This window comes from Castellaniella hirudinis (genome assembly GCF_042651965.1).
Taxonomy (GTDB): Bacteria; Pseudomonadota; Gammaproteobacteria; order Burkholderiales; family Burkholderiaceae_B; genus Castellaniella; species Castellaniella hirudinis.
Genome location: NZ_JBHSDY010000011.1, coordinates 115344 through 171033 on the forward strand (window position 1 = coordinate 115344; position 55690 = coordinate 171033).

Genomic DNA, 55690 nt, shown 5'->3' on the forward strand with positions numbered 1-55690 from the left:
GCGCCGTGGTTCAAGACCTTCGAGGTCAAGTACGAGTTCGTCTATGCCGGCACCGGCAAGAAGGGCGGCTACTGATCGCGGGATGTGGGTCATGACCATGACACGGATCCGCATGACGCGTCTGCGCACCTGGCTGGCGCTGGCGGCCCTGGTCGGCGCGGGCTGGCTGGCGCCGCTGCAGGCGGCGCGGGCCGACGAGATGCCGGTCTACACCTTGACCTTCAAGGCGAACGGCACCTTCGAGCCGACCCGTCTCGAAGTGCCGGCGGGCCGATTCAAGATCATCCTGGTCAACGAAAGCACCGAAGCCGTCGAATTCGAGAGCCTGCCGCTGCGCAAGGAAAAGGTCCTGGGGCCGGGGGTGACCTCGTTCGTGGTGCTGTCCCTGTCGCGGCCTGGCGAATATCCCTTCTTCGACGATTTCCATCCCCAGGTGAAGGGCACCCTGGTGGTGCTGCCCAAGCCCTGATCTTCGCACCTGCACCTCATCATGGAACAAGTCGCCTTCATCGTCTGGCGTGAAAGTGTCGAGGCCCTGCTGGTCGTCGGCATCCTCTATTCCTGGCTGCGCGCCTCGCCGGAAGGCCGGCGCGGGCTGCCTTGGCTGTGGGGCGGCGTGGGCGCCGGGCTGCTGCTGGCCGGCGCGCTGGCCCTGGTGCTGCTGGGGATCGCCTCCTGGCTCTCCGACGAGGGGCAGGAATGGTTCCAGGCGCTGATGGCGCTGGTCGCCTGCGGGCTGGTGGTCCAAATGGTCGTCTGGATGCGCGCCCACGGGCGCGGCCTGAAGCGCGAACTGGAATCCGGCGCGGCGCAGCAGATCGGCGGCGACCATTGGTGGGGGCTGCTGATCCTGGTGATGATCGCCGTGGCCCGCGAAGGCAGCGAGACCGTGGTCTTTCTGTACGGCACCGTCTTGTCCTCGCAGGCCTCGGGCGACACCGGCGCGATGGTCCTGGCCGGTCTGGGCGGGTTCGCGGTGGCGCTGCTGACCTTCTGGCTGCTGCAACTGGGCGGGCGGATCATCACCTGGCGGCGCTTTTTCAAGCTGACGGAAATCCTTTTGCTGCTGCTGGCCGGCGCGCTGCTGATGTCGGCCACGGACCGGCTGATCTCCCTGGGCGTGCTGCCGGCCCTGATGGATCCGGTGTGGGACACGTCCTGGCTGCTGGAAACCGAAGGCGGGCTGGGCAAGATCCTGGCCGATTTCGCCGGTTACCGCGCGTATCCCGCCTTGTCGCAAGTGCTGATCTGGCTGGCGTACTGGGGCGCGGTGGCCTGGCTGCTGCGCCGCGCTTCGCGCGCCGCCTCGCCGGCCGTCGGCGGGCGCGTCAAAGCGGGCTCGGCGGTATAAACGATTGGGCAGCGGTGTGCGCCGATGCGATTCCGCTGCCCCGTCGCGCCGGCCTCAGAAGCCTTCCAGCACGATCTTGCCGCGCGCGCGGCCGCTTTCCAGCAGGGTGTGCGCCGTGCGCAGGTTGGCTGCGTTGATCGGCCGCAGGGTTTCCGTCAACGTGGTGCGCAGCCGGCCCGCGTCCACCAACCGGGCGACTTCGTCCAGCAGCCGGCCTTGCGCCGCGATGTCCTCGGTCTCGAACATCGAGCGGGTATACATGAACTCCCAATGGACCGACACGGACTTGCGCTTGAACAGCTTGATGTCGATGGCCTCGGGATCATCGATCAGGCCCAGGCGGCCTTGCGGCGCGATCAGCTCGGCGATCTGCGTCGCATGCCGGTCGGTCGCGGTCGTCGAGAAGACGAAAGCGGGACGGCCGAGGCCCAGCGCTTCGATCTGCCCGGCCAGGGGCCGGCTGTGATCCACGACGTGGTCCGCACCCAGGGCCTCGACCCAGGCCCGGGTTTCCGGGCGGGATGCGGTGGCGATGACGGTCAGGTCCGTGAGCGCTTTGACGAGCTGGATGGTGATCGAACCGACACCGCCCGCACCGCCGATGATCAGGATGGCGTCGGCCGCGCCGGGCACGGGGCGCCGCACGTCGAGCCGGTCGAACAGCATTTCCCAGGCGGTGATGGCCGTCAGGGGCAGGGCGGCTGCCTCGGCGTTGCCCAGCGCGCCGGGCTTGCGGCCGACCAGGCGTTCGTCGACCAGATGGAATTCACTGTTGGCGCCCGGCCGGGTCAGCGCCCCGGCGTAGAACACCTCGTCGCCGGGCTGGAAGCGTGTGACCTCGCGGCCGACTGCCGCGACCCGGCCGACGGCGTCCCAGCCCAGGACTTTCCACTGGCCCGGTTCGGGAGAGACGTTCTTGCGGATCTTGGTATCGACGGGATTGACGGACACCGCTGCGATTTCGACCAGCAGGTCGCGGCCTTGCGGCGTCGGGCGGTCCAGTTCGATGTCGACCAGTGCGTCGTCGCGTTCGAGGGGACCGGCCTGCCGGTATCCGATGGCTTTCATGGGACAACTCCTGTTTGCTTGGATGAGGGGATGCGTGGAGAATACCGCCTTGTCACATGGCGTGTAGGCTTGGCTGCATGATTTCGTCGCATTCGTTTCGTTCCGGTGTCGCGCACGCGGGGAATTTCCTGCGTGATCACCAACGCGCGATCCGCGGGATCCAGTGGGCCATCGTCGTCTTTTACGTCGCTTTGCTGGCGATTCCGGCGGCCATGCCGCTGCCGGACCGCACGGCGTCTGTCTTCAACAATCTCACCATCGTGGCTCAGTTCGCCTTCTGGGGCGTCTGGTGGCCGTTCGTGCTGCTGTCCATCCCCTTGTTCGGCCGCGCCTGGTGCGGCTTGTTCTGTCCCGAGGGGGCGCTGACCGAATGGGCCAGCCGGCATGGGCGCGGCCGGGCCATCCCGCGCTGGATGCGCTGGGGCGGCTGGCCCTTCGTGGCCTTCAGCCTGACCACGATTTACGGCCAATTGGTCAGCGTCTACCAGTATCCCTGGGCGGTCGCCGCGGTGCTGGGCGGCTCCACCGTGGCCGCCATGATCGTTGGCTGGCTCTATGGGCGCGACAAGCGCGTCTGGTGCAAATATCTGTGCCCGGTCAATGGCGTGTTCAACCTGTTGGGCAAGCTGGCTCCCTGGCATTACCGGGTGGATGCCGCCGCCTGGCGCGCGCCTGTGCGGCGCACCGAATCCATCAATTGCGCGCCCCTGCTGCCCCTGCGCAATATGCAAGGCGCGGCCGAATGCCATATGTGCGGGCGTTGCAGCGATTACCGGGGCGCCATCACCCTGACGCCCCGTTCGCCCGAGGCCGAGATCGTCCATGTCGCTGACGGCAGCGGCTGGCAGACGGCGCTGATCGTCTTCGGCCTGATGGGCCTGGCGGTGGGGGCCTTTCTGTGGAGCGCCAGCCCCTGGTTCGTATCGATCAAGCAGGCCGCCGCGACCTGGCTGGTCGGGCGCGATATCTTCTGGCCGCTGGCCGACAACGCGCCGTGGTTCATCCTGACGCATTACCCGGAGGTCAACGACAGCTTCAGCTGGCTGGACGGCGCCGTCATCCTGTTGTTCATCGGCGGTGCGGCCGTGATCGTGGGCGGCGCCGTGTTCTGCGGCTTGTGGCTTGCGGATCGTGTGCTGCCGGCGGCGCAGGCGCCCGGGGTGCGGGACGCGGATGGCCATCTGTTGCGCAGCCGCCTGGCGGGCGTGCACAAACTGGCCCAGGGACTGATCCCGGCGGCGGGCGTGGGGGTGTTCCTGGGACTGTCGGCGACGACGCTGACCTTGCTGCAGCACGAGGGCGTGCCTACCGGCTGGGCCAACGCGGCGCGCTTTACGTTGTTGACGCTGGCGCTGGCCTGGAGCCTGCGCTTCGAATGGCGGCTGGCGGGTCTGCGCACGCAGGGGCTGGTGCGCAGGCTGGGGGCCGTGGCTTTGGTGGCGGCCGGCCTGCTGCCGTTTTGCTGGGCCTGGGTGCTGTTTTTCGTGCGCTGGTGAGTGCCGTTTGCGTCTGGCGCGGCCCGGCGCTACTTCAGGTAATCCATTTCGCTGAGCACCGAAATGACGGTGCTCAGTACGGCATCGGCCTTGGGTTTCGAGCCTTGGCGGGGGTATTTGGCAAAGATCGGCGTATCGTCGATCTGGGGGCTTGACTGCAGGATGCGCACCCGGCCGGCAGCCAGCGCGTTTTCGGCCAGTTTGCAGGGATAAATGCCCAGGCCGACGCCCTTGTCGACCAGATTGACCAGCATCGAGACGCTGTTGCAGAAGTCGATCCGTTTCGGCGTCAGCCCCGCGCTGGCGAACCAGCCGATCATCTGCTGGTAGTTGATGGATCCGACCGGATTGGAAATGATCGGCAGCGTGGCGATGTCCTGGGGGCTGATGACCGCAGGCAGATCGAAGCGTGTTGCCGCGACCCAGGCCGCTTCCTGGCGGCCTAGAGGCTCCAGCTTGAACTGCTTGTGCTCGGAAGGATGCACGAGAAAGGCCAGGTCCAGCTTGAGGTCGTGCAGTTCCGGCTCGATCTGCGCGGACGTCGCCACCATCACTTCGGGTTGCAACCCCGGATGGTCGGCGTGCAGTCTGGACAGAATCTCGGGCAGGCAGACCATGGCGAAACCTTCGGCGAAGCCCAGGCGGATGGGGCCTGTGACCCGTTGCGCGCCGGCGTGCGCTTCGATGGTTTCGAGGCTGGCGAAGATGGTGTGGCATTCGTCCAGCAGATCCAGGCCGCGCAGGGTGAGCTTCAGGCCCCGGCCTGCACGCTCGAAGGGTTTGTAGCCCAAGGCGTCTTCCAGCCCTCGCAGGCGCAGCGAGACAGTGGGTTGCGCGAGGTGCAGTGTATGGGCGGCCTTGTCCACAGAACCATGGGTGGCGGTCCAATAGAACGCTTCAAGCTGGGCGAGAGTCAGGCGCATATATTTAAAATCCTGATGTTTCAGGCGTTAAATTCTTATTTGTTGCTTAGATTTCAAATAATTATAATCCGCAGTCAAGTCAGAGGCAGAGGAGCCGTCATTGATCTCGACCGCGGATACGATCGCCAGGATCGAAGGTTATTTCCTTCGTTGCGCCATGCCCGAGCCGGCCGGCAACGCATTGCGGGTGTTCAGCGAGCGGGCCGGGTTGCTGGTCCGGATCGTGACGGCGGGCGGGCAGGAAGGCTGGGGGGAAACCTGGGCCTATCCGCATGCCGCCGCCGCGTTGATCCAGCACCAGCTGGCGCCGCACGTGCTGGGTCGATCCATCACGAATCCGCGCGGCATCCACCAGGCCATGCTGGCCGCCGCCGTGCCTGATCGGCGCGGGCAGACGCATATGGCGCTCAGCGCGATCGATATCGCGGTCTGGGATGCGCTGGGGCGATCCAGCGGCAGATCCATCGCTGAACTGCTGGGCGGGGCGCTGCGCAGCGAAATCGACGCGTACGCCAGCGGTCCTTTATTGCCTGCCGGCGCAAACCGGTACGCGGGCTTCGAGCAGGCGGTCGAACGCTTTGTGGCAGACGGATTCCAGGCCGTGAAGATCCGGGTCGGCATCGGGTTCGAGGCCGATGTGCGCGCCATCGAGGCCGCCCGCGCCATCGTGGGCGCCGAGGCCCCGCTGATGATCGACCTGAACGAATCCTCCACGGTCGGCGATACGCTGGCGCTGGCGGATGCCACCACTGCATCGCGGCTCGCCTGGATCGAAGAGCCGGTCCGCCACGACAATACCGCCAGTTATCGACGGCTGGCGGAAAAGCTGTCGGTGCCCTTGTCGGGCGGCGAGTCTTTCTGTGGCGTCCAGGCCTTCCGGGATGTCATGGTGGACGGCGCTTTGGCGATCCTGCAGCCCGACCTCGCCATTTGCGGCGGCCTGACCGAAGCCATGAAGATCGCCGGTCTGGCCGATGCCTTTGATACGGCGATTGCGCCTCATGTCTGGGGCAGCGGCGTCAATTTTCTGGCCTCGCTGCAGTATGCGTCGCTCCTGAGCGGCTACGGCAAGAATCCCGGTTTCCCCCTGTTTGAATACGACAAGAGCCACAACCCCTTGCGTGCGGCGATTTTCGATCCGCGCCCCGATGGCCGGGGCCGGATCGCCGTCCCTGACGGTCCCGGTCTGGGCATTCCGATCCGGATCGAGACGCTCGGCGAGTACGTCACCGGGCGCTGGAGCATCAGCGCCTGATCGTTCATTTTCCTATCAGTGTCCATCTCAATAGCAGTCGGAGGAGATCATGAAAAAACTCATATTGGCGACATGCCTGGCCGCGGCGGCCTGGACGGGGGCGGCTGCGGCTGCCGATACGACGCTGTCGCTGGGCTTCGTCGGCGGGCCGCAGGCGCCCGAAGCCATCGCGATGAAGCAGTTCGCCGAGGAGGTCGCCACCCGTACGGAAGGGCGGATCAAGATTGAACTGCAGGGCGGCGGCGCGCTGGGCGGCGATCGCGAGGTCATCGAAAGCGTCCAGCTCGGGACGGTGGACATGGCGGTGCCCAGCACCTCCGTGGTGGTCAATTTTGCGCCGGAATTCGCGCTCTTCGATATTCCGTTCTTGTTCCGGGATTTCGATCATGCCGAAGCCGTCCTGTCCGGCCCCATCGGAGAGGAGATGCTGGCCCTGCTGCCCAAGAAGGGGCTGATGGGGCTGGCGTTCGGCGGGATGGGGTTCCGGGAGCTCACGAACAATGTCCGGCCGGTCAAGACGGTGGAGGACGTCCGGGGCCTGAAGATTCGCACGCAGCAAAACGAGCTGCATATTGCGGTCTGGAAGGAACTCGGCGTGCTGCCGACCCCCATGGCCATTCCGGAGGTCTACACCGCCCTGCAGCAAGGGGTTGTGGACGGTCAGGAGAACCCGGTCGGCGCCATCATCAATAATCGGTTCGGCGAGGTGCAGAAATACCTGAGCATGACCGACCATGCCTTCACGCCGCTGGTCCTGCTGATTTCGCCGTCCGCCTACGATGGGCTGTCCGACGCAGACAAGCAGATCTTCGTTGAAGCGGGGCGCAACGCCATGAAGCGCAATCGGGCCGAAGTGGAAGCCGTCCTGAAGACGGGCCTGGACACGCTGCGCCAGCAGGGCGTGGAAGTCATCACCGATGTCGACAAGGCGTCTTTCCGGGCGAAGCTGGATGGGCTCTATGCGAAATTCGCAGAGCGGTTCGGCAAGGATCGCCTGGATGCCATCCGTGATACGAAGTCATGAACGCCCGCACCTGGTCTCGCTGCTTTCTGGGCATCGAGAACACGCTGACCAGGACGGCGGTCGGGCTGGCGACCGCCGGCCTGGGGTTTGCTGCGCTGTGCGGTCTTTACCAGGTGGTCGCGCGGTTCGTCCTGCAGCGCTCGGCGGAGTGGTCTGAGCCGCTGATCCAGGTGACCCTGATCTGGATGGCGTACCTGGGCATCGCCGGAGCGCTGCGCTCCGGGACGCTCATCTCCGTGGACTGGCTGCTCAGTCTGAGCAAGGGCAGGATGCGCCGCGTCGTCCAGGGTGTGATCCTGGTCTGTGTGCTGGCCTTGTTGGGGTTCATCGCCTGGTATGGCGTGGCGCTGGCCATGCGCGTCCGGTTCCAGACCATTGCCGGGTTGGGGATCTCCACCAGCTGGGCCTATGCCGCATTGCCGGTCGGCGCGATCGTGTCGATGCTCTCCACGATTGCGCATGCCATTGCGCCGCGCGCCGATATCGATCACCAGACACAGAATACCTGAGGACAGACGCAATGCTGCTCGTGATGATCCTGCTCCTCGTGGGGCTGATGGCGCTGTCCGTGCCGGTGGCCGTCGCCATCGGTCTGGCGGGGCTGGTGGGCGTGGCCGCTTTTTCCAATCTGCCGTTGATCGTGCTGCCCCAGCAGGCGTTCATCGCACTCGACAAGTTTCCGCTGGCGGCCGTGCCGTTCTTCATTCTGGCGGGCAACCTGATGGCGGCGGGCGGCATTTCCCGGCGACTGGTCGATCTGGTGGAAAGCCTCATCGGCAATACCCGGGGCGGGCTGCCGGCGACGTGCATCGTCGTCTGCATGATCTTTGCCGCCGTCTCCGGCTCCAGCGTCGCCACGACCTATGCCATTGGCGCCATCCTGATTCCGGCCATGGTGGCCCAACGGTATCCGGCGGGCTTTGCGTCGTCGCTGCAGGCCACGGCGGCCGAACTGGGCGTCATCATCCCGCCGTCCATTCCCATGATTCTCTATGGGGTGGCCGCGAGCGCTCCGGTGGGCGACATGTTCGTGGCCGGCATCGGCCCGGGATTCCTGATTGCCGCGGCACTGATCGTGTTCGTGCTGGTCTGGTCCCGTTTCTGCTTCAAGCCCGGCGACATGCCGCCGAAGCAGAAGCCCCCGTTCCTGATGAGCCTGAAGCGGTCGGTCTTTGCGTTGTTCATGCCGGTCCTCATTCTGGGCGGCATCTACGGCGGCGTGTTCACCCCCACCGAGGCGTCCATCGTCGCCGTGTTCTATGCCCTGGTCGTCAGCATGTTCGTCTATCGTGAAATGCGCTTCATCACGATGGTCGACGTGCTGAAGCGATCGGCGCTGTCTGCGGCCATCATCATGTTCATCATCTCGATGGCGGGCCTGTTTTCATTCATCCTGACGCGGGCGGGCATTCCGACGGCGATCAGCCAGTGGATCGTCGAAAATTTCAATAGCGCTTTCATGTTCCTGCTGGTCGTGAACGTGCTGTTGTTCGTCATCGGGATGTTCGTCGAGACCTCCGCGTCCATCGTGGTGATCGCCCCCATCCTGGCGCCTGTCGCCGCGCAGTTCGGGATCGATCCGGTGCATTTCGGCCTGATCATGATCACCAACCTGGCCTTGGGCATGATCACGCCGCCGTTCGGCGTCAACCTGTTTGCCGCTGCGGCGGTGGGCAATGTGTCCTTGCACCGCATGATTCCCTATCTGGTGCCTATGGTCGGCGTCATTCTGCTGTGCCTGGCCCTGATCACCTATTTCCCGATGATCAGCCTCGGTTCGCTCTACCTTTTCGGGATCCGCTAGGCCGTCCCTCCCTATGGCTCCGGCCGGCCGGCGGTTGCATGCCGTCGGTCAGGCCGCGCCGGCGCTTTGGGGGCGTGAGCGCCGTCATTTGAAACAGTTCACAACAGTCACGTAAAAACCGCTATTCTTAGCCTGGAAGTCCCGCCGCCTGGCGGAGCGCGCATGAAATTCCCAGCGCCTTTGCCTGCCTTTTCGATCGAGGAGCCTCATGGCGGCATTTTCCGCAAGACGAACATTCAGTCTTTGGTTTCCCGGTTTTTTGGTCGCCGTGCTCGGGTTCGGCCTGACTTACGGACTGGTGCAGCAGCAGCGGGAAACGGGCCGATCGCTTGCCCAGATCCGCTTTTCCGAAGAAGTCCGTTCCTCCAGCGACGCGATGACCCAGCGCATCGTGGCCTACGCCGAGGTCGTGGCCGGTTTGCGCGACCTGTTCATGGTCAATCCCGACCTGGACAACCAGTTGTTCGAGCGCGTGGTGGCGCAGCACGACGTGCGCCGGAACTACCCTGAACTGGTCAACCTGTCCTTCGTGCGCCGGGTGCGCACCAGCGAACTGCCCGCATACGAAGCGCGGCTGCGCGCCCGGTTCCCTGCAGCGGATCCGATGGCGCCGATCATTCACCCGCGCGTCGATCGGCCGGACCACTATATCGTCGAGTATCTCTGGCCTCGGGAAGGCAACGAGAGCATCTGGGGGCTGGACATCGCCTCTCAGCCCGCCAATCTGGCCGCCGTCCTGACGGGGAGGGCGACGGGCCGCCCGGTGACCTCGGCGCCTTTCGCCTTGCTTCAGGAAAAAGAAGACAGCACGGCCTTCGTGCTGCGTTTTCCCGTGTTTCATCGCGGCGAGGGTGATCGTTTCATTGGCGCAGTGGCCGCCGTGGTGCGGGTCAGCGGCATGCTGGACGCCATCCGCGCATCCGGATTTCTGCGCGGCCTGTCGTTGCGGGTGCAGGATGTCGGCGCCGCCGGCGTTCCGGGCGTACCGGCCCTGTTGGGCACCTCGGCGCCGCCGCCGGACACGGTCGAACCAGGGCTCGCGCTCGAAGAAACCCGCCTGCTGGACGTGATGGGCCGGACCTGGCGCCTGGACTTCGCGCCCAGCCGCGCGCTGTTGTCCTCCACTGAACGGATGATGCCTTGGTGGATCGGCGGCGCGGGCGCGGCCCTGACGCTGCTGCTGGTGGTGCTGGCCAGCCTGCTGACGCGTCAGCGCACGCGGGCCTTTACCGAGGTCGCTTCCACCCACGAGGCCCTGCGGCGCAGCGAGGAACGTTTCCGCGCCGTCTTCAACCAGGCGGCGGTCGGCGTGTCCCTGACCGACGTCAAGACCGGCGCGCTGGTCCGGGTGAATCAAAAGTATTGCGACATCCTGGGCTACACGCGGGACGAACTGCTGCGGCTCGATTTCCAGAAGCTGACCCATCCGGACGACCTGGCGCGGGACCTGGAGCAGATGCGGCGCGTCCAGGCGGGGGAAATCCGCGAGTTCCGGCTTGAAAAGCGCGTCCTGCGCAAAGGGGGCGAATCGATCTGGGTGGATCTGACGGTTTCTCCCATCTGGAAGCCGGGCGAGGCGCCCGACCTCCACGTCGCCGTCATCCAGGACGTCGATGAGCGGCGCCGGATGCAGGACGCGCTGCAGGACCGGGAGCGGCATCTGCGCAGCATCCTCGATCACCTGCCGGTGGGGGTGTGTCTGGTGCGGCACGATGAGCGCATCACATTCCGCAATCGGCAGTTCGTGCAGATTTTCGGCTATGCCGAGCGGGAAGTGCCCGATGTGCAGGCCTGGTGGGCGCGGATCTGCCCCGACCCCGACGTCCGCGAACGGGCGCGCCAGCATTGGGCGCGGCACTGCGCGGCGGCCCGCCTCGCGGGCGACAGTGTCATCGCGGCCGGCGAATACCGGATCCTGTGCGGCGACGGCGCTTATCGGACGGTCGAGATTGCCGGCGTCCTGCTGGGCGATGACTATCTGCTGACGCTGGAGGACCTGACCTCGCGCAAGGCGGCCGAGGAGGAAATCAACTACCTGGCGTTCAACGACTCGCTGACCGGATTGCCCAATCGCCGCCTGCTGCTGGACCGGCTGCAGCAGACCCTGGCGTCCACGGCGCGTCATCAGCGCTGGGGCGCGCTGCTGATGCTGGACCTGGATCATTTCAAGACCCTGAACGAGACCCGGGGCCATGATTGCGGCGACCTGATGCTGCGCCAGGTCGCCGAACGCCTGCGGAACAGCCTGCCCGACTCGCAGACCGTCGCCCGGCATGGGGACGACGAGTTCGTGGTCGTCCTGGAGGACTTGGGCGATTCCGCCGAAGAGGCCGCCGCGCAGGCTGAGGAAACCGGCCAGCGCATCCTGACGCTGCTGAGCGCGCCCTATCTGCTGGAGGGAGAGTACTACCATGCGACGGTCAGCATGGGAGCCGCGATATTTCATGGGCAGGAGCAGGGGGTGGACGAACACCTCAAGCGGGCCGACCTGGCCATGTACCAGGCCAAGGCGGCGGGCCGCAACACGATGCGCTTCTATGATCCGCTGATGCAGGCCGCCGTGCATCGGCGCGCCACGCTGGAACTGGACATGCGCATCGGCCTGGAACAGGGCCAGTTCGAATTGTTCTATCAGCCGCAGAAGGACCGCGACCGCATCATCGGCTGCGAGGCTTTGCTGCGCTGGCATCATCCCCAGGGCGGCTTCATCTCGCCGGCCGCTTTCATTCCCCTGGCCGAAGAGACCGGTCTGATCCTGCCGCTGGGCGAATGGGTCTTGCGGGCGGCGTGCACACAACTGGCCTGCTGGGCCCAGGATCCTGAGTTTGCGCACTTGAGCATCGCCGTCAACGTCAGCCCGCGCCAGTTCCACGAGCCTGGCTTTGTCGATCACGTGCTGGCGGCCTTGGCGGGCGCCGGTGCGGACGCCAGCCGGCTTGAACTCGAGCTGACCGAAGGCCTGTTGCTGCAGGACATCGAGGACACGATCCGCAAGATGGTGCAGCTCAAGGGCTATGGCGTGGGATTTTCGTTGGATGATTTCGGCACCGGCTATTCGTCGCTGGCCTACCTGAAGCGCCTGCCGCTGGATCAATTGAAGATCGACCAGAGCTTCGTGCGCGACGTGCTGACCGACCCCAACGACGCGGCGATTGCGCGCACCATCGTCGGCCTGGGCATCAGCCTGGGCCTGCGCGTCATCGCCGAAGGCGTGGAAACCGAGGCCCAGCGCGCCTTTCTGGAGCGGCATCATTGCCATGCCTGGCAGGGCTATCTGCTGAGCCGTCCGCTGCCGGTGGCCGAGTTCGAGGCGCTGGTGCGGGCGGGGTGAGGGGGCGCACAAATGAAAACAGGCCGGATTCCACTGGAATTCGGCCTGTCTTTAAAGCTGGTTGCGGGGACAGGATTTGAACCTGTGACCTTCGGGTTATGAGCCCGACGAGCTGCCAGACTGCTCCACCCCGCGTCTGAAGAACTGAACTATAGCAAGTCTGCGAAAATAATGCAAGCAATCCATCGGAGTTCAAGCTAAAATGACGGAAACGGAAATCCTGCGCGTCTTGGAAACGGCCTTGTTGTGTGCCGATGCGCCTCTCGCGGTCACTGATCTGCGCAGCCTCTTCGAGGACACGATTTCCGGGGACGACATCCGTCGCCATCTGGCTGCCTTGCAGCTCGACTGGCAGGAACGGGGGCTCGAACTGGTGCAGCTCGCCAGTGGCTGGCGCTTCCAAAGCCGTCCTGACATGCAGCGTTACCTGGGGCGGCTAAGCCCCGAAAAACCGCCTCGCTATTCTCGCGCCGTGCTCGAAACGCTCGCCATCATTGCATGGCGGCAGCCCGTGACGCGCGGGGACATCGAGGACATCCGCGGCGTCACGGTCTCGGCTCAGATCATCCGCACCCTCGAAGACCGGGGCTGGATTGAAACCCTGGGCTATCGCGATGCCCCGGGGCGTCCGGCCTTGTTGGGGACGACGCGCCGCTTCCTCGAAGACCTCGGTCTGCGGGCGCTGGACGAGCTGCCCGCGCTCGACGCGGACGAGGCCACGGAGGCGCTGGGCGTCCTGGCGTTCGATGCACAGGCCGGATCGGATGAGGAACCCGCTGCCGCTCCGGAGGCTGCTGCGGACCCCGATCCGGATGATCCTCCGGTCCAGGCGCCGCGAGAGCCGAATGAATGAAGAACAGACTTTTGCATAGGAGTCACCGAACCCCATGACAGCAGACACAGAGACGATGCCGCGTGACGCGACGGGTGCGCCCGACGCTTCGTCCACTCCCGAGAATCGGCCGGACAACGGCAAGCCGCGCGGGCGCAAGCTGCGCACGCCGTTTCGCCGCCGCCGGGGGGATGCGCAGCAGGGCGGGGCTCAGGGCGCCCAGGGCGAGGCCCAGGCCGCCGAGGCCGTCGAAGCCATCGATGCGGGCACGGCCGAAGAAGCTGATCGCGCCCTGCATTACCTGAATGACGCGCAGCCGACCGCACGACGCCTGGATCGCTATCTGAACAGCGACGTCCTGATGCCGAAGCTGCACAAGGTTCTGGCCGACGCGGGCGTGGGTTCGCGGCGCGACATGGAAGAACTGATCGTCGCCGGCCGCGTCTCGGTCAACGGCGAGCCCGCTCACGTGGGGCAGCGCATCGGTCCCGACGACAAGGTCCGCGTCAACGGCCGTCTGGTGACGCGTCCCAAGGCGGGCAAGCTGCCTCGCGTCATCCTGTATCACAAGCCGGCCGGCGAGATCGTCAGCCACGACGACCCCGAAGGTCGTGCCTCCGTGTTCGCCCGCCTGCCGCGCATCCGCACCGGCAAATGGCTGTCGGTGGGGCGCCTGGACCTGAATACCGAAGGCCTGCTGATTCTGACGACCTCGGGCGAGTTGGCCAACCGCCTGTCGCATCCGCGCTATGGTTCCGAACGCGAATACGCGGTCCGCGTGCTGGGCGAACTGGGTGAACAGGAACAGGCTCGCCTGACCAGCGGTATTGAACTGGAAGACGGGCCGGCGCAATTCAATTCGCTGGACTACATCGGCGGTGAAGGCAGCAACCGCTGGTACCGGGTCACGCTCAGCGAAGGCCGCAACCGCGAAGTGCGGCGCATGTTCGATGCGGCCGGTGTGACGGTCAGCCGTCTGATCCGCACCCGCTTCGGCGATGTGATGCTGCCCACCAATCTGCGCCGGGGGCGCTGGGACGAACTGGATTCCGAACTGGTCGGGGCGCTGATGGTCCAGCTGGGCCTGGTGCGCAGCGGCGACGAAGACGATGACAGCCAGTCCGAGCGTCAGCCGACCTCGCACGCCAGCGCGCTGCCGCCGGGCTTTGGCACGCCGGGCCAGAACGGCCAGAACGGTGCGCGCCTGAACCGCCGGGGCAGGGTGGCGGGCGGCCGCAAGGGCGGCATCGACCCGTTCACGACCGGATTGCTCATCAGCGGCGGGCTGGCCAATGGCCATCCGGACGGCAACAAGGCCGAGGGCGGCAAGCCCCGCCAGGGCGCCAAATCCGGCCGCAAGCCGGCCAAATCCCATGGTCATCACGGCCAAGGCCATCATGCTCAAGGCCAGGGCTTCGAGGCCCAGGACGGACACGTCGAAGGCCGGCCCGCATCCAACCGGCCGTCCCGCCCGGCTCGGCCGGGCAAGCCGGGCAGCAAGCCGGCCGGCCAGGCCAACGGCAAGCCCGCGGCCAAGCCCGCCGGCAAACCGGCCCGGTCCGGCAAACCCGGCGCCGGCAAGCCGGGCAAGCATGCTCAGGGCGGGGCGCAGCCCCAGGCCGATGGGGTGAACGCGCAGCCGCGTCCGCCCAAGGCCGCTCAGAACAAGCCCGCCCAGAAGACCGGCCGCAAGCCGGGCGGCAATAAGGCGCCCCGCAAGCAGGCGGGCGGCGGGGGCGGGGGCGGCGAGCGCCAGCCGCGCGGCGCGCATGCGCACGAGTCCCGCCTGGGTTTCCTGGGGCGCAGCCGCTGATCCGGCCGGGTCGCGCCGGCCCGGTCCGCTGTGGCGGACACGCCCGGGCCGGGCGCCGATCCGGGTCATGGCGCCAGGGTTTCACGAGATGGTCTTTGGCAAAGAAATGCTGTTATAATGTAAGGCTTTACAGCACCTTTGTGCTGTGTCCACCGAGGACTTGCCGTTTGCGTTGCGCCGTATAGAAGCATCCCGTATTGGGGTATCGATCGGGCGCATGGGTCGCAGCATTGGCAAAACCCCGGCACCGCGTGTGTTAAAGCGCATGCCGGAGCGGGTCCTCGGCGGTTCCTGAATGGGCTTCGGGTTTCCGGGGCGAACAAAGGGCTGCGGGACAGCCCCTTTTTTTTTGGAATTTATGGCGGATATTTTGACGGTCGCCCAGCAAGCCTTGCTGGGCTTCGATGTGGAACTGATCGATGTGGAACGCGCGCCCCTGGGGCTTTTGCGTGTGGTGATCGATCGCCCCGAAGGGGTGCGCATCGAGGACTGCGAACAGGTCTCCCGCCAGTTGTCGCATGTGTTCGAAGTCGAAAACATCGACTACAAGCGCCTGGAGGTCAGCTCCCCCGGCGTAGACCGGCCCCTGCGCCGCCCGGCGGACTTTGTCCGCTTTGCCGGCGAGCGCATCGAACTGCGCCTGCACGAGCCGGTCGAGTCCCGCAAGACCTTTACCGGCATTCTGCGGGCCGGCGGGGATGAAACGCCCGTGTTCAGCCTGGACTGGGAAGACCAGTCAGGCCAGGTGCGGACGCTGCCGTTTTCTTTTGACGATGTGGATCGGGCCCGGCTGGACCCTGTTCTCGATTTCAAGGGTAAGAAGCGATGAGTCGCGAAATTCTGCTGTTGGTCGACGCCCTGGCGCGTGAAAAAAACGTCGAACGCGATGTGGTGTTCGGCGCTCTCGAAAACGCGCTGGCTTCGGCCATGAAAAAGCGGTTCAAGGAAGACGTGGACATCCGCGTGGCCATCGACCGCCAGTCTGGCGAACACGAAGGTTTCCGCCGCTGGCTGGTCGTGCCCGACGAGGCCGGCCTGCAAGAGCCCGACGCCCAGGAACTCTATACCGACGCCCAGGACATCGTGCCGGGCATCGAGATCGGCGAATACATCGAGGAACCCCTCGAACCCATCGAATTCGGCCGCATCGGCGCGCAGGCCGCCAAGCAGGCCATCCTGCAGCGGATCCGCGATGCCGAGCGCGAACAGGTGCTCAATGACTTCCTGGATCGGGGCGAGACCATCGTGTCCGGCACGGTCAAGCGCCTGGACAAGGGCGACGGCATCATCGAAATCGGCAAGGTCGAGGCCCGGCTGCCGCGCACCGAGATGATCCCCAAGGAAAACATCCGCGCCGGCGACCGCGTGCGCGCCTACGTCCTCAAGGTCGATCACGCCGCGCGCGGCCAGCAGGTCATCCTGTCGCGCACCTCGCCCGATTTCATCCGCGAACTGTTCGAAAACGAAGTCCCCGAGATCGAGCAGGGTCTGCTCGAGATCAAGGCGGCGGCCCGTGATCCGGGCGTGCGTGCCAAGATCGCCGTCGTGGCGTACGATAAACGGATCGATCCGATCGGCACCTGCGTCGGGATGCGCGGCTCGCGTGTCACGGCGGTGCGCAACGAACTCGGCGGCGAGCAGGTCGACATCGTTCTGTGGGCCGACGATCCGGCGGAATTCGTGATCGGCGCGCTGGCGCCGGCGCACGTCGAATCGATCCTGGTGGACGAAGACAAGCACGCCATGGACGTGGTCGTGGACGAGGAAAACCTCCCCAAGGCCATCGGCGCGCGCGGTCAGAACGTCCGCCTGGCGTCCGAGCTGACCGGCTGGCAGATCAACATCATGACGCCCGAGGAAAGCCAGAGCCGTCAGGATGCCGAGCGCACCGCGCTGCGTCACACCTTCATCACGAAGCTGGACGTGGACGAGGAAGTCGCCGACATCCTGATCGACGAAGGCTTCACCGGCCTCGAAGAAATCGCCTACGTGCCCATGCAGGAATTGCTGGACATCGAAGCCTTCGACGAGGACACCGTCAACGAGTTGCGCACCCGTGCGCGCAATGCCCTGTTGACCGAGGCCATCGCCCAGGAAGAGCGCGTGCAGACCGCCCGCGATCTGCTGGAAATCCAGGGCATGGACCCGGCCCTGGTCGCCAAGCTGGCTGAAAACAACATCACCACGCTGGACGACCTGGCCGAATTGGCCGCGGACGAACTGGCCGAACTGACCGGGCTGCCCGAGGACACCGCCAGCGACATGATCATGCAGGCGCGGGCCCACTGGTTCGAGGACGACGAAGCCTGATCGCTTCGTCGCATCAAACCACGCAGCCCATCAACGTAGTCAAAGAGAGAGTCGAATGTCGAGTAACACCGTCGCTAAATTCGCCGAAGAACTGAACATGCCCGCCGACGTCCTGCTGGATCATTTCCGCTCGGCCGGCGTCGAGCTGGGGTCGGTGAACGCAGACGTGACCGAAGCAGACAAGAGCGCCCTGCTCGAATCCCTGCGGCGTTCGCACGGCTCCGATACCGGTAAAAAGGTCGTGCTGACGCGCCGCAAGACGTCGGAAATCCATCAGGCCGACAGCTCGGGCCGTTCGCGCACGATCCAGGTCGAAGTCCGCAAGAAGCGCGTGCTGGTCAAGCGCGACCGCTCCGAGCTGATCGATGCCGCGCGCGCCGAAGCCGCCGCCCAGGCCGCGGTTGCACCCGCGCCCGCTCCGGCGGTCGAGGAAGCGGCCGCGCCCCAGGCTGAACCTGTTCAGGCGCCGGTCGCTCCGGTCGCGGCCGAGCCGGTCGTCGAGGCCCGTCCCGTCGAAGCCGCAGCGCCCGAAGCCGTTGCGCCCGAGGCGGCGCCGGCTGAGCCCCAGGCCCCGGTAGCCGAGGCTCCGGCCAAGGCGGACGAGACCCCTGAACCGCAAGAATCCGCCGCCGAGGCCGTTGCCCCGGTCGAAACCCAACAGGACACCGTGAGCGAAACCCCTGTCGCCGAACCCGTGACCGAAGCGCCCGTCGCTGCGGCCGAACCTGCGCCGCGCGCCGAACCCGTGCCCGCGTCCTCCGCGCCGGTGTCCGCGCCTCAGGCCACGCCGGGCAAGGCCCGCCGTGCGCCGGCCGACTCCGACCGCGAACGCGCCCGCCGCGCCGCCGAGGCCGAGGCCGCTGCGCTGCGCGAAATGATGCGCCAGCCGCGCAAGGTCCTGCGCGCGCCCGAACCCGAAGAAACGCCGACCACCGGCACGCTGCACAAGCCCGCCGGCACCAAGACCGCCGTCAAGAAGGAATCCGAAGGCAAGAAGGTCATCAAGACCGCCGACGTGTCCTCGAGTTGGTCCAACGACGGCCGCAAGAAGCCTTCCAAGGCCGAGACGCTGTCACCGGGCGCCGGGCGTGATGCCTGGCGCGCGGGCGGCAAGGCCGGCAGCCGGGGGGGCAAGGGCGGACGCGGCAAGGGCCGTCGTCAGGCCGAGCATCAGGAACCGATGCAGGCCGAATTCATCGCGCGTGAAATCCACGTGCCGGAAACGGTGTCCGTCGCCGATCTGGCCCACAAGATGTCCGTGAAGGCGGCCGAAGTCATCAAGCACCTGATGAAGCTCGGCCAGATGGTCACTATCAACCAGATCCTGGACCAGGAAACGGCCATGATCGTGGTCGAGGAACTCGGCCATACCGCCATCGCTGCGAAGCTGGACGATCCGGAAGCCTTCCTGGCCGACACCGAGGTGTCCGACGAGGCCGAAGCCCTGCCGCGCGCCCCGGTCGTCACCGTGATGGGCCACGTCGACCACGGCAAGACCTCGCTGCTGGACTACATCCGCCGCACCAAGATCGCCACCGGCGAGGCCGGCGGCATCACCCAGCACATCGGCGCCTACAGCGTCAAGACCGATCGTGGCCAGGTGGCTTTCCTGGACACCCCGGGTCACGAAGCCTTTACGGCCATGCGCGCCCGTGGCGCCCAGGCCACCGACATCGTCATCCTGGTGGTGGCGGCCGACGACGGCGTCATGCCCCAGACCAAGGAAGCCATCCACCACGCCCGCGCGGCCAACGTGCCCCTGGTGGTGGCGATCAACAAGATCGACAAGCCGGAAGCCAATCCCGACCGCGTCAAGCAGGAACTCGTGGCTGAAGAAGTCGTGCCGGAAGAATACGGCGGCGACGTGCCCTTCATCCCCGTGTCCGCCAAGACCGGCCAGGGCATCGACGAGCTGCTGGAAAACGTCCTGCTGCAGGCCGAAATCCTGGAACTCAAGGCGCCCGTCGACGCGCCGGCCAAGGGCATCGTCATCGAAGCCCGGCTGGACAAGGGGCGCGGCCCCGTGGCGACCATCCTGGTCCAGAGCGGCACCCTGCATCGCGGCGACGCCGTGCTGGCCGGGGTGGCGTTCGGCAAGGTGCGCGCCATGCTGAACGACACCGGCAAGCCCACCAACGAAGCCGGCCCCTCGACCCCGGTCGAGATCCAGGGCCTGGCCGAAGTCCCGGCTGCGGGCGACGAGGTCCTGGTGCTGACCGACGAGCGCAAGGCGCGTGAAATCGCCTTGTTCCGTCAGGGCAAGTTCCGTGACGTCAAGCTGGCTCGCCAGCAGGCCGCCAAGCTGGAATCCATGTTCGACAATCTGGGCGAGGGCGTGCGCACGCTGCCCTTGATCGTCAAGACCGACGTCCAGGGCTCCCAGGAAGCGCTGGTGCAGTCGCTGCTCAAGCTGTCGACCGACGAGGTCCGGGTGCAGGTCGTGCACGCGGCCGTGGGCGGCATCTCCGAAAGCGACGTCAACCTGGCGATCGCCTCGGGCGCCGTGGTGATCGGCTTCAACGTGCGGGCCGACGCCCCGGCCAAGAAACTGGCCGAGACCAACGAGATCGACCTGCGCTACTACAACATCATCTACGACGCGATCGACGACGTGCGCAACGCCATGTCGGGGATGCTGGCGCCGGAAAAGCGCGAAGAGGTCATCGGCCTGGTCGAGATCCGCGAAATCTTCACCGTGTCCAAGGTCGGCAACATCGCCGGCTGCATGGTCCTCGAAGGCGTGGTCCGCCGCGATTCCCAGGTCCGCCTGCTGCGCAACAATGTGGTGCACTGGACCGGCTCCCTGGATTCGCTGCGTCGCTTCAAGGACGATGCCAAGGAAGTCAAATCCGGCTTCGATTGCGGGATCACGCTCAAGGGCAACAACGACATCCAGATCGGCGATCAGCTCGAAGTCTTTGAAATCAAGGAAGTCGCCCGCACGCTCTGATCGTGTGGCATGAATCATGGGCCGTCATAAATCCAAGCCGAATCCCGGACGCAACACGCGCCTGGCCGACCAGATCCAGAAGGATCTGGCGGCCCTGGTGCAGCGCGAACTCGACGTCGCGCGCGCCGGCCTGATCACGCTCACGGGCGTCGATCTGTCGGCCGACTACGCCCACGCCAAGGTCTATTTCACAGTGCTGGGCGCTGAACCCGAGGTCGCTACCCAGGCCTTGAACGACAAGGCGGGCTGGCTGCATTCGCAGTTGTTCCGCATGCTGCACATCCATACGGTGCCCACCCTGCGCTTCGTGCACGACGTGCAACTGGCGCGCGGCATCGAACTCACGCAATTGATCGATCGGGCCAACCGCCCCCAGGCGGGCGTTTCGGATATCCCCGAACTCGAAGACCCGGACGGCCAGCCCTGACAGGGCGGTCGTCACTCATCTGGACAGATTGAACGATGGCTTCCCGACGCGGGCAGATGCTCGACGGTGTCCTGTTGTTGGACAAACCCGAGGGCCTCTCCAGTAATCATGCGCTGCAGCGCGCCAAACGTACGGTGGACGCCCGCAAGGCGGGCCACACCGGTACGCTCGACCCGTTCGCCACGGGTCTGCTGATCTGCTGCTTCGGCAAGGCGACGAAGATTTCCGCCGCCATGCTCGAAGCCGACAAGGTCTACGAGGCGACGCTGACCTTTGGCGAGGAGACCGACAGCGGCGACTTGACGGGGCATGTCACGGCGCGCGCGCCGGAGGATTTTGCCGGTGTCGACGCCCAGGCCCTGGAAGCCGCACTGGCCCCGTTCCGGGGCGAGATCGAACAGATCCCGCCCATGGTCTCGGCGCTCAAGCGCGACGGCAGGCCGCTGTACGAGTACGCCCGCCAGGGCATCGAACTGGAGCGCCCGCCGCGCCGGATCGTGATTCACGCGTTGGACCTGCTGGCCTGCGAGGGCCGCAGCGCCCGGGTCCGGGTGCATTGCAGCAAGGGCACCTACGTGCGCACCCTGGCCCAGGACATCGGCCGCCGTCTGGGCTGCCTGGCGCACCTGTCGGCCCTGCGGCGCACCGCTGTCGGGCCGTTTTTGATTGAGCAGGCCGTGGGGCTGGAAGCCCTGCAGGCCATGGAAGCGCCCGTGACGGCGCTGATCCCTTTACACGCCTTGCCGGACGGACTGCGCCCGGCCGGCGTTTCCACCGAGGAAAACATTCTATGAAACGAGCTTTGCGCAACGTAGCCATCATTGCTCACGTGGACCATGGCAAGACCACGCTTGTCGACCAACTGCTGCGGCAGTCCGGCACCTTCCGCGACAATCAGCAGGTGTCCGAGCGCGTCATGGACTCGGGTGACATCGAGCGCGAGCGCGGCATCACGATCCTGGCCAAGAACTGCGCCGTCGAATACGAAGGCACGCACGTCAACATCATCGACACCCCGGGCCACGCCGACTTCGGCGGTGAGGTCGAGCGCGTGCTGTCCATGGTCGACGGCGTGCTGCTGTTGGTCGACGCCGTCGAAGGCCCGATGCCGCAGACCCGCTTCGTCACGCGCAAGGCGCTGGCGCTGGGCCTGAAGCCCATCGTGGTGGTCAACAAGGTCGATCGCCCGGGCGCGCGCCCGGATTATGTGGTCAACGCCACCTTCGATCTGTTCGACAAGCTGGGCGCGACCGAAGAGCAACTGGATTTCCCGGTGATCTACGCCTCGGGCCTGTCGGGCTACGCCGGGCTGACCGATGACGTGCGTTCCGGCGATATGCGGCCGCTGTTCGACGCCATCCTGCAATACGTGCCGCAGCGTGACGATGACGCCGAAGCCCCCCTGCAACTGCAGATCATTTCGCTGGACTACAGCAGCTACGTCGGCAAGATCGGCGTGGGCCGCATCAACCGGGGCCGCATCCGCGCGGGCCAGGACGTGATCGGGAAGTTCGGCCCCGAAGGCGAGTCCTTCAAGGGCCGCATCAACCAGGTGCTGAAGTTCAAGGGCCTGGAGCGCGAGCTGGTGAGCGAGGCTGAAGCCGGCGACATCGTGCTGATCAACGGCATCGAGGAAATCGGCATCGGCTGCACCCTGATGGACCCGGCCACGCCCGAGGCGCTGCCGATGCTGCGCATCGACGAACCCACGCTGACCATGAACTTCATGGTGAACACCTCGCCCCTGGCCGGGCGCGAAGGCAAGTTCGTCACCAGCCGCCAGTTGCGTGACCGTCTGGACCGTGAACTGAAGTCCAATGTTGCGCTGCGCGTGAACGATACCGACGACGACACTGTGTTCGAGGTCTGCGGCCGGGGTGAACTGCACCTGACCATTCTGCTGGAAAACATGCGCCGTGAAGGCTATGAACTGGCCGTATCGCGTCCGCGCGTGATGTTCAAGGACATCGACGGCGAGCGCTGCGAGCCTTTCGAACTGCTGACCGTGGACGTGGAAGACACGCACCAGGGCGGGGTGATGGAAGAACTGGGCCGTCGCAAGGGCGACCTGCAGGACATGCAGCCTGATGGCCGCGGCCGCACCCGCCTGGAATATCGCATCCCGGCGCGCGGCCTGATCGGCTTCCAGAGCGAATTCATGACGCTGACGCGAGGCACCGGCCTGATGAGCCACATCTTCGACGACTACGGTCCGATGCGCGAAGGCGGTGTGGGCGAGCGCCGCAACGGCGTGCTGATCAGCCAGGACGACGGCACCGCCGTGGCCTATGCGCTGTGGAAGCTGCAGGAACGCGGCCGCATGTTCGTGTCGCCCCAGGACCCGGTCTACGAAGGCATGATCATCGGCATCCATTCGCGCGACAACGATCTGGTGGTCAATCCGATCAAGGAAAAGAAGCTGACCAACGTCCGCGCCTCCGGCAAGGATGAGCACATCGACCTGATCACGCCCATCGCCCTGAACCTGGAATACGCGGTCGAGTTCATCGCCGACGATGAGCTGGTCGAAGTCACGCCCAAGTCGATCCGCCTGCGCAAGCGCTACCTGCAGGAGCACGAGCGCCGCCGCAGCATGCGCGACTCGGCTTGATGCGCTGATGGTTTAAATGCACAAAACCCGCTTCGGCGGGTTTTGTGCATATTATTGCCGGGTTTCCGCCCGGATCACGATCGCCAGTCCCGCCAGCAGCGCGGTCAGGCCCGCATAGGCCAGCGCGCCGGGCCGTTCGCCCACGACCGCCAGGGCCAGCAGAAAGGCAGTGACGGGCTCCATCAGGGCCAGTGACACGCCGGTGGCGGCGCTGATGCTGCGCAGGCCCGTGCTGAACAGCAGGTAGGCGATCCCCGTCGAGGCGATCCCCAGAAAGCTCACCACCATCCAGCCCGTGGCCGTGATCTGCAAGGACCCGGCCCAGAATGCGGCGGCCGGCAGGGCCAGCAGCGCGCCTACCGTGAATACGGCCAATGTGCTGGCGGCCGGCTCCGAGTGCTGCACCAGTTTCTTGTTCAGCAGGGTATAGACCGCATAGGTCAGGCCCGAGGTCAGGCAAAAGGCGATGCCCACGAGATCGGCCTGCAGCGCATCGCCGCGGCCGAACACCAGCAGCACCCCGCCGCCCACGGCCAGCAGCGTGCCCGTCCACCAGCCCAAGCCGGGCCGCGCACCGCCGATCAGTTGCAGCAGGCCGGCCCAGATCGGGCCGCTGCCGATGGTCAGCGCCGTGCCCACCGCCACGCCCGTGGCCTTCACGCCCGCAAAGAACGTCAGGTTGTAGGTCGCCACGCAGGCCCCGGCCCAAAGGGCATGACGCCAGTTCAGGGCGGCGAGCTGGCGGCTCAGGTGGGGCAGTCCGTTGGTGGCGCCGGCGTAGGCCAGGAAAAACAGGGACGCGATGCCCAGACGTAGCGCGCCCACCCAGTAGGGCGACAGGCTGCCGTCGGAAAAACTCTGGGCCGTGCCTGTCGTCCCCCACAGAATGCCGGCGCCCAGCACCAGCAGAATGCCGTGCAGGGGCCGGACGGCGGCAGCGGCGGGGGAGGAAGTTGTGATCGTGCTCATGTCGCCATGATGGCCCGTCACGGACCGGGCATTTGTCGAGAAACGCTCGTCCCGTATCAAAACGACACCGGGACGGCGCTGCCGAACGGTCTTGATCTGAATAAAACCTGAAACCGTTACAATCCACCGGTTTGAAAAGACGGGGCTGGCCCGTCGTCCATCAAGAGAATCCATGAACAAGAAAGCAGCAATTGGCGGCGCGATCGCTGTGTGCGCCGCCGGCTGGCTGGGCGCCACCTGGTATACCGGTCAACAAATTGAAACCCGATCCCGGCAGTATCTGGAGAAAGCCAATGCGCAACTGGCAAGCCTGAGTCCCCAGCTTGGCGGCCTGAGCCTGCGTCTGGAGCAACTGGGCTATGATCGCGGCTGGTTTTCGTCCCAGGCCCGCTACGGTTTCAGCGTGATCAATGCCGCGGACTCAGGCGACATGCCTTCGGGCACGATGGAATTCACCACCCGGATCGACCACGGCCCCTTCCCCAAGGGCGCGTTGGCGCGCGGTGTGTTCCTGCCCAAACTGGCGGCCATGCACACGGAGCTGGTCCGGACAGCGAATCTTGAGGAACTGTTCAAGCTGTTCGATGGCGTGGTGCCGCTCACCAGCGACGACATCGTGTCCTATGGCGGCCGGGTCCGGGGGACGGCGCGCATCGCCCCGGTGAAGGCTGAGAACGAGGCCATGCGGCTGGATTTCAGCGGCATGCAGTTCGACGGCAGCTATGATTTCAAGCACGAAGCCTTGACGCTCGACGCGCGCATCGATGCGCTGAACGTGGCCGATCACGAGACCGACAAGCCCACGAAGATCAATGTCGCGGGCATCCGCATCACGGCCGCGACTCGGCTCGGCAAGTTCGGCCTGTCCACCGGCGAGTCGGCCTTGATGCTCAAGCGGTTCGACATGGACATGCCTGAAAAACAGGTCAAATTCGTGCTGGAGGACCTGGGCTATACGGCAACAGCCACCGAGAACGAGTCGGCGTTGTCCATGACGGCCGACTACCAGGTGGGCAAGGTGACGGTGAATGAGACTCCGGTGGGCAGTTTCCGCACGGCCGTTCATTTCGACAATCTGGACGGCGTGGCGCTCAAGCAGCTGGTGGATGTCTTCAAGCAGGTCGGGCAAGTCCTTGCCCAGGAAGGCAAGGGCGACCAGTCGGCGGCGGAGGCGCTGATGCCGGTGCTGAGTAACCATGTCTTCAAACTGCTGGCAGGCAAACCGACCGTCCGGATCGATCCTCTCTTGTGGAAAACTGACAAGGGCGAAAGCCGATTGACTGCTGCAGTGACGCTGACCAGGCCTGAGCCCTTCGATATGGAACACCTGGACCAGACCGTGGCCAGGATGATCCAGAGCATCGACGCCAGGTGGGATCTGTCCCAGCCGATGCTCAAGTCCGTTGCCACGCAGTACGGCACCCAGTTCGAAGACCAGTCGCCGGAAGAAGCGGCGGCCAAGGCCGACGAGATGGTGGACGGAATGCTGGGCATGGCTCAGATGATGAACGCCGGCAAGATCGAAGGCGATCATTTCATCGGTACGTTCACCTATGCCGACGGCATGGGCCGCCTGAACGGCAAGGAGATCCCGGCGGATGAGCTGTTCAAGGCGCTGGCTTCCACGGCAGAAGACGCCGCCGATCAGATGGCCGGCGATGATGATGTCGAATCGGCTGTGGCGGGTGCGGCGGAAACGGGTGAAATTCTGACGGATTTCAGCCCCATGATCCTGGACTTCCTGGCTGAACAGGACCAGTCTCCAGAGGCGGGCGATAGGGAGAACACTTACTGGCTCGACCCGTCTTCGATGGGCGCCGATTCCTTGCTCATGACGCTGTACTGCAACGATGAGTCCCAGTGCCTGGACTTGATGTTGACGGCCACGTACAAAAGCAAGCGCAGCGTGACGTTGAAAGAGATCAATGCGTGGAGCCGGGAATACCGCTGGGTCCGCGCCTATCTGAATGAGCAGAACCAGCCCGTGGTGGAAATGGACCTGAATGCGGCAGGCGGCATCGGCAAGGAAAACCTGGCGATCCTCTACCGGACCTTCGTGGATATCGGCGCGGACTTCGCCAATGAGGTGATCGGCGATTGATGCGCTGATCGACGTGATGTTGATGTGACGCGGCCCGCAAGGGCCGTCGTCGTTTCAGGGTCTGCTCCCGCTCATTCAGCGCCCCCCTGGATGGGGGGAAGCGGGCGCTAGTCTGTCGTGTCTGCCTGTCGTATCGCACGCGCCCCCGTGCCCCGGTCGCGCCGCAGCGCGTAGGCCAGGGCGCTGCCGGAACGGTAGCCGACCCGGGCGGCGGCGACCTCCAGCGTCGCGCCCTGCGCCAGCATCCGGCTGGCGGTTTCCAGCCGCAGGGTGCGCAGATGGTCGCCCGGCGTGCAGCCGGTCAGTTCCAGCAGGCGGGCATGGAAGCGCTGCGGGCTGAGGTGGAACAGTTGCGCCATGCGAGCGGTCGGCCAGGATTCATGCAGCGCTGCGGTCAGCGCCGCGTCCAGGCGCGCCAGATCCAGGCCCCGGCGCGAGGACAGCACCGTGGGCAGATCCAGCAGCAGGGCCAGTTGCCGTCCGGCGTCTGCGCCGCCCAATGCACGGCAAGCGGGCGTCAGGGCAAAGCGCCGCAGTCGTTCCAGACCGGCCGATTCAGGCGCGTCGATCACCAGGATGCGGGTGCCGGGTCGCGCGCAATAGGCATGCCGGGCGCCCGCCGGGATCAGCATGCCGCAGGACGGATCGGCGAACAGCGCGTGTCCCTCGACCTCCAGATCCATGCGGCCGGCCAGCGGCGCCATGATCTGCGCATGGTCGTGCGCGTGGACGTGGGCTTGTCCATCGTAAGTGCGCAGCGTGCTGACCGGTTCGAGAAGCGGCATGGGCGTGGAACGGCGAGAGAGATCGGAATGAGAGAATCTTACTGCTTAAAATGATGTTCCGGCTCCGACGCGCGCCGCCGGGCGCCCGGAACGCCGCGCTGCGCCTCGTCATGATTCTCTACCTGCACGGATTCCGCTCCTCTCCCGCTTCCCTCAAGTCCCGCCTGATGGCTCAGGCCATGGTCGAGCGCGGCCTGGAGGCGGATTGGTGTTGTCCGCAACTGCCCGCCAGTCCTGCCGCGGCGCTGCAACTGGCGCTGGATCTGGCGCAGAACGGCCTGAAAACCTTGGGTGCCGAGGGCATGAACCCAGGCATGGTGCAGGGGCAGGCGGGTGCGGCAGCGGATCGTCTCACCGTCATCGGTTCGTCCCTGGGCGGCTTCTACGCCACCTGGCTGGCCGAGTGCCTGGGCTGCCGTGCCGTGTTGCTCAACCCCGTCGTTCATGCGGCGCGCGACCTGGCGACCCAGGTCGGCTCGCATCGCACCTTCCACGGCGACGAGCCGTTCGAATTCCTGCCCGGTTATGTGGATGAACTGGCGCGGGCCGAAGCCGACATCCCGGTCCTGACGCGCCCGGAGCGCTATTTCCTGCTGGCCGCCACCGGCGACGAAGTCCTGGACTGGCGGGAAATGCAGGCCCGTTTCGCGGGCAGCCGCCAGCGCATCATCGAAGGCAGCGATCACGGGATTTCGGATTTCGCCGACTGGCTGCCCGAGGTGCTGGATTTTGCTTTAGGTGATGCCGCGACAGCGCATCATCGCGTCGTCACCGGCAGTTGGGATGCGCTGGGCGAAGCCGCCGGCCGCATCCGCCTGGAAGTCTTCGTCGAGGAACAGCAGGTGCCCCTGGAAGAAGAACTGGACGTCCGCGACGCGCAGTGCCTGCACGCCATCGCCTATGACGCCGACGGCCAGGCCGTGGGCACCGGCCGCCTGCTGCCCGATGGTCATATCGGCCGCATGGCCGTGCGCAAACCCTGGCGCGGACAGGGCGTCGGTTCGCTGTTATTGATGGCTCTGGTGGACGCCGCCCGCCGCCGGGGCGATGCCGAAGTCGTGCTGGATGCGCAACTGCATGCTCGTGCCTTCTACGCCCGCCACGGTTTCGTGGAAGAGGGCAAGACCTTCATGGACGCGGGGATGCCGCATCGGGTGATGCGGTTCAGGTTTTGAGGGGTGTTGACCCCCATTTTACGCAGCTAGCTCGCGCAACACCTGAGGATGGCGCACGGCAACCGCCAGCAGCGTCTGTGCCGCGCCCGATGGCTTGCGGCGACCCTGCTCCCATTCCTGCAAGGTGCGTACCGATACCCCCATCAGCCGGGCGAACTGTGTCTGCGAAAGTCCGGATGCTTCGCGCGCTTGCGCCACGGGGGAATGCACCACTGTACCCACGCCGGCTTTCATTTGCTTAACCGACGCCAGCAGCTTGCGCCCAAGTTCCTCGCCCGTCATGTTTTCACTTTTCGTCATTTTCCAGTGCCTCTTTGATGGCCTTCAGGATGTGCGCCGGGATGTTGCCGCGTACAGTCTTGGCATAGATCACCAACAAGTAGATCAGGCCGTTTTCCAGGCGATTGAAGTAGATCACCCGCACTCCGCCACGTTTGCCCATGCCGGGCCGCATCCAGCGTACCTTCCGGCAACCGCCGGACCCAGGGACGACATCCCCTGCCTCTGGACGCTGCGCCAACCAGGCGCAAAATTCGCCACGCTCATCTTCTTGCCAGATGGCCTTTGCATCGGCGCTGAAAATCGATGTTTCGATGATCGTATACACATTGGATTATACGTCAGAGACGTATTTAAAGAGAATTAGATGGGGGATATGTCGGTGATGGCGACCGTGTCTGAGCATGGGGCGTCAACTCTTGAGACAACACCTGTGGGATCCAGGGGGAGAGAGGGAGTGCTTGCGGGTGGGCATGACAGGCTTCCTGATTCGAGAAACCTCATTTTGGAGATGGCTCTGCCGCTCCGCCAGACTGGGAAATCCTATTGGATGAAAAGGTTGCAGAGATGAAGTCCGCTCGGCACGTTTTGATGCGACACATCATGTCGTCCCTCTCCGATAGCATGGGTTTGTGGACATCACGAAACCTGGGAGCTGACCATGAGAAACCTGCTGGCTGTGATTGGCTTGTACGCCGTGTTGCGCAAGGGCTGGGAACTGTACGAACACTACGAAGCCATGCGCGAGGAGAACGAGTATCTGCGCAGGAGGAAGGATGAGGACTGAATGGTTACAGTGAACGTCGTCCAATCAATCACTCGGGGAACTTATCGTGTTCGATTTTAAAGAGACGGCAGATAACTTCAGAAAATCCGGGGATGAGCTCGTTGACAACAGCCTGCCCAAGGTTCAACGTGTCCTCGAAGGAGTCCTAGAAAATTCCATCACACAGGCGGCTACCCAGCTCGATCAGGCAGCCGGCAACAACATCCTGATGCTCTCCGGCGAACTGCATGAGCAGATCCAGTTCGCCAAGTGCGAGTTCGACGACACGATCCGCGTGGCGAAGGTCGAAATAGTGGATGCTGTCGAGACTTCGCTACGGGGCTTCAGAAAGCACGTGATCGCCCCCTTCTGGATGCTGATGTTTGTCTTTGGCGTCGTGATGGCGGGACTTGCCGGTTTCGTGATCGGCCATGGGTGGTAATCATCTTTTTGAACGGCCCTCACAACTCCTTCAAAATCTCTGTCTGCCGCGCCTGATAGGCGTTGTCGTCGATCAGACCGGACTCGTGCAGTGCCTTCAGTTCGCCCAGACGAGCCTCCAGGCTGCCTGTCCGGCGGGTTTGAGTTCCGGCAGAGCGGGCTGAGGGCGGGGCGCCCGTAGACGGCTGGGCAGCGGCGGCGCCGGACGGCATGCCTTGCGGGCTCAGGTCCTTGGGTTTGATCTTCACAATCCGCAGGCCGAAGCGGCCGAGCCACATCGTCACGGTCATCAGCAGGGCGCTGTAGAGCAGGCCTGCGTACAACAGGGTCAGAAAGGTCACGGTTTCCTGGTGACCGTCGGGCAGCAGGCAATAGTATTCACGGACGACGCCATGCTGCCCTGGTCGGTAGGAATAGCCCTGGGAAAACAGTTCGAATTGGCCTGGAGCGGGGCAGGACAGAGGGGCGCCGATCATCGTGATGGTGGGAAAGATGACCCCCAGGCCGATGCTGAGGAACACGATGCCGATGAAGCACCAGCCGAGCGCCACCGTGATCAGCCCGAGCAGGATTTTGCGCAGCGCCTGGGCGCGTGCTCCGGTGGGCTGTTCGCTGGTGTACAGCAGGATCCTCAGGGCGAAGAACGCCCAGGAACCCAGCAGGAACCAGGCGATCCAGCGCAGCAGCAAGTCCAGGGTCATGGTGTCGTCTCGGGTCAAGTCAAAGTCTGAACGTTGCTGTATCGCGCGGGCAAGGGCTGCCGGGCGTCATGGCGTCGCGGGCAAAGTCAGGGCTTGAAAGGCGGACACGCTTTGCGTGCCCTGGCCGAGGCCGATCTGCCCGGAACCGTTGCTGCCCGTGACCCAGACCGAGCCATCGGTGCGCAGCGCCAGGGTGTGGTAACCGCCCGCGGCGATGGCCGCCACCTGGTCCAGCACCCGCGTGGGTCGCCGCAGCGTGTCGGTGTGGCCGCTGCCCAGTTGGCCGCTGTCGTTGTAGCCGAACGCCCACAGCACGTCGGCCGTGTCCAGGACCAGGGAATGGGCGCTGCCGGCGCCGATGGCGCGCACGCCGTCGCGCAGCATGAAGGGCGTCTTGCGGTTGATGCTGTCGCCGTCGCCCAATTGGCCGCCGCCGTCGAAGCCGACCATCCACAGGCTGCCGTCGGTCTTGAGCATCATGCTGTAGCCGTTGCCCGCGGCCATGGCCTGCACGGATTCCAGCATGCGGACCGGCTGGGTACGATTGGCGGTGCCGCCGTCGCCCAGTTGGCTGTTGGTATTGTGTCCAACGCCCCACAAGGCGCCGTCGTTCGTGAGGATCAGACTGTGGTCCGGGCCGGCGGCGACGGCATGCACGCCGTCCATGATCTTGACCGGCGTGCGGCGCGACTCGGTGTCGCCCGTGCCCAGTTGGCCGTAGGTGTTCAGACCGAAACTCCACAGGCTGCCGTCGGTTTTCAGCACCAGGCTGTGGGCGTCGCCTGCCGCCATGGCGGCGACGCCGTCCATGATGCGCACGGGGGTGTGCGCGTCGTTGGCGCTGCCGTCGCCCAGTTGGCCGGAATCGTTATCGCCGCAGACCCACAGGCTGCCGTCGGTTTTCAGGATCAGGCTGTGCCTGCCGCCCAGCGCGACGCTGCGTACGCCGCTCAGGGTCTTGATGGGGGTGCGTTGAATGGTGGCGTCGCCGTCGCACAACTGGCCGTCGCTGCCGTTGCCCATGGCCCAGAGCTGGTGGTCGTTGGTGAGCAGCATGCTGTGCATGCCGCCGGCGGCAATGTGGGTGAGGGTCATGGCCGATGTTCCGGTGCTTGAAGCCGCGTTTGAAGTGGTGGTTGCGCCGTCGCCCCAGAGCAGCAGCGGGATGAGCAGGGCCGTGGCGAAGGCGATGCCGGGCCTTCGGGGGGCGGACCCGTCCCGGTCGTGATACGGACTGTCGTGCGCGTCGTTCGTGTCGTTCATGGGTTCTGCATCCTTCAGTCGTCAGGCCAGCCATCGGGGCCCATGAAAAACAGGGCGTCGACGGTGCGGCCGGGCGTGACGTTGCGGGCCTGCCATGTGAAGGTGCTGGGCGAGGTTTTTTTGGCGTCGGCCGGGCAGAATGCGACCAGGTTTGGGGACGCGTACTTGTCGACCTTCAGGCTGTACCGCGCGGCGGCGGGCGGGGGCGGAGCGCCTTTGGGGGCCAGGACGTGCATGACGGCGTAAAGCTCGTACCCGGCGCCGGAGCCGGCAAGACGAAAGAACGTGCGGCGCCACGCCTCGTCGAGGCAATAGGTCCGGTTCGCCCAGCCGCCGGCGGCGATGGGCGGAAAATTGTCGAGATTGATGTCGCTCCAGTAGAACGCGTCCGGGTTGTAGTGGATCTCGACGCGGGTTTCGCCCGGCTCGAACACCTGATCCCAGGTGTAGCGGACCTGATAGTTCCAGTTGGCGGCATCCAGGCTGAGCAGGCCGCGCGCCTTGAGCATGGCCTGGGTTTGCGCCGGCAGGTGGGACCAGGGGGCCTCGTGGTTCAGGTCGTAGAGCAGCGGCACGCCCGCGTCCAGCAAGATCCGCGTGACATCCTGGCCGTCCTGGAGCGCCCGGCCCCGGCCGGTCAGCATCAGCGGCGCGCCATTGACGTGCACGGACAGATTCATGTAATTGACCGGCTTACTGTCGGCGGCCAGCCCCTCGGCCATGCCGCCGCCGTCGAGCAGGCCGACCACGTCGGGACTGGCATCCACCGGCATTTCGGGCAGCTCGAAACGGAACGGCACGGTGTGACGCTGCGCGCCCTGGAAGACGTAGCTGAGCGTGACGTGGCGCGGGTTCATCGTGATGTCTTGGCGGGTGATGCGTATGCCGGCGGGCAATGTGAAGATCGGGCCTTCGACGGCGTTCGAGCGTATCGCCGCCTGGACGGGGGTTGCCGTTTCCGCTTCTGCGGGCACGGCCTGCAGGCAGGCCGACAGCAGTGCGATGCCGCAGCCGGCGGCCAGTCGTCGCGGGCTCATGGGCGTGCCTTGGGCGTCGTCAGGTGCGCCAGGCAGAAGCGTTGCGGCGCGCTGTCGTTCTGCGCCGTCAGGGACTCGTCGCCGCAAGCGTTGCGCGTGGACCAGACGAGCAGGCTCTGATCCGCGGAGCGCGCGTAGGGCTGGTCGCCGCGCGCGGTGCCCGCGATGCGCCGATCGCCGTGCGTGGCCAGGTCCAGCAGGATGATGCCCGTGTCGGCCGCATACGCAATCTGCGACCGGTGCGCGTCAAACAGGAAGGACCCCAGCTCCCACGATCCCCAGGCCGCCCGGTAGACCGGCGCCCCGGGAGGGGGGCGTTTGCGCGTTCTCAGTTCGATCGTGCCGCGGCCCAAGTCGACGGTCCAGACCAGGAAGTCGTGGTTGCCGCGCAGCACGCTGATCGCGTCCTGGTCGCCTGCCGTCACCTCGTCCGGATCGATCGCCTCGGGTTCGGCGGCCCGGTCGAGCAGGGCCTGGATGGCGTGCGGCACGGTCTCCAGTTTTTGCCGGCCGGCCATGGTGGCGGCATAAACGGCGCTGGCGTTGCGTTCCGGATTGCCGCTGCCATCCGGGCCCCAGAGCGTGACGTGGGCGTACAGCGTGCCGCCCTGCCAGGCCAGTGCCTGGATCGCCATCGGTGCGTCGTCGGGGTGGGGCTGCTGCTGGTCAGGTCGGGGCGTGGCCTCGACGAGCGTGCCGTCGGCGACCCGGTAGAGCCAGACCTGATCGGGCAGATCGATTTCCTGGCTGGGCAGCAGGATCGCCAGCAGGGTGCCGTCGGGCGAGACCTGGATGCCGGCGATGCGCAGGTCGGACTCGACCTGGATGTCCGGGCGGGCCGCGAGTAGCGGCGCCAGGGCGAGCGGCGCGATGGTCGAGGGCAGCAGCGGCGGGGCGGCCAAGTCCTGCAGCACACGGCGGCGGTCGAGGTACACCATGTCCAGGCAGTCGTAGGCTCGTTTCGCCGGCGGGCTGGAGGCGCTGGACAGTTCCTTGAACGAGCGGTCGGCGATGCAGCGGCGGTCGCGTTCGCGCACCCAGTCGCGTTGCTGCTGGATGAGATCATCGCGGGCCGGGCCGACCGCCGCCGCCTTGGCCGCGGCGTAGGCGCGCGACAAGGCCAGATCCTGCCAGCGCAGCACAGCGTATGCGCAGATGAAGCGGTCGACCGGCCGTTCGGCCTTGGTGCAGTCAAAGCCGGCGGGGATGCTTTGCGCCGCCGCAGCCGCAGGGAGCGTCCCGAAAACGCCCAAGGCGAGCAGGCCGCCGAGCGCCGCCTTGGCGAACCTGGAGAGGACATGCCGGTTCATGATCATCGCCCCTATCGCGTCGCTACTGAGCGGCCCCGGATTTGCCGGATGGCTTGGCCGCATCGCAGGCGGCCAGCAGCGTGGCCGCCGGTTGGGCGATGCCGGCCAGGGGATAGCGTTCGGTGTGGCCCTTGATGGTGACGGCCAGGTCGCCGCTGGCGCTGAGCACGTGGCGCAGGGTGTCGTTCAGGGGTAGATCGGCTTGAAAATCCGCGCCGCCCGAATCCTGATTTTCAAGGCCGGTGGCGGAAAACTGGATGTGCTGGCCGCCGGCCTGCAGGCGGATCGGCAGTTTCTCGCCCGGACGGGCGCCGCTGTTCTCGTCCTGAAGGTAGATTTCCACGGCCTTCTCGCCCGGCGCGCATGCGAACATCATGATCGTGTAGTCGCTGTGCGGAACACCGTAGACGAGGAGCGTCTTCTGGTCGTAGTTGTCGTGGTACCAGCGGGGATCTTCGTCGTCCTGCGCGGCGGCGGGCCAGGCCGCCAAGGTCAGCGCCATCAGCGGGGCGATCAGGAAAACCCGGCGCAGGCAGGTTTGGAAGCGGGTGGCGAGGGTCGGCTGTGTCATGGGGGGCTCATGAAGGACTGGGGTCGAGGGGCTGGCAAGGTGTCATGGGGACCAGGAGCCGATGGGATCGAGGCGCTTGAAGAAGACCGCGACGCCTAGCCGGTCAACCATTTGACGGGCAGCGTCACGCATCTGAACGTCCAGCCGTTGGCCGTGATCAGTTTCAGCAGGGGATCGCGCATTTCCCGGATGTCGAATGTATAGCTGTAGCTGAGCTTGGGCACCGGACGGCCGTTCTCGATCTGGATGCCGTACAGCGTTTCCCGCTGGGTTTGGTAGAACGTGATGGCGCCCCATTGCATATAGAATGACATGCCTGCGCCGCCCACGCCGGCCGAGGCGCCGAACTGGGACTGCATTTCGCGCACCCGCGCCGTGTGGTCGGACTCGTCGAGGCGGATCGTCAGCCGGGTGAGTTCCGTGATCTTGTGCAGCCGCAGCAGGTCCAGCCAGGCGGCGTCGGCGTACTTCCAATCCACGATGATTTCATCCGGGCGCTTGCCGGGGGTGATGGTGAAAGGGAATTGGGCGCCGTCGTTGAGGGTCTGCAGGCGCTGCCGCAGATCCTGCAGGGGGATCGGGGGGGACCCCGGTTCGGGATCGAAGGTCATGGACCAACTGGACAGGCGGATGAAGACCAAGGCCATCACCGCGATGTAAGGCAGCAGGAACAGCAGCGGCGAGGGCATGCCCGGCGCGTCGAGGTCGTAGGCGTTGAGACTGAAGCTGGTATACGCCCGCGCGTGCATAAAGACGTTGCCGGGCAGGGTCAGCAGGACGAAGAACGTCAGGAAAAAGACGACGGGCCGCCGGTTGTCCGGCAGCGTGAAGAACAGGAATACCCCCGCCAGCGCGGCGCCCAGCAGAATGATGCCCAGCACCGCGCCCAGCATGTGGTCGTGGATGTCGGTGCGTTTCCAGGCGATGGTGATCAGCGACAGCGCCAGGATGACCGTGATGCCCATGGCGCCCAGCGCCAGGGCTGTGCCTTTGCCTTCCATGCCGCCCCCTTGTTGTTCTTGAAGGAAGTCTAGCAAGCGGCGCGCAAAAGCGATTCATTCAAATGAATGAATCTGCGGTGGAAGCGCTCAAGAAAACGGCGCCAGTGGCGCCGCGATGTACTATTTCAGGTTCCCTGACAAGAACTGCCGCAGCCGGGGGCTTTGCGGGTTGTCGAAGATATCGGCCGGGGCGCCGGTTTCTTCCGCCACGCCCTGGTGCAGGAACATGACTTGGGATGCCAGATTGCGGGCAAAGCCCATTTCGTGAGTGACGACCAGCATGGTGCGGCCTTCTTCGGCCAGCTTCTGCATGACTTTCAGCACTTCGCCGACCAGTTCGGGGTCCAGGGCGGAGGTCGGTTCGTCGAACAGCATGACTTCGGGTTCCATGGCCAGGGCGCGGGCGATCGCCACGCGCTGCTGCTGGCCGCCCGACAGGGACGAGGGATACTGGGTTTCGACCTTGGGGTCCAGGCCGACCTTGGCCAGGTAGTGGCGGGCGCGTTCGACGGCTTCGGCGCGGCTGAGCTTCAGCACCTGGACCGGGGCTTCGATCACATTGCCCAGCACGTTCATGTGCGCCCACAGGTTGAAGTGCTGGAACACCATGGCCAGTTTCGAACGCAGGCGCCGCAACTGGTCCAGGTCGGCGGCGTGGGGTTCGCCGTGCTTGTCCTGGACGATCTTCAGCAGTTCCCCGTTCAGTGACACCGAGCCCTGGTTGGGTTTTTCCAGAAAGTTGATGCAGCGCAGAAAGGTCGATTTGCCCGAGCCGCTGGAGCCCAGGATGCAGATCACGTCGCCGGCGTTGGCGGTCAGCGAGACGCCCTTGAGGACCTCGTTGTCGCCATAGCGTTTGTGGATGTTGAGTACGTCGAGTTTGGACATGGGGATCAGCGGTGGGCGCCCAGATAGGCCAGCGTGCGGCGTTCGAATCGGCGGAACAGTCCGATCAGTGTAAACGACAGGCACAGGTAGAGCAGGGCGGCAAGTCCGTAGGAGGCAAAGGTCTGGTAGGTGGCCGAATTGGCGTCGCGGGCCACCTTGAGGATGTCGGGGACGGTGGCGGTAAAGGCCAGTGACGTGGCGTGCAGCATCAGGATGACTTCGTTGCTGTAGGCTGGCAGTGCGCGGCGCAGGGCCGAAGGCAGGATCACCCGGCGGTACATGGCGAAGCGCGTCATGCCGTAGGCGCGCGCGGCTTCGATTTCGCCCGCGTTCGTGGCGCGGATGGCGCCGGCGAAAATTTCCATGGTGTAGGCGACCGTGTTCAGCGTCAGGGCCAGCACCATGCAGTTCCAGCCGGTCTGGAAAAAGGCCGCCAGCGGGGGCGTTTCCTTGATGAAATCCAGGCTGTAGATGCCGACGTAGATGAACAGGATCTGCACGTACAACGGCGTGCCGCGAAAGACGTAGCTGAAGATCCACAGCGGGACCGACAGCCAGCGGCGCGAGGACACCCGGCCCACGGCCAGGACGATGGAGATGAAAAAGCCCATCGTCACCGACAGCACCAGCAGCCACAGGGTGACGGCCATGCCCGACAGGCTGCCGTTGTTGGCGTACAGAAAAGCGCGCCAGAATTGTTCGAGTACGTCGCTCATAGCTGCACCTTGCGCACGCCCACGCTGTAGCGTCGGTTCAGCCAGAACAGAATGCCGTTGGACACCGTGGTCAGGGCCAGGTAGATCAGGCCGGTCATGCTGATGAACAGGAACACCCGGAAGGTGACGTTGCCGGCGTCCTGGGCGACCTTGACCAGATCGGAGAGGCCGATCAGGGACACCAGGGCGGTGGATTTCAGCAGGACCTGCCAGTTGTTGCCGATGCCGGGCAGGGCGTGGCGCATCATCTGCGGGAACAGCACGCGGCGAAAGACCTGGAATTCACGCATGCCGTAGGCGGTGGCGGCCTCCATCTGGCCGGCGGGGACCGCCATGAACGCGCCCCGGAAGGTCTCGGCGAAATAGGCGCCGTAGATGAAGCCCAGCGTCAGCACGCCGGCGCCGAAGGGGTCGATGTCGATCGGGTCCAGGCCGAGCAGATCGGTCAGCTCGTTCAGGTAGATCTGCATGCTGAAGAAGATCAGCAGCATCAGCACCAGGTCCGGGACGCCGCGAATCAGGGTGGTGTAGGCCGTGGCGACCAGGCGGGCGCCCCAGGAGGCCGAGAGTTTGGCCCAGGCGCCCAGCAGCCCCAGTCCCACGGCCACGGCCAGGGACAGCAACGCCAGTTTGATGGTGACCCAGGTCCCCGCCAGCAGGAGGGGGCCGTAGCCGTCTAGAAACATGGAACTTGGGAATGGACAGTGTGCCGCCCCGGCCTATACGCCAGGGCGGCACACCCGGATTGGGATGGGCCGGCCGCGCGGTCGGTCGACATGGCGCGGCGGCGCGGGATTACTGGGCGGGGAACTTGATCAGGCCCTCGGCGAAGTATTTCTTCGCGTAGCCCTGGATCGTGCCGTCGGCCAGCATGGCCTTGAGGACCTTGTCCACGTCGGCCTTGAGCGCGTTGCCCTTGCGGATGCCCATGGCGATGGGTTCGTTCAGGATCGGATCGTCCAGCGTCATGGCGGCGAGCTCGTAGCCGGCGCCTTCGGGCTTGTTCAGGAAGCCGTCGACCGCGCTCTGGGCTTCCTGGAAGGTGGCGTCCAGACGGCCGGCCGTGACGTCCACGTAGGCGTTGGTGTAGCTGGGGTAGGCGATGATCTCGGCGCCCTTGGGGGCCCAGTGCTTGCGGGCGTAGGTTTCCATCGTGGTGCCTTGCTGGACGCCGACGCGCTTGCCCTTCAGGGATTCGGCGGTGGGCTCCAGGCCGCTGCCTTTCTTGACCATCAGCTTGACCGGCACGATGTACATGGGCGTGGAGAAGTCGATGACTTTTTTCCGGGCCTCGGTGGCGGTCATGGTGGAGTTGGCCAGGTCGAACTTGCGCGCTTGCAGGCCGGGGATCAGGCTGTCGAAGGACATGTCGATCCACACGCAGTTGCGGTTCATGCGCTTGCAGACTTCGTTGCCGATGTCGATGTCAAAGCCTTCGAGCTGGCCGTTGGGGTTGCGGTATTCGAACGGAGGATAGCCGGCTTCGGTGGCGATCTTGAGTTCCTTGGCGTCGGCGGCGGAGCCGACAGCGGGGATCAGGCCGGCCGCAATCAGCAGTGCGGCGCCAAGCAGGGTGGTTTTCATCGAATGTTCTCCTGGGGAGTCGGGCGGCGGGTGACACCGGCCGACGGTAACAAGGCGTGATGTTAACCCAGGTTTTTGCCCGGGCGCATCCAGCGTTACCCTTAGGTCTGGTTCAGGTTTTTGCGGCTGCGCGGCCCGGGAACCGTGCGCGCGGCGCGATTCAGGTCGGCAGTGCGGGTTCGCGGCGCTGTTCGATCTGGGCGGCTTCCTGGATGTGACGGATGATTTCGTCGATATCGTCGGTGACCAGCAGCAGGTCGAGGTCGAAGGGGCCGATCATGCCGTGGGTCAGCAACTGGTCGCGGACCCAGTCCACCAGGCCGGACCAGAATTCCACGCCCACCAGAACGATGGGCACAGGCGGCTGCTTCATGGTCTGGATCAGCGTGATGGCTTCGAACAGTTCGTCCAGCGTGCCGAAGCCGCCGGGCAGCACCACGTAGGCCAGGCTGTACATGAAGAACGCGGATTTGCGCGACGTGAAGTATTCGAAGTGCAGGCTGTCGGTCTGGTAGGAGTTGTCGGCTTTTTCGCGCGGCAGGCGGATGTTCAGGCCGACGCTGCGCCCGCCCGCCTCGAAGGCGCCGCGGTTGGCGGCTTCCATCAGGCCGGGGCCGCCCCCGGCGATGACCGGCAGACCCAGTTGGGCGATGCGCGCGCCCAGTTCCTGGCCCGTGGCATAGAAGGGATGGTCGCGGGGAATCCGGGCGCTGCCGAAAAGGCTGACCCCCAGGCCGATTTTCTGAAAAGCGGCGGCGGCGGCGCTCATCTCTGCAATAATCGTGGGAATCTGTTGTTCAGCCGAAGTGCGTTTCGTCTTATTGTTTGTCATGAAAAAAACCTTGTTGCTCGTGGATGGGTCCAGCTACCTGTACCGCGCCTACCATGCGATGCCTGATCTGCGTAATGCGCGCGGCGAACCCACTGGAGCCTTGTATGGCGTCATCTCCATGTTACGGAGGCTGTTGCTGGATTACAAGGACGTGGCCACACACGGGGCCTGCGTGTTCGATGCGCCCGGCGGTTCGTTCCGGGAGACGATCTACCCTGATTACAAGGCCAATCGTCCATCGATGCCGGAGGATCTGCGCGCCCAGATCGGGCCGATCCATCAGGCCACCGCTGCGCTGGGCTGGACGGTGATTGTGGCGCCGGGCGTGGAGGCCGATGACATCATCGGGACTCTGGCGCGCCAGGCGGGCGAAAGCGACTTTTATACCATCATTTCGACGGGCGACAAGGATCTGGCCCAATTGGTCAATGACCGGGTCGAGCTGATCAACACCATGTCGGGCGAACGCCAGGACCGCGAGGGCGTGATCCGCAAGTTCGGCGTGCCGCCCGAGCGCATCATCGATTACCTGATGCTGATCGGCGACACGGTGGACAATGTGCCGGGCGTGGCCAAGGTCGGTCCCAAGACCGCCGCCAAGTGGCTGGGCGAATATGGCGACATCGACACGCTGGTCGCGCGCGCCGACGAAATCCGGGGCGTGGCCGGAGAAAACCTGCGCGCGGCGGCGCCGAATTTCCCCCTGACGCGGGACCTGCTGACCATCCGCCTGGACTGCGAACTGGAGGCCGGCTGGGAACCCGCCGCGCTGGACCTGCGCGCGCCCGACCACGACACCCTGGTGAAGCTGTACGAGAACTACGGGTTCCGGACCTGGCTGCGCGAGGAAACCGGCGAACCGGACCGCATCCCGGACCAGGACGCGCGCGTGGCGCACGAGGCTCCGCCCGCGCCTGACGCGGTGCAGTACGAAACGATCCTGGACGAGGCGGCGTTGGACGCCTGGCTGGCCCGGTTGCAGGCCGCGCCCCTGGCCGCCCTGGACACGGAAACCACCAGCCTGGATCCGATGGCGGCCCGACTGGTGGGGCTGTCGTTTGCCATCGAGCCCGGCCATGCCGCCTATATTCCGGTGGGGCATCGCGCGCCGGGCACGCCCGACCAACTGGATCGCGCCCTGGTGCTGGAGCGCCTGCGCCCCTGGCTGGAAAATCCCGCTGCGCCCAAACTGCTGCACAATGCCAAATACGATACCCATGTGTTCGCCAACGAGGGCGTCGCCCTGCGCGGGGTGCGGCACGACACGATGCTGCAGGCCTATGTCTTGCAGTCCCATCGGCGCGTGAACCTGCAGGACCTCTGCATTCAGTGGCTGGGGCTGACGGGCACGACGTACGAGGATTTGTGCGGCAAGGGCGCGCGCCAGATCGGCTTTGACGAGGTCGCACTGGACCAGGCCGCGCACTATGCCGCCGAGGACGCCGATTTCACGCTGCGCCTGCATCAGGTGCTGTACCCGCAGGTCCAGGCCGAAACGGGGCTGAATGACACGTATGAACTGGAAATCCGCGTCTCTGATGCCTTGACGCGTATCGAGCGCAACGGTGTGGCCATCGACGCCGGGGTGCTGGCCGCGCAGAGCCACGAACTGGGCCGGCAGATGATCGATCTGGAAGCCCAGGCCCACGTCCTGGCGGGCCAGCCTTTCAATCTGAATTCGCCCAAGCAACTGGGCGAGATCCTGTTCCAGCGCATGCAACTGCCCGTGTTGCGCAAGACGGCGGGCGGCGCACCGTCCACCGACGAGGACGTGCTGACCCGGCTGGCGGCCGACTACCCCTTGCCGCGCCTGCTGCTCGACTATCGCGGCATTGCCAAACTGAAATCCACCTACACCGACAAGCTGCCGCGCATGATCGACCCGCGCACCGGCCGGGTGCACACGCGCTACGCCCAGGCCGCCGTGGTGACGGGGCGGCTGGCCTCGTCCGATCCGAATCTGCAGAACATCCCCGTGCGCACCGCCGAGGGCCGTCGCGTGCGTTCCGCCTTCGTCGCCAGCCTGGGGCGGATCGTGTCGGCCGACTACTCGCAGATCGAACTGCGCGTGATGGCGCACGTGTCGGGCGACGAGAACCTGCGCCGGGCCTTTGCCCAGGGACTGGACATCCACCGCGCCACGGCGGCCGAGGTCTTCGGCCTGCCCCCGGATCAGGTCGACGCGGAACACCGCCGCGCGGCCAAGGCCATCAATTTCGGCCTGATCTACGGCATGGGCGAATTCGGCCTGGCCAGCAATCTGGGCATCACCCGGGCGGCGGCCAAGTCCTATATCGACCGCTATTTCATGCGCTATCCCGGCGTGGCCGACTACATGGACCGCGTGCGCCGCCAGGCCCGCGAGCAAGGGTATGTGGAAACCGTGTTCGGGCGGCGCCTGTATTTCCCCGAACTGTCCGGCGCCAAGGGGCCGCGCGCGGCCGCCGCCGAGCGTGCCGCCATCAATGCGCCCATGCAGGGCACGGCGGCCGACCTCATCAAACGCGCCATGGTGGCGGTGCAGGACTGGCTCGATGCCGAAGGCCTGCGCAGCCTGATGGTGATGCAGGTCCACGACGAACTGGTGTTCGACGCGGTCGAGGACGAAGTCGAGGTCCTGCGCGAACGGGTGCCGGCGCTGATGGCCGGGGTGGCGGAACTGGCGGTGCCGCTGGTGGCCGAGGTCGGGGTCGGTCCCGATTGGGGCGCCGCACACTGAGGGCAGGGGCGGCGTCGGCGCCATGCCGGATGCCGGACCGGCCCCGTCTCTTTATTCCGATTCGCGCAGCCGGTTGGGGCGCAGTTCGCCGTGGCGGTCCAGGACAGGGTAGGCCGCCGCATTGACCAGGCAGGCGTTCACCCCGCCCGCATCACGCAGGATTTCCAGGTAGAAGGCGCCGACTTCGGCCACGTCGAGGCGGCCGGTCTTGATGCGCTCCAGGTGGCGTTCGGACGCCCGGCTCTCCAGCGTGCGGAAGTGTTCCTTTTCAAACGCCAGGGCGCGGGCCGTGGCGCGGTCGCCCGAGACGAACAGGGCGGCGGCCTGGCGCAGATTGCGTTGCAGCCGCTCCAGGGTCTCGGCCAGTTCCGCGCGCTGCTCGGCGTCCAGCGTCCAGTGCTTCTTGTGCAGCTTGCCGGCGTGGCCCAGCAGGCCCATGCCGGATACGTCGGCGGCATAGGCGATGTTCATGGAAAAGGCCAGGATGGACTTCATGTACTGTTCGTCTTCGGCGCTGAGGCTTTCCTGGTCCTGGGTCGCCAGGTAAGTGGTCACCGAGCGGTCGAGCTGGCTGATGGCGCCGTTCAGGTAGCGCGCCTGGCTGGCGGCCCGGGGGTCCTCGCGCAGCAGGGCCTGCCCGGTCAGTTGCAGCGATTCGCGCAGCAAATCCGTCAGCCGCAGGGCTTCGCGGGCGGCCTGGCCCAGGGCCACGGCCGGGACTTCGCGGGCGGATTCGTCCAGATACTGGGGGCGGGCCGGGTCGTGGGGGTCGACGCGCAGCGGCAGCAGCCGCTGCAGCAGCCGGGCGTAGGGGCGCAGGGCGGGCATGAAGCAGCCGGCCACCACCAGATTGAACAGCAGGTGGAAGTTCGCCACGCCGTGCGAGGCATCGCCCAGCGCCGCCATGACCGTCCCGGCCCAGGGCAGCAGGGCCATGCCCAGCAGACAGCCGGCGACACGGGTGCCCAGATTGCCCATGGGCACGCGGCGGGAGGCCGGGTTGCCGTCGCCGCCGCCTTCCAGGACCGGGTTGATGGCGGTGCCCAGATTGGCGCCCAGGACCAGCGTATAGGCCAGTTCCGGCGAGACCAGATCGTGGTGCGCCAGCGACATGATCAGCACGACCACGGCGACGCTGGAATGCGAGGCCCAGGTCAGCGCCGCGCTGACCGCCAGGGCGATCACCGGCGCGCCGGCCAGCGCTTGCAGGGCGCTGCCCAGCAGCGGCGCGTTCTGCAGCGGCTCGAACAGGGTCACCAACTGGTGCAGGGCCAGCAGCAGCAAGCCCAGGCCGATCAACGTCCGTCCCAGGTCGCGGGCGCGGCCCGGCTCGTAGTGGCGGAACATCCAGACGCCGACGAGCACCAGGCCCGGCGCCAGGGCCGTCGGGTCGAAGGACAGCGCCTGGACGATCAGCGTGGTGCCGACGTTGGCGCCCAGCATGGCCGCCAGGCCCGGCACCAGGGGCACCAGGCCGTCCAGGGCAAAGCCGGTGATCATCAGGCCGGTGGCGGTGCTGCTCTGGATGGCGGCGGTGATCAGCAAGCCGGTGCCGAAGGCGCGCGGGGACGAGCCCATGGCGCGGCTCATCCACAGGCCCAGCGCCTTGCCGAAGGCCCGCTGCACGCCGGTCTGCACCATGTGCACGCCCCACAGCAGCAGGGCGACGTAACCGCCGAAAGCGATCAGGACCTGGAGTTCACGCACGTCTGACCCGATCGAATCAGGCCGACTGGCGGCGCAGGGCCTCGATGCGTTGCTCGATGGGCGGGTGCGAGGCGAACAGGGCGCCGAGGCCGCCGCCCGCGATGCCCGAGGCGGCGAAGGACTTGGGCAGTTCGCCGGCCTCGACCCCTCCCAGGCGGGCCAGCGCCCGGATCATGGGTTCGCGCGCGCCCATCAGGCGGGCCGCGCCCGCGTCGGCGCGGAATTCGCGCTGGCGGGAGAACCAGGCGACGATGATCGAGGCGAGGACGCCGAAGAGGATTTCGCAGATGAAGACGCTGGCGTAGTAGCCCATGCCCACGCCGCGCTCGTTCTTCAGCACGGCGCGGTCGATGAAATAGCCGACCAGGCGCGACAGGAAGATGACGAAGGTGTTGACCACGCCCTGGATCAGGGTGAGGGTCACCATGTCGCCGTTGGCGATGTGCGAGACCTCGTGGCCCAGCACGGCGGCGACTTCTTCCTCGGTCATGGACGAGAGCAGGCCGGTGGAGACCGCCACCAGGGAATCGTTGCGGAAGGCGCCCGTGGCGAAGGCGTTGGGCGCGCCTTCGTAGATGGCGACCTCGGGGCGGCCGATGCCGGCCCGGTCGGCCAGCTGGTGTACGGTGTTGACCAGCCAGGCTTCGCGCTGGTTGCCGGGCCGTTGCGGGTCGATGACCCGGGCGCCGGTGCTGGACTTGGCCATCCATTTGCTCATCAGCAGCGAGATGAACGAGCCCGTGAAGCCCAGGACCGCCGCGAACACCAGCAGCGCGACCGGGTCGATGCCGTTGGCGGTCAGGTAGCGGCCGACCCCCAGCAGATTCATGGTGATGTTGAGTACCAGCATGACCGCCATATTGGTCACGAGGAACAGGATGATACGTTTCATGGGGGCGGGGCTCCGCAGAAGGGACGACTAAAGAGGGGAAAAGATGCCCAAAGTGTATAGTATCGGCTTTCGGTTCGTATCCCTGTCTTTGGTGACGCATGCAGTCTTTGTGGATGTTGCTGGCCTGCGCCATGTTCGCCATGATGGGGGCCTTCGTGAAGGTTGCCGCCGACTTCGGCGCCACTTTGCCGGAAATCGTCCTGTTCCGGGGCATCCCCTCCGTCCTTGTCCTGTATGGCTGGGCGCGTTACACGCGGCGCACGGTCCGCCCGTCCAGTTGGCGCCTGCACATCTGGCGCAATCTCAGCGGCATCACCTCCATGTGGCTGGGCTTTTTCGCCCTGGCCCATCTGGCGCTGCCCACGGCGATCAGCCTGAACTACACGGCGCCGCTGTTCATCGCGGGCTGGCTGCTGTTTTTCGGCGGCGCCCAGCGTGATCCGGTGCGCGTGCTGGCGGTGCTGGCCGGCTTTCTGGGAGTGCTGGGCGTGCTGCGCCCCAGCATCGAGCACGACCAGTGGCTCGCCGCCCTGATGGGGTTGGGCGCGGGCGGGCTGGCGGCAATCGCCATGATGCAGATTCGCCAACTGGGCCAGATCGGCGAGCCTGAATGGCGTACGGTGTTGCTGTTTTCGCTGGGCGTCTGCCTGAGCGGCGGGGTCGGCATCGGGCTGCAGGGCTGGCGCACCAGCGATCCGCTGACCTTGCTGGCCCTGGTCGGGCTGGGCTCGGCGGGGCTGGTGGGCCAGTTGGCCATGACCCGGGCCTTCGGCTTGGGGTCTACCCTGTTGACGGCGGCGCTGCAGTACATGACCATCATCTTTGCCGCCCTGATCGGCGTCCTGTTCTGGGGCGACCGGCCGACGCCGCTGGCCTGGGCCGGCATGGCGCTGATCATCGGTTCCGGCCTGCTGTCGGTCTGGCGCACGTATACCGAGTCCCGCGCGCTGCGGGGCGAAGGCGCCGCGCGGCCCGAAGGCGCAGGCATTCCCACGAAGGAGGTAAACCCGTCATGACCGCATTGTTGATACAGCCCGATGCCTTGCGCGACCGCCTGGCCCGGCCGGGCTGCCTGGTCTTCGACGTGCGCCACGATCTGGCGGACCATCAGGCGGGCCGGCGGGCCTACGAGGCGGGCCACGTGCCCGGGGCCCTGTACCTGGATCATGAAACCCAGCTGTGCGCCCTCAAGACCGGGCGTAACGGCCGTCACCCCCTGCCGGACCGCGCCGATTTTGCCGCCCTGATGCGTGCCCAGGGCCTGACGGCCCGCACCGAAGTGGTGGTCTATGACGCCGGCAACGCCATGTTCGCAGCCCATCTGTGGTGGATGCTGCGCTGGCTGGGGCATGACGCCGTCTCGGTGCTGGACGGCGGCTGGGCTGCCTGGCAAGCGGCCGGCGGGGCGGTCGAGACCGGCGCGCGCGCGCCGTCCCTCAGCGAGGCCCAGGCGATCCAGGGCCTCACGCCTGCGGGCAAGCCGACCATGCCGGTGGTCGACGCCCGCGCCGTCCTGGCCAATCTGGACGAGCCGCGCTTTACGGTGCTGGACGCGCGGGCGCCCGAGCGCTTCAGCGGCGCGGTCGAACCCATGGATCCGGTGGGCGGCCATATCCCGGGGGCCTTGAACCGACCCTTTGCCCGCAATCTGGGGACGGACGGACGCTTCAAGCCGGCCGGCGAGCTGCGCGCGGAATTCGAATCCCAACTGGGCGACCGCCTGGACCACGGCATCGTGCACCAGTGCGGTTCGGGCATCACCGCCTGCCACAATCTGTTCGCCATGGAGCTGGCCGGCCTGCGCGGCTCGGCCCTGTATCCGGGATCGTGGAGCGAGTGGTGCGCGGATGCGGCCCGGCCGGTAGCGCGCGACTGATTACTTCATCATATGGCGGTACCAGGCATGGAAATGCGCCATGCCGTCTTCCAACGGGCTCTGGTAGGGGCCGCATTCGCTCTCGCCGCGCTCCATCAGGGCGCGGCGGCCCGCATCCATGCGTTCGCCGATCTCGTCATCCTCGATCGCGGTTTCCAGATAGGCGGCCCGCTGGGCCTCGATGAATCCGCGTTCGAAGGCGACGATTTCCTCGGGGTAGTAGAACTCGATCACATTGACGGTTTCCTGGGGGCTGACGGGGTGCAGCGTGGACAGCACCAGGACATGGGGATAGAGCTCGATCATGTGAGTGGGGAAATACGTCACCCAGACCGCCCCGAACTCGGGCGCCGAGCCGGACCGGTAGTGCAGCAGGCGGTCGTGCCATTGGCGGTAGACCTCGGTGCCCGGCTGTCCCAGAGCCTGGTGGACGCCGACCTTCTGCATGCTGTGGAATTCGCCGAACTCCCATTCCAGGTCGTCGCAGGTGACGAAGCGCCCCAGACCCGGGTGAAAGGGACCGACGTGGTAGTCCTCCAGATAGACCTCGATGAAGGTCTTCCAGTTGTAATGGCAGGGGTGGACTTCCACGTGATCCAGCACGTAGTCCGAAAAATCGAATTCCGGCCGTTCGAACAGACCGCCGATGTCGACCAGGGGGTCGCGCGCGCCTTCGAACAGCAGGCCGTGGCAGTTGCGCAAGGGGAAGTCCCGCAGCCGCAGGTCCGGTTTTTCCGGGAACAGCGGGGCGTTCAGCAACTGGCCTTTCGTGTCGTAGCTCCACTGGTGGATGGGGCACAGAATGCGGCCGCCCGTGCTGCATAAATTACCCGCTGCACAATCGGCATCCCGCCCGGTCTGGCTGCCCAGCATCAGGGCCTGGCGGTGGCGGCAGACGTTGGACAGCAGGCGCACGTCGGTGCGGTCGCGCAGCAGGACCCGACCGCCGCCTTCATGCGTCAGGGTGCGCCAGTCGCCGGGGTCGGGCACCATTTTTTCGTGCCCCACGTAGCGCGCGCTATGGTCGAAAATGTGGCTGCGCTCCCGCGCCAGGACGGCCGGGTCGAAATAGTGGTGGACCGGAAGCTGGCTGGCCAGATCCGCGCCGGAAGGGATGTAAGGGTTGGTCATTGGTTCCCCCCGCATGAATGAGACTGCCCGGAGCGCCGTCCGGACTCCCCGGCACGGCGCATGGCGCGGTCCGGGGCAGGGGCCGAAATTGTACCCCACCCCCGAACGCGGGGGCGGGGACGGTTTCGTGGTCCGGCGGGGTTCCCGTACAATTCAGTCTGGAATGCTCAGATGAAACCCATGGTCAACGATCAAACCTCGCCGGACACCACGCCCCGGCCCGCCGATCCATTGCCCCAGGACTTCGAAACGGCGCTGGCCGAACTCGAAGACCTGGCCGGCCGTATGAACGACGGCAATCTGGGCCTGGACGAGTCCATCGCCTTGTATCAGCGCGGCGTGGCGTTGGCCCAGGTATGCCAGCGACGGCTGGAAACCGTCGAGCAGCAGGTCCAGGTGTTGCAGGGCCAGTTGCTCCAGCCTTTCGACGACGACGCGACGGCGCGGGACGCGACATGAACGCTGTGCCGGGAAATTTCGACGCCTGGCTCAGCAGCCGGGTGGATCACGTCGCGGCGGTGCTCGACGATCTGCTGCCGCCTGTTCAGGACGATCCTGCGCGCCTGCACGAGGCCATGCGCTATGCCGTCCTGGGGCCGGGCAAGCGGGTGCGCGCCGCCCTGGTCTACGCGGCCGGCGAGGCCAGCCGTGCCGCGACCGGGACGGCCGCCGCCCAGGATCTGGCGCTGGACGCCGCTGCTGCTGCGGTCGAACTGATCCACGCGTATTCGCTGATCCACGACGATCTGCCCTGCATGGATGACGACGACCTGCGGCGCGGCCGGCCCACCGTCCATCGCCAGTTCGACGACGAGGCCCTGGCCATGCTGGCCGGGGATGCCTTGCAGCCGCTGGCCTTCGATTGCCTGGCGCAGATGCCGATCGCGCCGGCCCTGACCGTTCAAGCCGTGCAGCTATTGGCCCGTGCCGCCGGCAGCGACGGCATGGTGGGCGGCCAGGCCATCGACTGCGCCAGCGTCGGCCAGGCGCTGCCGATCGAGGCGCTGCAACACATGCACCGCATGAAGACCGGCGCGCTGCTGGAAGCCAGCGTTTTGCTGGGCGGGGTGGTGGCCGGGGCCAGCAGCACGGCGCGCGCCGGCCTGGAGTCCTACGCGGCGGCCATGGGGCTGGCTTTTCAGGTGGTGGATGACATCCTGGACGTGACCGCCGATTCGGCCACGCTGGGCAAGACCGCCGGCAAGGACGCCGCCCAGGGCAAACCGACCTACGTCTCCATCATGGGGCTGGACGGCTCGCGCGAACTGCTGGACAGCCTGCGCGAGCAGGCGTACACCGCGCTGCTGCCGCTGGGGCCGTCGGCGTGCCGCCTGCGCGAACTGGCTGACTTCATCATCGGGCGGTCCCATTAGCGTGGACAGGCCCTGGATTCAAAGCAACATGACTAGACTACTGGAAGGCATCCAATCGCCGGCGGATCTGCGCCGGCTTGACCGTCGGGACCTCAAGGAACTGGCCGCCGAGCTGCGGGCGTTCGTGCTGGACTCCGTCTCGCGCACGGGGGGGCATCTGTCCTCGAACCTGGGGACGGTCGAACTGACCCTGGCGCTGCATTACGCGTTCAACACGCCCGATGACCGGCTGATCTGGGACGTGGGCCATCAGTCCTATCCGCACAAGATCCTGACCGGGCGCCGCGAGGCCATGTCCGGCCTGCGCCAGCACGGCGGCATCTCCGGATTCCCGAAGCGCGCCGAATCGCCGTATGACGCTTTTGGCACGGCGCATTCCTCGACCTCGATCTCTGCCGCGCTGGGCATGGCCGTGGCGTCGCGCAACGCGGGCGACGCCCAGCGCCAGCACATCGCCGTCATCGGCGACGGGGCCATGACGGCCGGCATGGCCTTCGAGGCCCTGAACAACGCCGGCGTCACGTCCGACGTGAACCTGCTGGTGGTGCTGAACGACAACGACATGTCGATTTCGCCGCCGGTGGGGGCGCTGAACTATTACTTCGCCCGCCTGTTGTCGGGGCAGTTCTACGCCCATGCCAAGAACATGGGGCGGGCCGTGCTGCAGCATGTGCCGCCCGTGCTGGCGCTGGCGCGCAAGCTGGAAGGCCATGCCAAGGGCATGCTGTCGCCCGCCACGCTGTTCGAGGAACTGGGCTTCAACTACATGGGACCGATCGACGGCCACGACCTGGACGTGTTGATCCCCACCCTGGAAAACGTGCGCCGGCTCGGCGGCCTGCAGTTCCTGCACGTCGTCACGCGCAAGGGCCAGGGCTACAAGCTGGCCGAAGCCGACCCGGTCCTGTATCACGGCCCGGGGAAATTCGATCCTTCGGTCGGCATCCAGAAACCGGCTGCGCCAGCGCGCCGGTCCTTCACCCAGGTCTTCGGCGACTGGCTGTGCGATATGGCGGCGGCCGACACCCGCCTGGTGGGCATCACGCCCGCCATGCGCGAGGGCAGCGGCCTGGTCGAATTCGAGCGTCGCTTTCCGCAGCGCTATTTCGACGTCGGTATCGCCGAACAGCACGCGGTGACTTTTGCCGCCGGCCTGGCCTGCGAAGGCTGCAAGCCCGTGGTGGCCATCTACTCCACCTTTTTGCAGCGCGGCTATGATCAGTTGATCCACGACGTGGCCCTGCAGAACCTGGACGTGACCTTCGCCCTGGACCGGGCCGGCATCGTCGGTGCCGATGGGGCGACCCACGCCGGCAATTACGACATCGCCTATCTGCGCTGCATTCCGAACCTGGTGATCGCCACGCCCTCGGACGAGCACGAGGCCCGGCTGCTGCTGAACACCTGTTTTCTGCACGATGGACCCGCCTCGGTCCGCTACCCGCGCGGCGCCGGTTGCGGCGCCGAGCCGGGCGACAGCCTGGACCCGGTCGAACTCGGCCGCGCCGTGGTGCGCCGCGAGGGCCGGAGCGTCGCGCTGCTGGTCTTCGGCACCTTGCTGCCCGAGGCCGCCCGCGCGGCCGAAGCGCTGGACGCCACCCTGGTGGACATGCGTTTCGTCAAACCGTTGGACGAGGCGCTGCTGCGACGCCTGGCCGAGACCCACGAGCTGTTCGTCACGGTCGAGGAGGGCGCTATCATGGGCGGCGCCGGCAGCGCCGTGGCCGAATGGCTGAACCGGGAGGCGATCGTCCTCCCGATCCTGCAACTGGGTTTGCCGGATGAATTCATCGATCATGGGGACCAGAAGGCCATCCTGGCCAGTCTCGGTCTGGATGCCGGCGGAATCGAGGCGTCGATCCGCCAACGCTTGAAAAGGAATGCGTCATGAACACCCTGCTGGATCCGGTCGCGACGGCGATGCCTGATGTGCAAAGCGGGCCGGATACGCGTCGGATCGCCATTCAGCGAGTCGGGGTGCGCGGCGTGCGCCATCCCCTGCTGGTGGCCGGCGGCGCCGGCCAGCCCCAGGCGACGATTGCCGCGTGGGAAATGACCGTGGCCCTGCCGGCCGAGGAAAAAGGCACGCACATGTCGCGCTTCATCACGCTGCTGGAGTCGCATCGCGCCCAGCCGATGACGCCCGCCGCCCTGTGTGACCTGGGGCGGTCCATGCTGGACCTGCTGCATGCGGATGCCGGCGACCTCGCGGCCGATTTCCCTTATTTCATCGACAAGGCCGCGCCGGTGTCCGGCGTGCGCAGCCTGATGGACTACCAGGTGCGCTGGTCCGTCCACGCCCGCCGGGACGAGACGCCGCGCTTTTCCCTGTCCGTCCAGGTGCCGGTGACCAGCCTGTGCCCTTGCTCGAAGGCGATCTCGGAATACGGCGCCCACAACCAGCGTTCGCACGTCACCGTGGACCTGGAATACGACACGGTCCAGGCCGTCGACCTGGATGCCTTGATCCGCGGCGTGGAATCCCAGGCCTCGTGCGAGTTGTGGGGCCTGCTGAAGCGTCCCGACGAGAAATTCGTCACCGAGCGCGCCTACGAGAACCCGAAATTCGTCGAGGATCTGGTGCGCGACGTGGCCGTGATGCTGCAACGCCTGCCCGGCGTGGCGTCCTACCAGGTCACGGCGGAAAACTTCGAATCCATCCACAACCATTCCGCCTATGCGGTGGTGAGCAGCCGCTAGTATGACGGGAAAGCCTCAGCAGCGCGGATACAGGTCGATCATCGCCCGATAGACCAGGCTCTGCCGGCGCCACAGGATGTAATCACACACCCCGCCCATGTGGATGGTGGCCTCCCCGGGTGTGCATTGCAGGGCAAAGCCGATCGTGTTGTTTTCGACTTCGCGTGTGCTGACCTGATCGCCCCGCCCGTCGCTCTCGTCCGCCTGCGCTTTGGCCCGTGCGACGCTCGCTTCGATGTTGGCGAGTTCCGCTTTCAGGGCCTGTATCGCCTGATTCTGATTGGGGGCCTGCCTGCGGATCTGCTGAAACGTGCCGGGAATGCTTTGGGCGAGCAGGTCCGTGCGGATCCGGCGCAAGGTCGCGTCGGGAAAGTCATGCATGGCAGGCGCCAGAAAGGCGAAGGTCCCCTGGCATGATACCGAGGACATCCCGGCGGGCAGGGGAATCCGGGACACGGCCGGGCCCGGTACGCCGTCCGGACCCGGTGCGCCATAGCCGCCCCCCGACGATTGAGGATTGTCCCACCAGCGCTGCTCATCACCCCGCACGGTGTCCCCCAACTGGCGCGCCGTTTTGGCCAGGTCGTGCTGCTGATGCGAGGACAGCCCGGAGGCGGCCAGATCCAGCACCATGCCGCCGATGGCCCGTGACATATTGTCCGGCCCCAGGCCTGCCAGGGCCGACTGATTGACCTCCGGAACCTCGACCATGGCCAGAGGCTGCTGCAGGCGGCTGCTGTGCTGGTTCTTGTACTGCGCGTGCAAATGCGCGCCATATTGCAGGATCACCGCGGCCGAGGCGTTGGCGGCGGGCGGTTTGCCCGCTTGCCCCGGCGCCTTGCGGCAGGACGCCGGCAGGTTTTTCCAGGCGCTGACGGCTTCGTCGCGCATGCCCATGGAGGCAAGCAGCGCAAATTCCTTCTGCGATGCCTCGCACGAGGCTGCCGTAACAGGCGCACTGTATCCGGTCAGGACACCGGACAGGATCAGGCAGAAAGCCCACGATCCTGTGGCGGCCCGGCGTAGAGGCCCGGACGGTGCGGATGCCCTGCGCCGGGTCGCCTTTGGATATCCCCCAAAGAGGTGGACAGTCTCGGGCATCGTCATTTGCGCAGCTTTTTATAAATCGCCTGCAATTGGCGATGAATATCATCCTGGCTTTCGCCGCTGATGCTGGTTTTCATCCCTTCGATGGTCACGTCGATCGCCTTGGCGCGCAGTTCAGCGCCGGGCACCAGCTCTTGCAGCAGGGCTTGCGACAGGCTCTCGCTTCTTTGGGCGAACAGCGCTTCTGTATTGATCACGTGGCTGCTCAAGGCCATCGGGTTGTAGGCGGTCGCACCGCCAAACAGGCCTGAGCTGAAACCGCCCGCCAGCACGGCGCCCACCTGCATCCAGCCCAGTCCTTGCGCTTTGGCGTAGCCGTCGGCCAACAAGCGTCGGCTTTGGCGGAAACTCCTGCCGTAGTTGCCATTGAGGATGGATTGCTGCAAGGCGTCGTCCTGCGCGAGCAGCCAATCGTTTTCCGCACCCAGCAGCTTTTCAATGATGGCAAGATTGCGCGCGTCATTGGGCTGGGGCGCCTGGTTTGCCGCCCGCTCGGCCAGCGCCGGATCGTAGCGGCGCACATACCCGGCCAGACTCTGCCGGTACACCGCAGGCAGGTCGATCTGCTCCAGCGCATGCACCGCCATGCGCGCAATCCAGTCCGAGGTGTCATTCTGGATGGTGTCGGATGTCGCCATGAAGCCTTCCTCGGTGCTCAGCTTCAGGTACTTGTCCTGATTTTTTTCCCACACACTCTCTGATGTGGTGACGAAGCCCGCCTGCAAGGCCTTTTTATGCTTGGGGTAGTCCGTCAACGGGGCGGTTTTGGCGGAGTAATAATGCAGCGGTGCAAATGCGGGCGCGTCGCGCACCGTCAGGTCCCGGCAGTCGTCAGCCTGCGGTTTGTAAAACGGGTGATGTCCTGCCACCATGACCAGATTGCCGCAGGTTTCCGGGGATTGCGACGCGGCGGTGCGGATGTTGAAGGTGGGCGTGTAGCCCGATCCGACCGTTTCCGTCATCGCGCTGGGCAGCTCATACAGCTCGATGATCAGTGTCGAAACACCCGGTGCCTCCAGCACGGGCCGATTGATGAAGCGGCCCTGGGCATAGTCCAGCACGAAAGGTTCCAGCCGGACCCGGTCGATATCCATGTAGCGACCCAGAATGGTCTTCAGCTCGGCGGCATAATATGTAGAGTGCTCGGCCAGCAAGGGCACATAGCGGTTGGTAAACGACGAGTTGCCGCAACTGCTGAACGGATGATTCAGGAAATCGTTGTATCGGCAGGCGTATTCTTCGTTGAGCTGGGCCAGCGCCGCCGGTGCGGCGACCAGCGGAAACTGGATGCTGACAATGGCGCCTTCCGGCATCTGCATCTGATGCGCGGCGGGCTGGGGGTTCATCCCGGCAGGCAGATTGGCCACATGGGTGGCGCAGCCGCCCAACAGGGCCAGCGCCACGCCGGAGACGGCCAGCCCTGCCGGCCGCGTCCACCCGTCACGATCATTATTTTTATGCGTCATGTATCCTCCCGATTTGCTGACAATCTGCCAGGCTCGCATCCATCAGCGGCCCGGTTATCGGAAGGCATGCTACTGAGCCCCGTGGTTGATTTCGTCCCCCAAATAGGGGAAATCAAGGGGTCCTCATCAGCGCGGCGGCGCGCCAATCCTCGGCAGGACGATGCGTGCACCACTTTGGGGCTGTTCGAAGCCTGCCCCAAAGTGGTGCGCGTGTCGGCCGAGATCTGATGCAAGAATCTCGGTCAAGGTCTTGGACTCGCACCAAATCAATGTGCTAGAATGCCGGGTTACTTGCTCGACCGTGCTTGTGGCGCGTCCAATGGACGCGTCCGTGGCTTCCAGGAAGGAGGCCGCATCGTGCCGGCGGGCTGTCTGTCAACATCACAGATATCCACAAGGAGTCTTACATGCGCCACTACGAAGTAGTGTTCATTGTGCACCCCGATCAGAGCGAGCAAGTGCCCGCCATGATCGAGCGCTACCAGACCATGGTCACCAGCAACGGCGGCCAGATCCATCGCGTCGAGGACTGGGGCCGCCGCCAACTGGCCTACCCGATCCAGAAGCTCGTCAAGGCCCACTACGTGTGCTTCAACATCGAGTGCGGCCAGACCGCCCTGGATGAACTCGAGCACTCGTTCCGCTACAACGACGCGATCCTGCGCCACCTGTTCGTCAAGACCAAGCACGCTCACACCGAACCGTCCATCATGATGAAGTCGGTCGAGCGCGAGGAAGCCCGCAAGGCGACCGCGACCGAGTCCACGAATTCCTGATCCGGAGTTTGCGCGTTCCGTGAACCGGGTCGAAATCGCAGCGCGTCTGGCCGAGGCCGAGCCGCTGCGCCACACGCCGGCAGGCACGCCGGTGCTGCGGCTCCGGATGGCACATGAATCCGAGGTCCTCGAGGCCGGCGCTCCCCGCATCGTCCGCATGGAATTGCAGGCGGTTGCACTGGGAGACGTAGCCCAGGAACTGGCAGCGGCGCCGATCGGCGCACTGATCCAGGCCATCGGATTCCTGGCGCCGTTGCGGCAGGGTTCGGACCGGCTGGTGTTCCACATCCAGCGGATCGCGCAGGCACACTGAATGAACATGCCGGGCA

At 65.8% G+C, this 55690-nt stretch carries 51 protein-coding genes, 1 tRNA gene and 2 pseudogenes (1 of these 54 running past the window's edge); 31 read left to right on the forward strand and 23 right to left on the reverse strand.

Features of this window, described 5'->3' with window-relative positions:
• The 3 genes in view from ACFO0J_RS17000 to ACFO0J_RS17010 are tightly spaced (at most 37 nt apart) and all read left to right on the forward strand, a layout consistent with a single transcriptional unit that may run on beyond the window.
• On the forward strand, positions 1 to 75 hold the 3' portion of the coding sequence (locus ACFO0J_RS17000; RefSeq protein WP_376814280.1) for an iron transporter. Its footprint begins 462 nt before the window's first position; only the last 75 of its 537 coding nucleotides appear in the window; its start codon lies beyond the left edge, outside the window; the stop codon is at positions 73 to 75.
• A gap of 37 nt (positions 76 to 112) precedes the next feature.
• Entirely contained in the window at positions 113 to 469 is a 357-nt protein-coding gene (locus ACFO0J_RS17005; RefSeq protein WP_376814374.1) for a cupredoxin domain-containing protein, read from the forward strand.
• 21 nt (positions 470 to 490) lie between these two features.
• Positions 491 to 1351, forward strand: coding sequence for an FTR1 family iron permease (locus ACFO0J_RS17010; protein ID WP_376814281.1), 861 nt, complete (start codon positions 491 to 493; stop codon positions 1349 to 1351).
• Positions 1352 to 1405: 54 nt separating this feature from the next.
• Here ACFO0J_RS17010 and ACFO0J_RS17015 read toward each other — a convergent pair whose 3' ends face one another.
• Positions 1406 to 2419, reverse strand: a complete 1014-nt coding sequence (locus tag ACFO0J_RS17015) for a zinc-binding alcohol dehydrogenase family protein (RefSeq protein WP_376814282.1) — start codon at positions 2417 to 2419, stop codon at positions 1406 to 1408.
• Between the two features lie 77 nt (positions 2420 to 2496).
• Between ACFO0J_RS17015 and ACFO0J_RS17020 the strand changes: the two genes are divergently transcribed.
• Complete coding sequence (locus ACFO0J_RS17020) at positions 2497 to 3915, forward strand: 4Fe-4S binding protein (RefSeq protein WP_376814283.1); 1419 nt, start codon at positions 2497 to 2499, stop codon at positions 3913 to 3915.
• A gap of 29 nt (positions 3916 to 3944) precedes the next feature.
• On the opposite strand, the gene ACFO0J_RS17025 is transcribed toward ACFO0J_RS17020, so the two are convergent.
• The gene (locus ACFO0J_RS17025; protein WP_376814284.1) at positions 3945 to 4838 is read right to left on the reverse strand and encodes a LysR family transcriptional regulator; all 894 of its coding nucleotides are present in this window, start codon (positions 4836 to 4838) and stop codon (positions 3945 to 3947) included.
• 100 nt (positions 4839 to 4938) lie between these two features.
• Here ACFO0J_RS17025 and ACFO0J_RS17030 point away from each other — a divergent pair, with 100 nt between their 5' ends.
• The 5 genes from ACFO0J_RS17030 to ACFO0J_RS17050 all read left to right on the forward strand — a co-directional run bounded on the left by ACFO0J_RS17030 (position 4939) and on the right by ACFO0J_RS17050 (position 12252).
• Positions 4939 to 6093 (forward strand): mandelate racemase/muconate lactonizing enzyme family protein, encoded by a 1155-nt coding sequence (locus ACFO0J_RS17030; protein ID WP_376814285.1) that lies wholly within the window; start codon positions 4939 to 4941, stop codon positions 6091 to 6093.
• A 49-nt stretch (positions 6094 to 6142) separates the two neighbouring features.
• Entirely contained in the window at positions 6143 to 7117 is a 975-nt protein-coding gene (locus tag ACFO0J_RS17035) for a DctP family TRAP transporter solute-binding subunit (protein ID WP_376814286.1), read from the forward strand.
• Positions 7114 to 7626: a TRAP transporter small permease gene (locus tag ACFO0J_RS17040; protein ID WP_376814287.1), complete on the forward strand. Its 513-nt coding sequence runs from the start codon at positions 7114 to 7116 to the stop codon at positions 7624 to 7626. Before ACFO0J_RS17035 ends, ACFO0J_RS17040 begins: the two co-directional genes overlap by 4 nt.
• 11 nt (positions 7627 to 7637) lie before the next feature.
• Complete coding sequence (locus ACFO0J_RS17045) at positions 7638 to 8921, forward strand: TRAP transporter large permease (RefSeq protein WP_376814288.1); 1284 nt, start codon at positions 7638 to 7640, stop codon at positions 8919 to 8921.
• Between the two features lie 268 nt (positions 8922 to 9189).
• Positions 9190 to 12252, forward strand: a complete 3063-nt coding sequence (locus tag ACFO0J_RS17050) for a bifunctional diguanylate cyclase/phosphodiesterase (RefSeq protein WP_376814375.1) — start codon at positions 9190 to 9192, stop codon at positions 12250 to 12252.
• Between the two features lie 58 nt (positions 12253 to 12310).
• Here the strand turns inward: ACFO0J_RS17050 and ACFO0J_RS17055 are convergent.
• Positions 12311 to 12387 (reverse strand) — tRNA-Met (locus ACFO0J_RS17055).
• Positions 12388 to 12454: 67 nt separating this feature from the next.
• Here ACFO0J_RS17055 and scpB point away from each other — a divergent pair.
• The 8 genes and pseudogenes from scpB to typA form a co-directional block, all read left to right on the forward strand.
• Positions 12455 to 13069: pseudogene (gene scpB / locus ACFO0J_RS17060) on the forward strand (SMC-Scp complex subunit ScpB); the annotation flags it as partial.
• A gap of 70 nt (positions 13070 to 13139) precedes the next feature.
• Positions 13140 to 14897 carry a pseudouridine synthase gene (locus ACFO0J_RS17065; RefSeq protein WP_376814289.1) on the forward strand — a complete coding sequence of 586 codons (1758 nt, stop codon included), beginning with the start codon at positions 13140 to 13142 and terminating at the stop codon, positions 14895 to 14897.
• A gap of 358 nt (positions 14898 to 15255) precedes the next feature.
• Positions 15256 to 15726, forward strand: coding sequence for a ribosome maturation factor RimP (gene rimP, locus ACFO0J_RS17070; RefSeq protein ID WP_376814290.1), 471 nt, complete (start codon positions 15256 to 15258; stop codon positions 15724 to 15726).
• Complete coding sequence (gene nusA, locus ACFO0J_RS17075) at positions 15723 to 17207, forward strand: transcription termination factor NusA (protein ID WP_376814291.1); 1485 nt, start codon at positions 15723 to 15725, stop codon at positions 17205 to 17207. The genes rimP and nusA overlap by 4 nt, the downstream gene beginning before the upstream one ends.
• 55 nt (positions 17208 to 17262) lie before the next feature.
• A complete protein-coding gene (gene infB, locus ACFO0J_RS17080) occupies positions 17263 to 20157 on the forward strand; it encodes a translation initiation factor IF-2 (protein ID WP_376814292.1) in 2895 nt (964 codons plus the stop codon).
• A gap of 16 nt (positions 20158 to 20173) precedes the next feature.
• On the forward strand, positions 20174 to 20584 hold the full coding sequence (gene rbfA / locus ACFO0J_RS17085) for a 30S ribosome-binding factor RbfA (RefSeq protein WP_376814293.1): 411 nt from the start codon (positions 20174 to 20176) through the stop codon (positions 20582 to 20584).
• Between the two features lie 35 nt (positions 20585 to 20619).
• Positions 20620 to 21378 (forward strand): tRNA pseudouridine(55) synthase TruB, encoded by a 759-nt coding sequence (gene truB / locus ACFO0J_RS17090; RefSeq protein WP_376814294.1) that lies wholly within the window; start codon positions 20620 to 20622, stop codon positions 21376 to 21378.
• The gene (typA, locus tag ACFO0J_RS17095; RefSeq protein ID WP_376814295.1) at positions 21375 to 23195 is read left to right on the forward strand and encodes a translational GTPase TypA; all 1821 of its coding nucleotides are present in this window, start codon (positions 21375 to 21377) and stop codon (positions 23193 to 23195) included. The genes truB and typA overlap by 4 nt, the downstream gene beginning before the upstream one ends.
• Before the next feature lie 51 nt (positions 23196 to 23246).
• On the opposite strand, the gene ACFO0J_RS17100 is transcribed toward typA, so the two are convergent.
• Entirely contained in the window at positions 23247 to 24164 is a 918-nt protein-coding gene (locus ACFO0J_RS17100; protein WP_376814296.1) for a DMT family transporter, read from the reverse strand.
• Positions 24165 to 24336: 172 nt separating this feature from the next.
• Between ACFO0J_RS17100 and ACFO0J_RS17105 the strand changes: the two genes are divergently transcribed.
• Positions 24337 to 26265, forward strand: coding sequence for a DUF945 family protein (locus ACFO0J_RS17105; protein ID WP_376814297.1), 1929 nt, complete (start codon positions 24337 to 24339; stop codon positions 26263 to 26265).
• A 107-nt stretch (positions 26266 to 26372) separates the two neighbouring features.
• Here the strand turns inward: ACFO0J_RS17105 and ACFO0J_RS17110 are convergent, their stop codons facing one another.
• The gene (locus tag ACFO0J_RS17110) at positions 26373 to 27050 is read right to left on the reverse strand and encodes a helix-turn-helix domain-containing protein (protein WP_376814298.1); all 678 of its coding nucleotides are present in this window, start codon (positions 27048 to 27050) and stop codon (positions 26373 to 26375) included.
• A gap of 110 nt (positions 27051 to 27160) precedes the next feature.
• Here ACFO0J_RS17110 and ACFO0J_RS17115 point away from each other — a divergent pair.
• Together ACFO0J_RS17115 and ACFO0J_RS17120 are read left to right on the forward strand one after the other, a co-directional pair.
• A pseudogene (locus tag ACFO0J_RS17115) lies at positions 27161 to 27790 on the forward strand (YqiA/YcfP family alpha/beta fold hydrolase); the annotation flags it as partial.
• Positions 27791 to 27892: 102 nt separating this feature from the next.
• Positions 27893 to 28225 carry a GNAT family N-acetyltransferase gene (locus ACFO0J_RS17120; protein WP_376814376.1) on the forward strand — a complete coding sequence of 111 codons (333 nt, stop codon included), beginning with the start codon at positions 27893 to 27895 and terminating at the stop codon, positions 28223 to 28225.
• 18 nt (positions 28226 to 28243) lie between these two features.
• Here the strand turns inward: ACFO0J_RS17120 and ACFO0J_RS17125 are convergent, their stop codons facing one another.
• Both ACFO0J_RS17125 and ACFO0J_RS17130 read right to left on the reverse strand, forming a co-directional pair.
• Positions 28244 to 28525, reverse strand: a complete 282-nt coding sequence (locus ACFO0J_RS17125) for a helix-turn-helix domain-containing protein (RefSeq protein WP_376814299.1) — start codon at positions 28523 to 28525, stop codon at positions 28244 to 28246.
• Positions 28512 to 28832 carry a transcriptional regulator gene (locus tag ACFO0J_RS17130; RefSeq protein WP_376814300.1) on the reverse strand — a complete coding sequence of 107 codons (321 nt, stop codon included), beginning with the start codon at positions 28830 to 28832 and terminating at the stop codon, positions 28512 to 28514. Before ACFO0J_RS17130 ends, ACFO0J_RS17125 begins: the two co-directional genes overlap by 14 nt.
• Before the next feature lie 333 nt (positions 28833 to 29165).
• Here ACFO0J_RS17130 and ACFO0J_RS17135 point away from each other — a divergent pair, with 333 nt between their 5' ends.
• Both ACFO0J_RS17135 and ACFO0J_RS17140 read left to right on the forward strand, forming a co-directional pair.
• Positions 29166 to 29291: a hypothetical protein gene (locus ACFO0J_RS17135; RefSeq protein WP_376814301.1), complete on the forward strand. Its 126-nt coding sequence runs from the start codon at positions 29166 to 29168 to the stop codon at positions 29289 to 29291.
• A 46-nt stretch (positions 29292 to 29337) separates the two neighbouring features.
• A complete protein-coding gene (locus tag ACFO0J_RS17140) occupies positions 29338 to 29712 on the forward strand; it encodes a hypothetical protein (RefSeq protein ID WP_376814302.1) in 375 nt (124 codons plus the stop codon).
• 19 nt (positions 29713 to 29731) lie between these two features.
• Here ACFO0J_RS17140 and ACFO0J_RS17145 read toward each other — a convergent pair whose 3' ends face one another.
• The 11 genes from ACFO0J_RS17145 to ACFO0J_RS17195 all read right to left on the reverse strand — a co-directional run bounded on the left by ACFO0J_RS17145 (position 29732) and on the right by ACFO0J_RS17195 (position 39614).
• Positions 29732 to 30412, reverse strand: a complete 681-nt coding sequence (locus ACFO0J_RS17145) for a hypothetical protein (RefSeq protein ID WP_376814303.1) — start codon at positions 30410 to 30412, stop codon at positions 29732 to 29734.
• A gap of 66 nt (positions 30413 to 30478) precedes the next feature.
• Positions 30479 to 31675, reverse strand: a complete 1197-nt coding sequence (locus ACFO0J_RS17150; RefSeq protein ID WP_376814304.1) for an RCC1 domain-containing protein — start codon at positions 31673 to 31675, stop codon at positions 30479 to 30481.
• Between the two features lie 14 nt (positions 31676 to 31689).
• A complete protein-coding gene (locus ACFO0J_RS17155) occupies positions 31690 to 32712 on the reverse strand; it encodes a DUF4424 family protein (RefSeq protein ID WP_376814305.1) in 1023 nt (340 codons plus the stop codon).
• The gene (locus tag ACFO0J_RS17160) at positions 32709 to 34022 is read right to left on the reverse strand and encodes a lysozyme inhibitor LprI family protein (protein WP_376814306.1); all 1314 of its coding nucleotides are present in this window, start codon (positions 34020 to 34022) and stop codon (positions 32709 to 32711) included. Before ACFO0J_RS17160 ends, ACFO0J_RS17155 begins: the two co-directional genes overlap by 4 nt.
• Positions 34023 to 34044: 22 nt before the next feature.
• Positions 34045 to 34593 carry a hypothetical protein gene (locus ACFO0J_RS17165; RefSeq protein ID WP_376814307.1) on the reverse strand — a complete coding sequence of 183 codons (549 nt, stop codon included), beginning with the start codon at positions 34591 to 34593 and terminating at the stop codon, positions 34045 to 34047.
• 95 nt (positions 34594 to 34688) lie between these two features.
• Positions 34689 to 35594, reverse strand: coding sequence for a hypothetical protein (locus ACFO0J_RS17170; protein ID WP_376814308.1), 906 nt, complete (start codon positions 35592 to 35594; stop codon positions 34689 to 34691).
• A 120-nt stretch (positions 35595 to 35714) separates the two neighbouring features.
• The gene (locus ACFO0J_RS17175) at positions 35715 to 36482 is read right to left on the reverse strand and encodes an ABC transporter ATP-binding protein (protein ID WP_376814309.1); all 768 of its coding nucleotides are present in this window, start codon (positions 36480 to 36482) and stop codon (positions 35715 to 35717) included.
• A gap of 5 nt (positions 36483 to 36487) precedes the next feature.
• Positions 36488 to 37198: a histidine ABC transporter permease HisM gene (hisM, locus tag ACFO0J_RS17180; protein WP_376814310.1), complete on the reverse strand. Its 711-nt coding sequence runs from the start codon at positions 37196 to 37198 to the stop codon at positions 36488 to 36490.
• The gene (locus ACFO0J_RS17185) at positions 37195 to 37884 is read right to left on the reverse strand and encodes an ABC transporter permease (protein WP_376814311.1); all 690 of its coding nucleotides are present in this window, start codon (positions 37882 to 37884) and stop codon (positions 37195 to 37197) included. Before ACFO0J_RS17185 ends, hisM begins: the two co-directional genes overlap by 4 nt.
• 109 nt (positions 37885 to 37993) lie before the next feature.
• Positions 37994 to 38782 carry a transporter substrate-binding domain-containing protein gene (locus ACFO0J_RS17190; protein ID WP_376814312.1) on the reverse strand — a complete coding sequence of 263 codons (789 nt, stop codon included), beginning with the start codon at positions 38780 to 38782 and terminating at the stop codon, positions 37994 to 37996.
• Between the two features lie 160 nt (positions 38783 to 38942).
• Complete coding sequence (locus tag ACFO0J_RS17195; protein ID WP_376814313.1) at positions 38943 to 39614, reverse strand: LOG family protein; 672 nt, start codon at positions 39612 to 39614, stop codon at positions 38943 to 38945.
• Here ACFO0J_RS17195 and polA point away from each other — a divergent pair.
• Positions 39613 to 42333 carry a DNA polymerase I gene (polA, locus tag ACFO0J_RS17200; RefSeq protein ID WP_376814314.1) on the forward strand — a complete coding sequence of 907 codons (2721 nt, stop codon included), beginning with the start codon at positions 39613 to 39615 and terminating at the stop codon, positions 42331 to 42333. The genes ACFO0J_RS17195 and polA overlap by 2 nt on opposite strands.
• 51 nt (positions 42334 to 42384) lie before the next feature.
• Here polA and ACFO0J_RS17205 read toward each other — a convergent pair whose 3' ends face one another.
• Both ACFO0J_RS17205 and htpX read right to left on the reverse strand, forming a co-directional pair.
• Positions 42385 to 44040, reverse strand: a complete 1656-nt coding sequence (locus tag ACFO0J_RS17205; protein ID WP_376814315.1) for a Na/Pi cotransporter family protein — start codon at positions 44038 to 44040, stop codon at positions 42385 to 42387.
• Between the two features lie 16 nt (positions 44041 to 44056).
• Entirely contained in the window at positions 44057 to 44932 is an 876-nt protein-coding gene (gene htpX, locus ACFO0J_RS17210; protein ID WP_376814316.1) for a protease HtpX, read from the reverse strand.
• A 98-nt stretch (positions 44933 to 45030) separates the two neighbouring features.
• Here htpX and ACFO0J_RS17215 point away from each other — a divergent pair, with 98 nt between their 5' ends.
• Both ACFO0J_RS17215 and ACFO0J_RS17220 read left to right on the forward strand, forming a co-directional pair.
• On the forward strand, positions 45031 to 45948 hold the full coding sequence (locus ACFO0J_RS17215) for a DMT family transporter (protein ID WP_376814317.1): 918 nt from the start codon (positions 45031 to 45033) through the stop codon (positions 45946 to 45948).
• A complete protein-coding gene (locus tag ACFO0J_RS17220; protein ID WP_376814318.1) occupies positions 45945 to 46808 on the forward strand; it encodes a sulfurtransferase in 864 nt (287 codons plus the stop codon). Before ACFO0J_RS17215 ends, ACFO0J_RS17220 begins: the two co-directional genes overlap by 4 nt.
• Here the strand turns inward: ACFO0J_RS17220 and ACFO0J_RS17225 are convergent, their stop codons facing one another.
• Positions 46809 to 47939 carry an aromatic ring-hydroxylating oxygenase subunit alpha gene (locus ACFO0J_RS17225; protein WP_376814319.1) on the reverse strand — a complete coding sequence of 377 codons (1131 nt, stop codon included), beginning with the start codon at positions 47937 to 47939 and terminating at the stop codon, positions 46809 to 46811. It abuts the gene before it with no gap.
• Positions 47940 to 48119: 180 nt separating this feature from the next.
• On the opposite strand from ACFO0J_RS17225, the gene ACFO0J_RS17230 reads away from it, so the two are divergent.
• From ACFO0J_RS17230 to folE2, 4 genes are read left to right on the forward strand one after another with little or no spacing between them, the layout of a single operon-like run.
• A complete protein-coding gene (locus ACFO0J_RS17230; RefSeq protein ID WP_376814377.1) occupies positions 48120 to 48398 on the forward strand; it encodes an exodeoxyribonuclease VII small subunit in 279 nt (92 codons plus the stop codon).
• Complete coding sequence (locus tag ACFO0J_RS17235) at positions 48395 to 49312, forward strand: polyprenyl synthetase family protein (protein ID WP_376814320.1); 918 nt, start codon at positions 48395 to 48397, stop codon at positions 49310 to 49312. Before ACFO0J_RS17230 ends, ACFO0J_RS17235 begins: the two co-directional genes overlap by 4 nt.
• A gap of 28 nt (positions 49313 to 49340) precedes the next feature.
• Positions 49341 to 51203 carry a 1-deoxy-D-xylulose-5-phosphate synthase gene (dxs, locus tag ACFO0J_RS17240; RefSeq protein ID WP_376814321.1) on the forward strand — a complete coding sequence of 621 codons (1863 nt, stop codon included), beginning with the start codon at positions 49341 to 49343 and terminating at the stop codon, positions 51201 to 51203.
• The gene (gene folE2, locus ACFO0J_RS17245; RefSeq protein WP_376814322.1) at positions 51200 to 52012 is read left to right on the forward strand and encodes a GTP cyclohydrolase FolE2; all 813 of its coding nucleotides are present in this window, start codon (positions 51200 to 51202) and stop codon (positions 52010 to 52012) included. Before dxs ends, folE2 begins: the two co-directional genes overlap by 4 nt.
• 15 nt (positions 52013 to 52027) lie before the next feature.
• Here the strand turns inward: folE2 and ACFO0J_RS17250 are convergent, their stop codons facing one another.
• The gene (locus tag ACFO0J_RS17250) at positions 52028 to 52909 is read right to left on the reverse strand and encodes a hypothetical protein (RefSeq protein WP_376814323.1); all 882 of its coding nucleotides are present in this window, start codon (positions 52907 to 52909) and stop codon (positions 52028 to 52030) included.
• Between the two features lie 206 nt (positions 52910 to 53115).
• Positions 53116 to 54624 (reverse strand): hypothetical protein, encoded by a 1509-nt coding sequence (locus tag ACFO0J_RS17255; protein WP_376814324.1) that lies wholly within the window; start codon positions 54622 to 54624, stop codon positions 53116 to 53118.
• A gap of 368 nt (positions 54625 to 54992) precedes the next feature.
• Between ACFO0J_RS17255 and rpsF the strand changes: the two genes are divergently transcribed.
• Together rpsF and priB are read left to right on the forward strand one after the other, a co-directional pair.
• The gene (rpsF, locus tag ACFO0J_RS17260; protein ID WP_376814325.1) at positions 54993 to 55361 is read left to right on the forward strand and encodes a 30S ribosomal protein S6; all 369 of its coding nucleotides are present in this window, start codon (positions 54993 to 54995) and stop codon (positions 55359 to 55361) included.
• Between the two features lie 19 nt (positions 55362 to 55380).
• Positions 55381 to 55674 (forward strand): primosomal replication protein N, encoded by a 294-nt coding sequence (priB, locus tag ACFO0J_RS17265; protein WP_376814326.1) that lies wholly within the window; start codon positions 55381 to 55383, stop codon positions 55672 to 55674.
• The last annotated feature ends 16 nt before the right edge of the window (positions 55675 to 55690 follow it).

What these genes read in the sequence shown, in the direction of transcription:
- ACFO0J_RS17005 (WP_376814374.1), top strand. Translation starts at nt 113, where the DNA reads ATGACGCGTCTGCGCACCTGGCTGGCGCTGGCGGCCCTGGTCGGCGCG.
- ACFO0J_RS17010 (WP_376814281.1), top strand. Translation starts at nt 491, where the DNA reads ATGGAACAAGTCGCCTTCATCGTCTGGCGTGAAAGTGTCGAGGCCCTG.
- ACFO0J_RS17015 (WP_376814282.1), bottom strand. Translation starts at nt 2,419, where the DNA reads ATGAAAGCCATCGGATACCGGCAGGCCGGTCCCCTCGAACGCGACGAC.
- ACFO0J_RS17020 (WP_376814283.1), top strand. Translation starts at nt 2,497, where the DNA reads ATGATTTCGTCGCATTCGTTTCGTTCCGGTGTCGCGCACGCGGGGAAT.
- ACFO0J_RS17025 (WP_376814284.1), bottom strand. Translation starts at nt 4,838, where the DNA reads ATGCGCCTGACTCTCGCCCAGCTTGAAGCGTTCTATTGGACCGCCACC.
- ACFO0J_RS17035 (WP_376814286.1), top strand. Translation starts at nt 6,143, where the DNA reads ATGAAAAAACTCATATTGGCGACATGCCTGGCCGCGGCGGCCTGGACG.
- ACFO0J_RS17040 (WP_376814287.1), top strand. Translation starts at nt 7,114, where the DNA reads ATGAACGCCCGCACCTGGTCTCGCTGCTTTCTGGGCATCGAGAACACG.
- ACFO0J_RS17045 (WP_376814288.1), top strand. Translation starts at nt 7,638, where the DNA reads ATGCTGCTCGTGATGATCCTGCTCCTCGTGGGGCTGATGGCGCTGTCC.
- ACFO0J_RS17065 (WP_376814289.1), top strand. Translation starts at nt 13,140, where the DNA reads ATGACAGCAGACACAGAGACGATGCCGCGTGACGCGACGGGTGCGCCC.
- rimP (WP_376814290.1), top strand. Translation starts at nt 15,256, where the DNA reads ATGGCGGATATTTTGACGGTCGCCCAGCAAGCCTTGCTGGGCTTCGAT.
- nusA (WP_376814291.1), top strand. Translation starts at nt 15,723, where the DNA reads ATGAGTCGCGAAATTCTGCTGTTGGTCGACGCCCTGGCGCGTGAAAAA.
- infB (WP_376814292.1), top strand. Translation starts at nt 17,263, where the DNA reads ATGTCGAGTAACACCGTCGCTAAATTCGCCGAAGAACTGAACATGCCC.
- rbfA (WP_376814293.1), top strand. Translation starts at nt 20,174, where the DNA reads ATGGGCCGTCATAAATCCAAGCCGAATCCCGGACGCAACACGCGCCTG.
- truB (WP_376814294.1), top strand. Translation starts at nt 20,620, where the DNA reads ATGGCTTCCCGACGCGGGCAGATGCTCGACGGTGTCCTGTTGTTGGAC.
- typA (WP_376814295.1), top strand. Translation starts at nt 21,375, where the DNA reads ATGAAACGAGCTTTGCGCAACGTAGCCATCATTGCTCACGTGGACCAT.
- ACFO0J_RS17100 (WP_376814296.1), bottom strand. Translation starts at nt 24,164, where the DNA reads ATGAGCACGATCACAACTTCCTCCCCCGCCGCTGCCGCCGTCCGGCCC.
- ACFO0J_RS17105 (WP_376814297.1), top strand. Translation starts at nt 24,337, where the DNA reads ATGAACAAGAAAGCAGCAATTGGCGGCGCGATCGCTGTGTGCGCCGCC.
- ACFO0J_RS17110 (WP_376814298.1), bottom strand. Translation starts at nt 27,050, where the DNA reads ATGCCGCTTCTCGAACCGGTCAGCACGCTGCGCACTTACGATGGACAA.
- ACFO0J_RS17125 (WP_376814299.1), bottom strand. Translation starts at nt 28,525, where the DNA reads ATGACGAAAAGTGAAAACATGACGGGCGAGGAACTTGGGCGCAAGCTG.
- ACFO0J_RS17135 (WP_376814301.1), top strand. Translation starts at nt 29,166, where the DNA reads ATGAGAAACCTGCTGGCTGTGATTGGCTTGTACGCCGTGTTGCGCAAG.
- ACFO0J_RS17145 (WP_376814303.1), bottom strand. Translation starts at nt 30,412, where the DNA reads ATGACCCTGGACTTGCTGCTGCGCTGGATCGCCTGGTTCCTGCTGGGT.
- ACFO0J_RS17150 (WP_376814304.1), bottom strand. Translation starts at nt 31,675, where the DNA reads ATGAACGACACGAACGACGCGCACGACAGTCCGTATCACGACCGGGAC.
- ACFO0J_RS17155 (WP_376814305.1), bottom strand. Translation starts at nt 32,712, where the DNA reads ATGAGCCCGCGACGACTGGCCGCCGGCTGCGGCATCGCACTGCTGTCG.
- ACFO0J_RS17160 (WP_376814306.1), bottom strand. Translation starts at nt 34,022, where the DNA reads ATGAACCGGCATGTCCTCTCCAGGTTCGCCAAGGCGGCGCTCGGCGGC.
- ACFO0J_RS17165 (WP_376814307.1), bottom strand. Translation starts at nt 34,593, where the DNA reads ATGACACAGCCGACCCTCGCCACCCGCTTCCAAACCTGCCTGCGCCGG.
- ACFO0J_RS17170 (WP_376814308.1), bottom strand. Translation starts at nt 35,594, where the DNA reads ATGGAAGGCAAAGGCACAGCCCTGGCGCTGGGCGCCATGGGCATCACG.
- ACFO0J_RS17175 (WP_376814309.1), bottom strand. Translation starts at nt 36,482, where the DNA reads ATGTCCAAACTCGACGTACTCAACATCCACAAACGCTATGGCGACAAC.
- hisM (WP_376814310.1), bottom strand. Translation starts at nt 37,198, where the DNA reads ATGAGCGACGTACTCGAACAATTCTGGCGCGCTTTTCTGTACGCCAAC.
- ACFO0J_RS17185 (WP_376814311.1), bottom strand. Translation starts at nt 37,884, where the DNA reads ATGTTTCTAGACGGCTACGGCCCCCTCCTGCTGGCGGGGACCTGGGTC.
- ACFO0J_RS17190 (WP_376814312.1), bottom strand. Translation starts at nt 38,782, where the DNA reads ATGAAAACCACCCTGCTTGGCGCCGCACTGCTGATTGCGGCCGGCCTG.
- polA (WP_376814314.1), top strand. Translation starts at nt 39,613, where the DNA reads ATGAAAAAAACCTTGTTGCTCGTGGATGGGTCCAGCTACCTGTACCGC.
- ACFO0J_RS17195 (WP_376814313.1), bottom strand. Translation starts at nt 39,614, where the DNA reads ATGACAAACAATAAGACGAAACGCACTTCGGCTGAACAACAGATTCCC.
- htpX (WP_376814316.1), bottom strand. Translation starts at nt 44,932, where the DNA reads ATGAAACGTATCATCCTGTTCCTCGTGACCAATATGGCGGTCATGCTG.
- ACFO0J_RS17215 (WP_376814317.1), top strand. Translation starts at nt 45,031, where the DNA reads ATGCAGTCTTTGTGGATGTTGCTGGCCTGCGCCATGTTCGCCATGATG.
- ACFO0J_RS17220 (WP_376814318.1), top strand. Translation starts at nt 45,945, where the DNA reads ATGACCGCATTGTTGATACAGCCCGATGCCTTGCGCGACCGCCTGGCC.
- ACFO0J_RS17225 (WP_376814319.1), bottom strand. Translation starts at nt 47,939, where the DNA reads ATGACCAACCCTTACATCCCTTCCGGCGCGGATCTGGCCAGCCAGCTT.
- ACFO0J_RS17230 (WP_376814377.1), top strand. Translation starts at nt 48,120, where the DNA reads ATGGTCAACGATCAAACCTCGCCGGACACCACGCCCCGGCCCGCCGAT.
- ACFO0J_RS17235 (WP_376814320.1), top strand. Translation starts at nt 48,395, where the DNA reads ATGAACGCTGTGCCGGGAAATTTCGACGCCTGGCTCAGCAGCCGGGTG.
- dxs (WP_376814321.1), top strand. Translation starts at nt 49,341, where the DNA reads ATGACTAGACTACTGGAAGGCATCCAATCGCCGGCGGATCTGCGCCGG.
- folE2 (WP_376814322.1), top strand. Translation starts at nt 51,200, where the DNA reads ATGAACACCCTGCTGGATCCGGTCGCGACGGCGATGCCTGATGTGCAA.
- ACFO0J_RS17250 (WP_376814323.1), bottom strand. Translation starts at nt 52,909, where the DNA reads ATGGGCATGCGCGACGAAGCCGTCAGCGCCTGGAAAAACCTGCCGGCG.
- ACFO0J_RS17255 (WP_376814324.1), bottom strand. Translation starts at nt 54,624, where the DNA reads ATGCGAGCCTGGCAGATTGTCAGCAAATCGGGAGGATACATGACGCAT.
- rpsF (WP_376814325.1), top strand. Translation starts at nt 54,993, where the DNA reads ATGCGCCACTACGAAGTAGTGTTCATTGTGCACCCCGATCAGAGCGAG.